General features: G+C 71.9%; 58 protein-coding genes (1 of these 58 running past the window's edge). 36 read left to right on the forward strand and 22 right to left on the reverse strand.

The genetic code is table 11. The annotated features are described in order from the left end of the window. Positions 1 to 150 precede the first annotated feature (150 nt). The 5 genes from DEJ30_RS05300 to DEJ30_RS05320 all read right to left on the reverse strand — a co-directional run bounded on the left by DEJ30_RS05300 (position 151) and on the right by DEJ30_RS05320 (position 4,305). Positions 151 to 1,032, reverse strand: coding sequence for an aldo/keto reductase (locus DEJ30_RS05300; protein ID WP_110859382.1), 882 nt, complete (start codon positions 1,030 to 1,032; stop codon positions 151 to 153). A gap of 73 nt (positions 1,033 to 1,105) precedes the next feature. Beyond that, positions 1,106 to 1,693, reverse strand: a complete 588-nt coding sequence (locus tag DEJ30_RS05305) for a YdeI family protein (RefSeq protein WP_110859383.1) — start codon at positions 1,691 to 1,693, stop codon at positions 1,106 to 1,108. Positions 1,694 to 1,826: 133 nt separating this feature from the next. After that, positions 1,827 to 3,395: an FAD-binding oxidoreductase gene (locus DEJ30_RS05310; protein WP_110859384.1), complete on the reverse strand. Its 1,569-nt coding sequence runs from the start codon at positions 3,393 to 3,395 to the stop codon at positions 1,827 to 1,829. A 9-nt stretch (positions 3,396 to 3,404) separates the two neighbouring features. Beyond that, on the reverse strand, positions 3,405 to 3,950 hold the full coding sequence (locus tag DEJ30_RS05315; protein ID WP_110859385.1) for an acyl-CoA thioesterase: 546 nt from the start codon (positions 3,948 to 3,950) through the stop codon (positions 3,405 to 3,407). Positions 3,951 to 4,068: 118 nt separating this feature from the next. After that, complete coding sequence (locus tag DEJ30_RS05320) at positions 4,069 to 4,305, reverse strand: hypothetical protein (protein ID WP_110859386.1); 237 nt, start codon at positions 4,303 to 4,305, stop codon at positions 4,069 to 4,071. 112 nt (positions 4,306 to 4,417) lie between these two features. Here DEJ30_RS05320 and DEJ30_RS05325 point away from each other — a divergent pair, with 112 nt between their 5' ends. Continuing rightward, positions 4,418 to 5,404: an aldo/keto reductase gene (locus DEJ30_RS05325; RefSeq protein WP_110859387.1), complete on the forward strand. Its 987-nt coding sequence runs from the start codon at positions 4,418 to 4,420 to the stop codon at positions 5,402 to 5,404. A 164-nt stretch (positions 5,405 to 5,568) separates the two neighbouring features. Here the strand turns inward: DEJ30_RS05325 and DEJ30_RS05330 are convergent, their stop codons facing one another. The 5 genes from DEJ30_RS05330 to DEJ30_RS05350 all read right to left on the reverse strand — a co-directional run bounded on the left by DEJ30_RS05330 (position 5,569) and on the right by DEJ30_RS05350 (position 10,530). Next, complete coding sequence (locus DEJ30_RS05330) at positions 5,569 to 6,051, reverse strand: FBP domain-containing protein (protein WP_110859388.1); 483 nt, start codon at positions 6,049 to 6,051, stop codon at positions 5,569 to 5,571. 168 nt (positions 6,052 to 6,219) lie between these two features. Further along, positions 6,220 to 6,978: a class I SAM-dependent methyltransferase gene (locus DEJ30_RS05335; protein ID WP_110859389.1), complete on the reverse strand. Its 759-nt coding sequence runs from the start codon at positions 6,976 to 6,978 to the stop codon at positions 6,220 to 6,222. A 31-nt stretch (positions 6,979 to 7,009) separates the two neighbouring features. Further along, the gene (locus tag DEJ30_RS05340; protein WP_071406260.1) at positions 7,010 to 7,921 is read right to left on the reverse strand and encodes a helix-turn-helix transcriptional regulator; all 912 of its coding nucleotides are present in this window, start codon (positions 7,919 to 7,921) and stop codon (positions 7,010 to 7,012) included. 61 nt (positions 7,922 to 7,982) lie between these two features. Further along, a complete protein-coding gene (locus DEJ30_RS05345; protein WP_110859390.1) occupies positions 7,983 to 9,257 on the reverse strand; it encodes a hemolysin family protein in 1,275 nt (424 codons plus the stop codon). Positions 9,258 to 9,417: 160 nt separating this feature from the next. Further along, a complete protein-coding gene (locus DEJ30_RS05350) occupies positions 9,418 to 10,530 on the reverse strand; it encodes a M23 family metallopeptidase (protein WP_110859391.1) in 1,113 nt (370 codons plus the stop codon). A gap of 162 nt (positions 10,531 to 10,692) precedes the next feature. Between DEJ30_RS05350 and DEJ30_RS05355 the strand changes: the two genes are divergently transcribed. After that, the gene (locus DEJ30_RS05355; RefSeq protein ID WP_110859392.1) at positions 10,693 to 11,187 is read left to right on the forward strand and encodes a hypothetical protein; all 495 of its coding nucleotides are present in this window, start codon (positions 10,693 to 10,695) and stop codon (positions 11,185 to 11,187) included. Positions 11,188 to 11,434: 247 nt separating this feature from the next. Next, complete coding sequence (locus tag DEJ30_RS05360; protein WP_110859393.1) at positions 11,435 to 13,645, forward strand: NADP-dependent isocitrate dehydrogenase; 2,211 nt, start codon at positions 11,435 to 11,437, stop codon at positions 13,643 to 13,645. A 130-nt stretch (positions 13,646 to 13,775) separates the two neighbouring features. Here DEJ30_RS05360 and DEJ30_RS05365 read toward each other — a convergent pair whose 3' ends face one another. Beyond that, positions 13,776 to 14,231, reverse strand: coding sequence for a DUF3817 domain-containing protein (locus tag DEJ30_RS05365; RefSeq protein ID WP_110859394.1), 456 nt, complete (start codon positions 14,229 to 14,231; stop codon positions 13,776 to 13,778). A gap of 79 nt (positions 14,232 to 14,310) precedes the next feature. Further along, a complete protein-coding gene (locus tag DEJ30_RS05370; RefSeq protein WP_110859395.1) occupies positions 14,311 to 15,753 on the reverse strand; it encodes a DUF4832 domain-containing protein in 1,443 nt (480 codons plus the stop codon). 141 nt (positions 15,754 to 15,894) lie between these two features. Here DEJ30_RS05370 and DEJ30_RS05375 point away from each other — a divergent pair, with 141 nt between their 5' ends. Continuing rightward, positions 15,895 to 16,671: a ThuA domain-containing protein gene (locus DEJ30_RS05375; protein ID WP_258369834.1), complete on the forward strand. Its 777-nt coding sequence runs from the start codon at positions 15,895 to 15,897 to the stop codon at positions 16,669 to 16,671. Continuing rightward, positions 16,668 to 17,825, forward strand: coding sequence for a GAF domain-containing protein (locus DEJ30_RS05380; protein ID WP_110859396.1), 1,158 nt, complete (start codon positions 16,668 to 16,670; stop codon positions 17,823 to 17,825). Before DEJ30_RS05375 ends, DEJ30_RS05380 begins: the two co-directional genes overlap by 4 nt. Positions 17,826 to 17,867: 42 nt before the next feature. On the opposite strand, the gene DEJ30_RS05385 is transcribed toward DEJ30_RS05380, so the two are convergent. Further along, complete coding sequence (locus DEJ30_RS05385) at positions 17,868 to 18,311, reverse strand: hypothetical protein (protein WP_110859397.1); 444 nt, start codon at positions 18,309 to 18,311, stop codon at positions 17,868 to 17,870. Positions 18,312 to 18,401: 90 nt separating this feature from the next. Here DEJ30_RS05385 and DEJ30_RS05390 point away from each other — a divergent pair, with 90 nt between their 5' ends. The 8 genes from DEJ30_RS05390 (at position 18,402) to DEJ30_RS05425 (ending at position 25,307) form a co-directional block, all read left to right on the forward strand. Then, on the forward strand, positions 18,402 to 19,052 hold the full coding sequence (locus DEJ30_RS05390) for a ScbR family autoregulator-binding transcription factor (protein ID WP_181420015.1): 651 nt from the start codon (positions 18,402 to 18,404) through the stop codon (positions 19,050 to 19,052). 117 nt (positions 19,053 to 19,169) lie between these two features. After that, positions 19,170 to 20,045: an aminoglycoside phosphotransferase family protein gene (locus DEJ30_RS05395; protein ID WP_110859399.1), complete on the forward strand. Its 876-nt coding sequence runs from the start codon at positions 19,170 to 19,172 to the stop codon at positions 20,043 to 20,045. Positions 20,046 to 20,103: 58 nt separating this feature from the next. After that, a complete protein-coding gene (locus DEJ30_RS05400; protein ID WP_110859400.1) occupies positions 20,104 to 20,715 on the forward strand; it encodes a hypothetical protein in 612 nt (203 codons plus the stop codon). Beyond that, positions 20,712 to 21,416, forward strand: coding sequence for a DinB family protein (locus DEJ30_RS05405; RefSeq protein ID WP_110859401.1), 705 nt, complete (start codon positions 20,712 to 20,714; stop codon positions 21,414 to 21,416). The genes DEJ30_RS05400 and DEJ30_RS05405 overlap by 4 nt, the downstream gene beginning before the upstream one ends. Before the next feature lie 208 nt (positions 21,417 to 21,624). Beyond that, on the forward strand, positions 21,625 to 22,272 hold the full coding sequence (locus tag DEJ30_RS05410) for an ABC transporter permease (protein ID WP_110859402.1): 648 nt from the start codon (positions 21,625 to 21,627) through the stop codon (positions 22,270 to 22,272). Beyond that, the gene (locus DEJ30_RS05415; protein ID WP_110859403.1) at positions 22,259 to 23,530 is read left to right on the forward strand and encodes an ABC transporter ATP-binding protein; all 1,272 of its coding nucleotides are present in this window, start codon (positions 22,259 to 22,261) and stop codon (positions 23,528 to 23,530) included. The genes DEJ30_RS05410 and DEJ30_RS05415 overlap by 14 nt, the downstream gene beginning before the upstream one ends. Next, on the forward strand, positions 23,527 to 24,291 hold the full coding sequence (locus DEJ30_RS05420) for an ABC transporter permease (protein WP_110859404.1): 765 nt from the start codon (positions 23,527 to 23,529) through the stop codon (positions 24,289 to 24,291). The genes DEJ30_RS05415 and DEJ30_RS05420 overlap by 4 nt, the downstream gene beginning before the upstream one ends. Further along, positions 24,288 to 25,307 (forward strand): glycine betaine ABC transporter substrate-binding protein, encoded by a 1,020-nt coding sequence (locus tag DEJ30_RS05425; RefSeq protein WP_110859405.1) that lies wholly within the window; start codon positions 24,288 to 24,290, stop codon positions 25,305 to 25,307. The genes DEJ30_RS05420 and DEJ30_RS05425 overlap by 4 nt, the downstream gene beginning before the upstream one ends. An 80-nt stretch (positions 25,308 to 25,387) precedes the next feature. On the opposite strand, the gene DEJ30_RS05430 is transcribed toward DEJ30_RS05425, so the two are convergent. After that, complete coding sequence (locus DEJ30_RS05430; protein ID WP_110859406.1) at positions 25,388 to 26,017, reverse strand: TetR/AcrR family transcriptional regulator; 630 nt, start codon at positions 26,015 to 26,017, stop codon at positions 25,388 to 25,390. An 80-nt stretch (positions 26,018 to 26,097) separates the two neighbouring features. Here DEJ30_RS05430 and DEJ30_RS05435 point away from each other — a divergent pair, with 80 nt between their 5' ends. From DEJ30_RS05435 to DEJ30_RS05460, 6 genes are read left to right on the forward strand one after another with little or no spacing between them, the layout of a single operon-like run. Further along, positions 26,098 to 26,826: an ABC transporter ATP-binding protein gene (locus DEJ30_RS05435; RefSeq protein WP_110859407.1), complete on the forward strand. Its 729-nt coding sequence runs from the start codon at positions 26,098 to 26,100 to the stop codon at positions 26,824 to 26,826. After that, the gene (locus DEJ30_RS05440) at positions 26,823 to 28,100 is read left to right on the forward strand and encodes an ABC transporter permease (protein ID WP_110859408.1); all 1,278 of its coding nucleotides are present in this window, start codon (positions 26,823 to 26,825) and stop codon (positions 28,098 to 28,100) included. The genes DEJ30_RS05435 and DEJ30_RS05440 overlap by 4 nt, the downstream gene beginning before the upstream one ends. Positions 28,101 to 28,127: 27 nt before the next feature. After that, complete coding sequence (locus tag DEJ30_RS05445; RefSeq protein WP_181420016.1) at positions 28,128 to 28,655, forward strand: GNAT family N-acetyltransferase; 528 nt, start codon at positions 28,128 to 28,130, stop codon at positions 28,653 to 28,655. A 54-nt stretch (positions 28,656 to 28,709) separates the two neighbouring features. Then, a complete protein-coding gene (locus DEJ30_RS05450) occupies positions 28,710 to 29,378 on the forward strand; it encodes a hypothetical protein (protein ID WP_110859410.1) in 669 nt (222 codons plus the stop codon). Between the two features lie 39 nt (positions 29,379 to 29,417). Next, positions 29,418 to 30,863, forward strand: a complete 1,446-nt coding sequence (locus DEJ30_RS05455; RefSeq protein ID WP_110859411.1) for an NAD(P)/FAD-dependent oxidoreductase — start codon at positions 29,418 to 29,420, stop codon at positions 30,861 to 30,863. Between the two features lie 5 nt (positions 30,864 to 30,868). Next, positions 30,869 to 31,312 carry an SRPBCC family protein gene (locus tag DEJ30_RS05460; protein WP_110859412.1) on the forward strand — a complete coding sequence of 148 codons (444 nt, stop codon included), beginning with the start codon at positions 30,869 to 30,871 and terminating at the stop codon, positions 31,310 to 31,312. 75 nt (positions 31,313 to 31,387) lie between these two features. Here DEJ30_RS05460 and DEJ30_RS05465 read toward each other — a convergent pair whose 3' ends face one another. Beyond that, the gene (locus DEJ30_RS05465; RefSeq protein WP_110859413.1) at positions 31,388 to 32,206 is read right to left on the reverse strand and encodes a shikimate 5-dehydrogenase; all 819 of its coding nucleotides are present in this window, start codon (positions 32,204 to 32,206) and stop codon (positions 31,388 to 31,390) included. A 95-nt stretch (positions 32,207 to 32,301) separates the two neighbouring features. Here DEJ30_RS05465 and DEJ30_RS05470 point away from each other — a divergent pair, with 95 nt between their 5' ends. From DEJ30_RS05470 to DEJ30_RS05480, 3 genes are all read left to right on the forward strand, one after another. Then, positions 32,302 to 33,228: an NADP-dependent oxidoreductase gene (locus DEJ30_RS05470; RefSeq protein ID WP_258369835.1), complete on the forward strand. Its 927-nt coding sequence runs from the start codon at positions 32,302 to 32,304 to the stop codon at positions 33,226 to 33,228. Between the two features lie 98 nt (positions 33,229 to 33,326). Continuing rightward, a complete protein-coding gene (locus DEJ30_RS05475; RefSeq protein WP_027466823.1) occupies positions 33,327 to 33,521 on the forward strand; it encodes a PspC domain-containing protein in 195 nt (64 codons plus the stop codon). Positions 33,522 to 33,577: 56 nt separating this feature from the next. Then, the gene (locus DEJ30_RS05480) at positions 33,578 to 34,984 is read left to right on the forward strand and encodes an L-serine ammonia-lyase (protein WP_110859414.1); all 1,407 of its coding nucleotides are present in this window, start codon (positions 33,578 to 33,580) and stop codon (positions 34,982 to 34,984) included. A gap of 24 nt (positions 34,985 to 35,008) precedes the next feature. On the opposite strand, the gene DEJ30_RS05485 is transcribed toward DEJ30_RS05480, so the two are convergent. The 5 genes from DEJ30_RS05485 to DEJ30_RS05505 are packed head-to-tail and all read right to left on the reverse strand — an operon-like array spanning position 35,009 to position 39,744. Next, positions 35,009 to 35,845: a class II fructose-bisphosphate aldolase gene (locus DEJ30_RS05485; protein ID WP_181420017.1), complete on the reverse strand. Its 837-nt coding sequence runs from the start codon at positions 35,843 to 35,845 to the stop codon at positions 35,009 to 35,011. After that, positions 35,842 to 36,843, reverse strand: a complete 1,002-nt coding sequence (locus DEJ30_RS05490) for a 1-phosphofructokinase family hexose kinase (RefSeq protein ID WP_110859415.1) — start codon at positions 36,841 to 36,843, stop codon at positions 35,842 to 35,844. The genes DEJ30_RS05485 and DEJ30_RS05490 overlap by 4 nt, the downstream gene beginning before the upstream one ends. Beyond that, complete coding sequence (gene nagA / locus DEJ30_RS05495) at positions 36,840 to 37,958, reverse strand: N-acetylglucosamine-6-phosphate deacetylase (protein WP_110859416.1); 1,119 nt, start codon at positions 37,956 to 37,958, stop codon at positions 36,840 to 36,842. Before nagA ends, DEJ30_RS05490 begins: the two co-directional genes overlap by 4 nt. Further along, entirely contained in the window at positions 37,955 to 38,866 is a 912-nt protein-coding gene (locus DEJ30_RS05500; protein WP_110859417.1) for an ROK family protein, read from the reverse strand. The genes nagA and DEJ30_RS05500 overlap by 4 nt, the downstream gene beginning before the upstream one ends. Further along, positions 38,866 to 39,744 (reverse strand): SIS domain-containing protein, encoded by an 879-nt coding sequence (locus DEJ30_RS05505; RefSeq protein WP_110859418.1) that lies wholly within the window; start codon positions 39,742 to 39,744, stop codon positions 38,866 to 38,868. Before DEJ30_RS05505 ends, DEJ30_RS05500 begins: the two co-directional genes overlap by 1 nt. A gap of 133 nt (positions 39,745 to 39,877) precedes the next feature. Here DEJ30_RS05505 and DEJ30_RS05510 point away from each other — a divergent pair, with 133 nt between their 5' ends. The 14 genes from DEJ30_RS05510 (at position 39,878) to DEJ30_RS05575 (ending at position 54,961) form a co-directional block, all read left to right on the forward strand. Then, positions 39,878 to 40,666, forward strand: a complete 789-nt coding sequence (locus tag DEJ30_RS05510) for a DeoR/GlpR family DNA-binding transcription regulator (protein WP_181420018.1) — start codon at positions 39,878 to 39,880, stop codon at positions 40,664 to 40,666. Positions 40,667 to 40,813: 147 nt separating this feature from the next. Further along, positions 40,814 to 42,043 (forward strand): Gfo/Idh/MocA family protein, encoded by a 1,230-nt coding sequence (locus DEJ30_RS05515; RefSeq protein WP_110859420.1) that lies wholly within the window; start codon positions 40,814 to 40,816, stop codon positions 42,041 to 42,043. A 23-nt stretch (positions 42,044 to 42,066) separates the two neighbouring features. After that, positions 42,067 to 43,392 (forward strand): sugar ABC transporter substrate-binding protein, encoded by a 1,326-nt coding sequence (locus tag DEJ30_RS05520; RefSeq protein ID WP_110859421.1) that lies wholly within the window; start codon positions 42,067 to 42,069, stop codon positions 43,390 to 43,392. Between the two features lie 9 nt (positions 43,393 to 43,401). Next, positions 43,402 to 44,379 (forward strand): carbohydrate ABC transporter permease, encoded by a 978-nt coding sequence (locus DEJ30_RS05525; protein WP_110859422.1) that lies wholly within the window; start codon positions 43,402 to 43,404, stop codon positions 44,377 to 44,379. Continuing rightward, positions 44,376 to 45,236, forward strand: coding sequence for a carbohydrate ABC transporter permease (locus tag DEJ30_RS05530; protein ID WP_250893249.1), 861 nt, complete (start codon positions 44,376 to 44,378; stop codon positions 45,234 to 45,236). Before DEJ30_RS05525 ends, DEJ30_RS05530 begins: the two co-directional genes overlap by 4 nt. Continuing rightward, entirely contained in the window at positions 45,233 to 46,006 is a 774-nt protein-coding gene (locus DEJ30_RS05535; RefSeq protein WP_110859423.1) for a hypothetical protein, read from the forward strand. The genes DEJ30_RS05530 and DEJ30_RS05535 overlap by 4 nt, the downstream gene beginning before the upstream one ends. 34 nt (positions 46,007 to 46,040) lie before the next feature. Next, on the forward strand, positions 46,041 to 46,235 hold the full coding sequence (locus DEJ30_RS05540) for a hypothetical protein (protein ID WP_017887924.1): 195 nt from the start codon (positions 46,041 to 46,043) through the stop codon (positions 46,233 to 46,235). 54 nt (positions 46,236 to 46,289) lie between these two features. After that, positions 46,290 to 47,975, forward strand: a complete 1,686-nt coding sequence (locus tag DEJ30_RS05545; RefSeq protein WP_110859424.1) for a bifunctional 3'-5' exonuclease/DNA polymerase — start codon at positions 46,290 to 46,292, stop codon at positions 47,973 to 47,975. A 43-nt stretch (positions 47,976 to 48,018) separates the two neighbouring features. After that, complete coding sequence (locus DEJ30_RS05550; RefSeq protein WP_110859425.1) at positions 48,019 to 48,837, forward strand: phosphatase PAP2 family protein; 819 nt, start codon at positions 48,019 to 48,021, stop codon at positions 48,835 to 48,837. 151 nt (positions 48,838 to 48,988) lie between these two features. Beyond that, positions 48,989 to 50,563, forward strand: coding sequence for a serine/threonine-protein kinase (locus DEJ30_RS05555; protein ID WP_110859426.1), 1,575 nt, complete (start codon positions 48,989 to 48,991; stop codon positions 50,561 to 50,563). Between the two features lie 85 nt (positions 50,564 to 50,648). Beyond that, entirely contained in the window at positions 50,649 to 53,801 is a 3,153-nt protein-coding gene (locus tag DEJ30_RS05560; RefSeq protein WP_258369836.1) for a GH92 family glycosyl hydrolase, read from the forward strand. Positions 53,802 to 53,835: 34 nt separating this feature from the next. Continuing rightward, positions 53,836 to 54,066, forward strand: a complete 231-nt coding sequence (locus tag DEJ30_RS05565; RefSeq protein ID WP_017887929.1) for a hypothetical protein — start codon at positions 53,836 to 53,838, stop codon at positions 54,064 to 54,066. Positions 54,067 to 54,130: 64 nt separating this feature from the next. Then, positions 54,131 to 54,343 carry a hypothetical protein gene (locus tag DEJ30_RS05570; protein ID WP_146238506.1) on the forward strand — a complete coding sequence of 71 codons (213 nt, stop codon included), beginning with the start codon at positions 54,131 to 54,133 and terminating at the stop codon, positions 54,341 to 54,343. Positions 54,344 to 54,415: 72 nt separating this feature from the next. Beyond that, positions 54,416 to 54,961 (forward strand): hypothetical protein, encoded by a 546-nt coding sequence (locus tag DEJ30_RS05575; protein WP_146238507.1) that lies wholly within the window; start codon positions 54,416 to 54,418, stop codon positions 54,959 to 54,961. An 81-nt stretch (positions 54,962 to 55,042) separates the two neighbouring features. Here the strand turns inward: DEJ30_RS05575 and DEJ30_RS18640 are convergent, their stop codons facing one another. Then, positions 55,043 to 55,225: a hypothetical protein gene (locus tag DEJ30_RS18640; RefSeq protein WP_375231870.1), complete on the reverse strand. Its 183-nt coding sequence runs from the start codon at positions 55,223 to 55,225 to the stop codon at positions 55,043 to 55,045. Further along, positions 55,225 to 55,250, reverse strand: the 3' portion of a protein-coding gene (locus DEJ30_RS18645; RefSeq protein WP_375231871.1) for a hypothetical protein. Its footprint extends 157 nt past the window's final position; the window shows 26 of its 183 coding nt (coding positions 158-183); its start codon lies beyond the right edge, outside the window — the gene reads right to left on this strand; the stop codon is at positions 55,225 to 55,227. Before DEJ30_RS18645 ends, DEJ30_RS18640 begins: the two co-directional genes overlap by 1 nt.

Genomic DNA, 55,250 nt, shown 5'->3' on the forward strand with positions numbered 1-55,250 from the left:
ATGCACATACGCGGTATGCCTGCGCAAGCTCGGATCTGGACAGGGCGGAGAAACGGACGGGAGGCGCGGTGCCGGCTGGCACCGCGCCTCCCGTCCGCCCGGTCGTCGCGGTCGCGACCCGCGGTCGCGACCCGCGGTCGCTTCCCGGGGTCAGTGACCCAGCTTCGCCAGCTCCTCGAACTCGTCGTCGGTCAGCTCGACGGTCGCACCCGCGAGGTTGTCCTCCAGGTGCGCGACGCTCGACGTGCCAGGGATCGGCAGCATCACCGGGGAGCGCTTGAGCAGCCAGGCGAGCGCGAGCTGCGCCGGGGTGGCACCCTTGCGCTCCGCGATCTCGGTGAGCGGCGAGTCCTCGCCGGTCAGGCCACCCGTCGCCAGGGGGAACCACGGGATGAAGCCGATGCCCTGCTGCTCCGACCAGTCGAGCAGCTCCTCGGCGTCACGCTTCTGCAGGTTGTAGAGGTTCTGCACGGAGACGATCGTGGCGATCTCCTGCGCGGCCTTGACCTCGTCGACGGAGACCTCGGACAGGCCGATGTGGCGGATCTTGCCCTCGTCCTGCAGCTTCTTCAGCTCGCCGACCTGGTCCTCGAGCGGGACCTTCGGGTCGATGCGGTGCAGCTGGAACAGGTCGATGCGCTCGAGGCCCAGGCGGCGGAGGCTCATCTCGGCCTCCTGGCGCAGGTACTCCGGGCGGCCGACGGGCGGCCAGACGTTCGGGCCGGTGCGGGTGAGACCGGCCTTCGTGGCGATGACGACGTCGTCGCCGTAGGGGTGCAGGGCCTCCTTGAGGAGCTCCTCGGCGACGTAGGGGCCGTACGAGTCGGCGGTGTCGAAGAAGTTCACGCCGAGCTCGACGGCACGCTTGAGGACGCGGATCGCCTCGTCGTGGTCCTTCGGCGGTCCCCAGACGCCGGGGCCGGTGAGCTGCATGGTGCCGTAGCCGAGCCGGTTGACCTCGAGGTCGCCGCCGATGCGGAAGGTGCCGGAGGACGCAGCCGGACGGTTCGTGGTGTCAGTGCCTGTGGTCATGTCCCCGGTCTACGCCCGGTGCGTTGCCGGTCCCTGAGTCGGTGTCCCCCGACCGCTCTCCGCGTTCGCAGGGCTACGGACGAGTGGGCCGCGGGTACGGGGTCTCGCCGCGTTCGAGTCCGCCGACGAGCTTGGTGAGCCGGTTCGTCCGCACCGTGGCGTTCGGGGCGGTGGTGATGCGGTGCAGTACGGCGTACCGGTTCGTGGCGTCGAGCTCGGCGAACAGCGCGGCGGCTGCGGGGGCGGCATCGAGGGCGGCCTGCAGGTCCTCGGGCACCGTGGCCGTGGCCGATCCGGCGTAGGCGCGGTCCCACCGGCCGTCACCCTTCGCGCGCTCGATCTCGGCGTGCCCGCGCTCCCGCATCCGCCCGTCGGCGATGAGTGCGGCGACCAGGCCGAGGTTCCGCTGCGACCACAGCGAGGCCTTCCGGCGCGGGGTGAACCGCTGGCGGTACGTGGTGTCGTCACGCCCGCGCCGCTGCCCGTCGATCCAACCGGAGCAGAGCGCCTCGTCGAGGGCCGTGTCGTAGGTCAGCGTCGTCGGCTCGGTGACGCCCTTCTTGGCGAGGACGAGCCACACCCCGTCGGGTTCGTGCTCGTGGTCGTCGAGCCAGGCGCGCCACGCGGCGACGTCCGGCAGCACCAGGTCGACGATGTCCATGCGGTCATCGTAGGGCGCTGCCGGCCGTGAGCCCGGTCGGGTTCCGCGCTGAGCGACAGTTCACGGGGTGCAGGACGCGTGCAGTGTCGCTGGGGCCGAAACCCGGACCGCGCGCACCGTCCCCGGGCCGTCGTCAGACCCAGTGCGGCTGTGCGAGCACGCCTGCGGGGTCGGCCTGCTCGGCGATGCGGTGCAGACGGGTGGTGTTGTCGCCGAAGTACGCGGACGGGTCGGTGATCGATGCATCGCAGTAGTTCGCGTACGCGGCGTCGCCCCACGCCGGTCGCATCGCCTTCCGGAACTCCCGCACGTACGCATCGAACGGCGCGGGATCCGCCCCGTCCGCGAACACCGCCGTGTACTGCACGGTCATCAGCGCCGACCGCCAGGGGAAGGCCGAGTCCCCCGCGCCGACGTCCGCCACGGCGCCGCCGAGCGCGTCGAGCGCCACCCCACCCTCGAGGTTGCCCGTCACGTCACCCGCCGCGGCCGCCTGCCGGACGAGCACGTCGATCTGAGCGTCGCTGAGCTTCGCCGAGCCGATCGACGACGTCGCCGCCTCGGACACCCGCTGTGGTCTGCCGGCCAGGGCCGACATCGCTGCCCCGTACGCCAACTCGTCCGCCGTGTGGGCGAGCGGCTTCGCACCGGTCGACCGGACGAACCCGTCGACGGAGGCGTCCGCCCCGGTCTTCGACCCCGTCCACACACCGGTCACGGTGACGGTCGGCGCGGTGTGCCGACTGCCGTTCAGCAGCTTCAGGGACGACCACAGCTCCCGGTCGGCGGTCGGCGCCCAGTCCTGCCAGGCACGCACCACGGCAGCGGCGGCCGACCATGCGAACGTGATCGTGAAGAGCAGGACGGGAGGCGCGGCGTGCGTCCGGAACGTCAGTGCGGTCACGACGCCGACGGTTCCACCGCCCCCACCGCGGCAGGCCCAGAAGAGGTCGGGTTCGCGGGACGTCGACACCCGGTGCACGACCCCGTCCGGGGTGACGAGGGTGGCCCCCGTGAGCTGATCGCAGGTCAGACCGAAGGACCGGACGAGGACGCCGACTCCACCACCCAGGGTCAGTCCGCCGATGCCGACCGTCGGGCACGAACCGGCGCCGATCGCCCGTCCGGCCTTCGCGAGCTCGGCGTACACGTCGCCGAGCCGGGCACCCGGGCCGATCGTGACGGTCCCGTCGTCGTGCAGGTCGATGCCGTCCAGGTCCTGCGTGCTGATGACCAGCGATCGCGGCACGTCGGTGCCGGGCGCCCCTCCGGCCGACCACCCCGTGTACGAGTGCCCGCCCGCCCGGAGCGCCACCGGCGTCGAGGTGGTCCGGGCGAAGGCGAGGCCGGCCTGCACGTCCGCGGTGTCCGCCGCCCGCAGGATCCCTCGCGGGTCGGCGTCGTCGAAGCGCGGGTTCTCGAGCACACGGGCGTCGTCCCACCCCGCCGCACCGGACCGGAGCACGGTGCCGGACACCGCGGCGGTCAGCGCATCCCACGAGTCCGGGCCGCGGTCCGGGGAGTCACTCGGTGCAGGGTCCGGGGTCTGCGAGCGTGTCGCGGCGCTCGGTGACCGGCTGGGCTCGGGCCCCGGCCTGCTGCAGGCGGCGAGGATGCCGGCGACACCGAGACCGACTCCGCCGGCGATGAGCGCGCGGCGTGAGGTGGCGGTCGTCCGGTGGGAGCCTGCTGGTTCGGTCACCGGACCTGTCTACGCCGCGCCGCTGCTGATCCGGGTCGCACTCGCCCAGTCGTGCACCCAGCCGGGCACGGTCAGGTCGCGGTCCGCGCCACCCGCCGCCTCGAGCAGGTCCGCGGTCGGCACCGTCCCGCCGGAACGCCGCAGGAACCGGGCCTGCACCACGGCGCGGGCCATCACGGCACCCTGTCGCACGAACGTCTGCTCCAGGTACACGGCACGGTCGTCGACCCCGAGCACGTGGGTCCGGAGCTCGAACCGCTGCCCGAGCGTCAGCGAACGCTTGTACGTGATCGTCTGCGCCGAGACGACGGGGTACCAGCCGTGCTCGGCCAGCGCGGCCCAGTAGCCGGAACGGAGCATCAGGTCGAGCCGACCGAGGTCGAGCATCGACAGGTACTTGCCGTTGTTGACGTGGCGCAGCGGGTCCAGGTCGGTCGGGACCACCCGGAACGGCGTCCGCACCTCGTCCCAGAGCGACGCCCGGCGGCGTCCACCGACCCGAGCGCGCAGACGGGTGCGCAGCTGCAGCAGGAGCAGTCGGAAGTACAGGTTCACGGGACGATCACACCAGTGTGCGGAGCGCTCGTGCGAGCACCTTGGAGGAACCTCACGAAGCCCGAGGGCGTTCGTCGGACCAGAACGGCTGGTCCCGACAACGAGTCGAGACGGTTCGTCAGCCCGGGAACATGCCGCCCACACCGCTGCCGCCGGGGTGCGCTGCCTTCGACACGCCTTCGGCCGTCGAGCGCGCGGCGTCGGCGTCGGCCACGGCACGTGATCCCGCCGTAGGGTCGGAGAAGTCCTCGAGGTCCGAGAGCGCCCGCCGCCGACGGCGGTTCTGCACCTCGAGCACGACGAGCAGGGCGCCGAGCACGACGACCACGGCGACGACGATCCAGATGACGACCACGACACTCCCCCGAGCCCGGGGCGCCTGCCCCGTCCCTCGCAGCGTAGTGGTGCGGAGGCGGGTACCGACAGTGCCTCCCGCCGCCCCGGGGGACCGGGAGTAGACCTGCAGCATGCAGACACGCAAGCTCGCAGACCTCGAGGTCGGACCGATCGGCCTCGGAACCATGGGCATGAGCGCCTTCTACACGGGCGCCGGCACCGACGACGACGAGTCGATCCGCACCATCCACCGCGCAATCGACCTCGGCGTCACCCTGTTCGACACCGCCGAGGCGTACGGCCCCTACACGAACGAGGAACTCCTGCGCCGTGCGCTCGAGGGCCGTCGCGACGACGTCGTCATCGCGACCAAGTTCGGCCTGTACCACCACGAGGCCGGTGAGGAGACGCCGACGCAGCAGCGCGGGATCTCCAGCAAGCCCGAGTCCGTGCGCGAGGCCCTCGAAGGCTCCCTCCGTCGCCTCGGCACCGACCACATCGACCTCTACTACCAGCACCGCGTCGACCCGGCCGTCCCGATCGAGGACGTCATCGGCCAGCTCGCCGGCTTCGCGCAGGAGGGCAAGATCCGGCACATCGGCCTCTCCGAGGCGAGCGCCGCGACGATCCGGAAGGCCCACGCCATCCACCCGATCACCGCGCTGCAGAGCGAGTACTCGCTGTGGACGCGGGACCCCGAGGGCGACGTGCTCGACACCCTGCGCGAGCTCGGCATCGGCCTGGTGCCGTACTCGCCGCTCGGCCGCGGGTTCCTGACGGGTGCCATCACGAAGCCGTCCGACCTGGACTCCGACGACTTCCGCCTGGCGAACCCGCGCTTCCAGCAGGAGGCGTTCGAGCAGAACATGCGCATCGTCGACGCGGTCAAGGAGATCGCGACCGAGGCCGGGGCCACCCCGGCGCAGGTGTCGCTCGCCTGGCTGCTGGCCCAGGGCGACGACATCGTCCCGATCCCCGGCACGAAGCGGGTCTCCCGCCTCGAGGAGAACGTCGGCGCAGCCGATCTGACCCTCACGGCGGACCAGCTGTCGCGCCTGTCGGCGCTGCCGGTCCCGACCGGTGACCGCTACCCCGACATGTCGACCATCGGTCGGTAGACGCGACCACCTGACGACCTGGAGGCCCGTGGCGGATCCGTCACGGGCCTCCAGTCCGTCGTCAGTCGCGTTTGCGGACGCGAGACGCCGGCGTCAGCGCGAGACGCCCCCGAATCCGGCGGCGTCTCGCTGACTCGGCGGCGTCTCCCGAGGACGCCGGCGTCTCAGACTTCAGCGGCGAAGGACGCGGCCCGGACCTGCAGGTCCTCGATGCGCCGGAGGCGCGCTGCCTCGACGTCGTAGCCCTCGTAGGCGGGCGGCGGCAGCTTCCGGACGTTCCGCGAGCACTGGAAGTCCTGGCACACCAGGGTGCCGACGGTGTTGCCGTTCCGTCCGGCCGGCCCGGACCGTTTCGCGCTGTAGAACGCGACGTCGTTCGGCAGCTTGACGTCCTGGCACCACGAGCACTGGGCACGGGAGCGGGGCGAGGCCTCGGCCTGCCGGAACAGGATGCCGATCAGTTCACCGTCCAGGGTCGGCACGACGGCGTACGCACGCCGCCCGATCTTCGGGTCGCGCCAGCCGAGGTAGTCGAGCGCGTCCCAGTCGAGCGTCTCGAAGTCGGCGGGCAGCGTGAGGTCGGACACCTCCTTGCGCGAGGCGTTGACGAAGGACGTGCGGAGGGTCTTCTCCACGATGGGGAGCATGGGTGATCGCTTTCGTGCGGGCCCGGGGCGTGCGGACGCACACCGCACCGGGCGGAGGAGGTCAGGGTTCGACGAGGGCGGCCGCACCCGAGGGCACGACCGAGGGCCTCACGCCCTGATGCCGGCGATACGGGCGCCGACCACCTCCTGGAAGCTCACCCGACCAGCCTACGACCGGGTGTCAACCCCGGCCCGGTCCGTCCGCGGTCGGTTCGGCGTCGCCGTGACCAGGACGACCGAGCCCTCGTACGTCGGGCGGATCCGCAACGACCCGTGCCGCCGGTCCCACTCCCCCGACTCCAGCGCGGTCCGGAGCGCTGCCACCGACCGCCGGACGGTGAACTCGTCGACCAGTCCCCACGCCGGGTCCGCCTGGCGCACGCCGGGGTCGAGCAGTCGCTCGGGGCGGGCGTAGTACGCCTCGGCGAACCCGTCGACGCACGTGAACGGGATCCGCAACGGGGTGCTCGTCACGGTGTCGTCTCCCAGCGCGTCGGCGATCCGCGGCAGTGCCGGATGTCGACGGGCGTCGGTCGACAGCACCTCGGGCGCGTACTCGGCGAGCCAGGAGCGCTCGATGCGGTCGGGGTCGAACGTCAGGACCACGACGGGGCCCCGGGTCACGCGACGCACCTCCGCGAGCACGCGTTCGAGGTCGTGCCACTCGTGCAGCGAGAACGTCGTCATCGCGGCGTCGAAGGTGTCGTCGGCGAAGGGCAGTTCTCCGGCGGGCTCCGCGGTGGTCACGTCGCGGTCGGTCGGCGCGTACGAACGGGCACCGGCGCCGGCACCGGCAGCGGCAGCGATGTCGAGCACGGTCCGGGCGTCTCCGAGGGCCTTCGCGACCGCGCGGGCGAACGCGGGTTCGGGCCGGCGGTGCTGCCGGTGGTCCGCGCCTCCTGCTGAGCCGTCCGTCGTCCTCGTCACGTCCCCACCCTACGAATCCGCGGGCGCCGGGTCAGTCGACCGACTCGGACTCGGATTCCGACTCGCGCAGGGCCGCGTACTGCTCGGCCCGCTCCGTCGCGGCCCAGCTGCCGAGCAGCGCGAGCGACCGCTCGGACTCGCTGCCCGGTTCGGCCGAGTACGAGAACAGCGTCAGGCCGGGGTCGGCGACCAGGTCGAGCGCCTCGTAGGACAGCCGCAGCTCCCCCACGATCGGGTGGTCGATGCGCTTCTTGCCGGTGCGCTGCATCCGGACGTCGTGGGCCGCCCACCAGCCGCGGAACTCCTCGCTCCGGGTGGAGAGCTCGCCGACGAGCGTGATGAGCCCCGGCTCGCAGGGGTTCGACACCGCGGCGGTCCGGAGCACGGCCACGGCGTCCTTCGCGGTCTGCGCCCAGTCCGGGAAGAAGTCGCGGGCGGCCGGGTCGAGGAACGTGAAGCGTGCGGTGTTCACCGGGCGTCCGGGGCCGGCGAAGAGCGGTGCGTAGAGCGCACGGCCGAGCTCGTTCGTCGCGACGACGTCCCCGCGCTCGTTCCGCACCCAGGCCGGTGCGCCGGTGATGGCGTCGAGCAGCCGCTGCACGCCGGGGCGCACGCGGGTCGGCACGTTCCGGTGCATGACCTTCGCGCCGGAGTTCGCCAGGCGCGTGAGGTCCCACAGGTGCGCACGCTCGTCCTCGTCGAGCTGCAGGGCGCTCGCCAGGCCCTCGAGCACGCTGTCCGAGACGCCCTTGAGCGAGCCGCGCTCGAGTCGCGTGTAGTAGTCGACGCTGACGCCGGCGAGCATGGCGACCTCGTGCCGACGCAGCCCGGGGACCCGTCGGACCCCGCCGCCGAACGACGGCATGCCGACCTGCTCGGGGGTGAGCCGCGCCCGCCTGGAGGACAGGAAGTCGCGGATCTCGTTGCGCACGTCGATACCCATGCGACGAGCGTACGTGCCCGGGCCGTGCGTCCGGCAGGCACGGGCGGTACCCGTCAGTCGGTCAGGGAGCGGCGTCAGCTCCGATGCGCACCCGTGCGACGCGGTGACCGTCCATGGCGGTCACCTCGAGGCGGTGGCCGCCGGCCGTGACGACGTCACCGACCTCGGGCACGCGGTCCAGCTGCACCTGCACGAGCCCACCCACGGTCTCGTAGTCGCCGTCGGGCAGGACGGGGCCGCCGTCCGCAGCCAGGTCCTCGAGCACGGTTGCTCCGTCGACGCCGTCGTGCGCCAGCACGGACTCGTCGTACTCGGTGGAGTCCCACTCGTCGCGGATGCGGCCGACGAGGTCCTCGAGCAGCGCCTCGAGCGTGACCATTCCGGCGCTGCCGCCGTACTCGTCGACGACCAGGGCGATCTGGTGGCCGTCGGTGCGCATGTCCGCGATCGCACTCGACAGCGACTTCGTCTCGGGCAGGGCGAGCACCGGCCGGACGAGCGTGGCGACCGGGGCCGCGGGGTCGACCGGACGCAGCAGGTCACGGAGGTGCACGAAGCCCTGGACCTCGTCGCGCCCGCCGGAGGTCACGAGGTACCGGGTGTGCCCGGCTGCGATGGCCTGGTCGGTGGCCTCGGCGACGGAGAGGCCGGCGTCCAGCGTCGACACGTCGTACCAGGGGCGCATCGACTCGCGCAGGATGCGGTCACCGGCGTCCAGCGCGCTGCGGGCGATCCGGCGTCCCTGCTCGTCGACGCCGGTGTGCTCGTCGACCAGGCCGCGGAGCTCCTCGGTGCTCATCGACTCGCTGCGGGCGTTCGGGTCGCCGCCGAGCAGTCGCACGACGGTGTCGGTGGACTTCGAGAGCAGCCAGATCACCGGCCGCATCAGCACCGCGAAGCGCTCCAGGGTCGGGGCGACGGCCATCGAGAAGCCCTCGGCACGCTGCAGGGCGAGGCGCTTCGGCACGAGCTCACCGAACACGAGCGACAGGTACGCGATGACGAGGGTCATCAGCACCAGCGCGACGGCTTCGGCCGTGCCCTGCTCAAGGCCGAGCCCTTGGAACAGCGGCGCGACGTCGGGTGCGATCGAGGACGCACCGTACGCGGCTGAGAAGAACCCGGCGACGGTCACGCCGATCTGCACGGCGGACAGGAACCGGTTCGGGTCACGGCCGAGCTCGGCGACCCGCATCCCGCGGGGGCCGCGGCGTTCGAGCTGCTGCAGCTGGGATTCGCGGAGGGAGACGAGTGCGATCTCGGCGGCCGCGAAGACCCCGCCGACGAGCACGAAGAGGATGACGAGCCCGAAGGCGATCCAGGTGTCGGCACCCATCAGCGGGCAGCCGCCTCGGATCGATGACGGGCGGGCGGTCTGTGGGGATCGTCCATGCCTGTGAGTCTGCACAGGCAGACTGGGACATCACCGTACTGCCGCTCGACAGCAACTGTGGGTTCTGCGTCGATCCGGGACGGGGCCCTGCAGGAGTCGGTCGCTACAGGGTGAGCGAGCGACCGATGCGGGCTTCGAGCCACGCCTCCGGGTCGATCGGCGTGACGCCGTCCATCAGGACCTCGAGGTGCAGGTGCGCGCCGGTCGAGACGCCGGAGGACCCGACGAGCCCGATGAACTGCCCGGCAGCGACGGTGTCGCCGACCTTGAGCGGCGAGGAGCCGGGGATCATGTGGCCGTACAGCGTGGAGACCTGACGGCCGTCGACCACGTGGTCGATGATGACCGCGTTGCCGTACGAGAAGTAGGTGCCCGAGACCCGGACCTTGCCCGCGGCGACGGCACCGATCGGTGTGCCCATGCCCGGCGTGAAGTCGAGGCCCTGGTGCAGCGACGAGCACGCGCCGCACGGTGCGGAGCGGTACCCGAAGCCGGAGCTCATCTGCACGGGGCCGGGGAACGGCGAGCGGACGGCGCCGCCGAACGACACGGCGCCTCCGGCGGTCGCCGCGGTGCCGGCGGAACCAGCCGTCGTCGTGGTGACGGTCGAGCCACCGCCGACGGTGAACCCGTCACGGTCGGACCCGGCGGACGTGACCGCCTGGGTCACGGCGTAGTCCTGGGTGCGCACGATGGGCGCGATGGTCGAGGTGGCCATCGAGGTGCCGGCGCTCGCGTGGGCGGGCATCGCCGACGCGGCGAACATCGCGATCGCGGCGGCGGCGCTGGTGAGGGTGATGCGTCCGGCACGGGCCGACCGGGAGGCCCGGGGTGCGCTGGCGACACGGGTCGCCTTGGGTGCGGGGCGACGGACGACGCGCTGGATGCGGTCGTCGACGTGCTCGGTGGTGGCGCGCGCGGCTGCGGAGCGGCGGCCGGCCGGCTCGGTGGCCGAGGACGCGAGGACGACGGCCTGCACCGGCTTGGCGACCTTCGCGGCCTTCGGCGCCTTGGCCGGCTTCGCGGCCTTCGCCGGCTTGGCGACCTTCGCTGCCTTGGCCGGCTTCTCGGGCTTGGTGACCTTCGCGACCGGGGCCGTCTTGCTGCGACGCTGCGGTCCGCGTGCTGCTGCGCGCTCGGCCTCGAGGGCGGCGCGACGGGACAGGTGCACCACCGGGGTCTCCGGGTGCTGGTCGGGTTCGGGTGCAGTCGTCATGGCCGCCCACCATTCTGCACGACTCTGTCGCTTTGTACAGGCCCTTCCGTGATCTTTTCGTTACCGAGTGCGCTGGGAGGCGCCTGATCGCCACGGGCGGAAGCGTCCCCCGGGCCCTCAGCATCGGTACGGTCAGGGGAAAGCGACGGAAGGACCCGCACCATGGCCCGATCGCCGCGTGAGCGGTACGGAACGGTCGACCTGGCGTCAGCCGACGTCGTGCTGGCCGGTACCCAGGAACTCCTTCCCGTGCTCCGGGCCGCGGCCGTGCGCGCCGGGATCGACGCCGCGCGGATGCGGGTCATCGGGGTCGACGACCTGCCGGACCCCGGCGAGACCTGGGACGCGGCGCTGGCCGTCATCGCCATCCGCCGCCCCGGTGACGACCCCGCGTTCCACCGGGCGCAGGCGGCTGCCGAGCTCATCGCGCCGATGCTCGCGCCGCACGCCGTCCGCATCGTCGTCACGGTGTCCGGGGTGACCCGCCTCGCGCCGAAGCTCGAGCGCACGCTGACGTCCGAGGTCCTGCACCAGATCGATGCCGCATCGGCGTCGTCCGGGTTCCGTCGGCCCTTCCGGCCCCTGCGCATGCGGCTCGGGCTCGCCGGGCTCCGTGCCGCCGGCGTCCGCGTGTTCCGCGTCTCGATCGGCGACTGAGGCTCAGGCTCCGTCGGTTCCGGAGTCGTCCGGGGGCTGCCGTGTGGTGGTCATGCGCGCTCTCCCTCGCTCTGGTGTCGCGGAAGACCAGCCCACGCGCCGTTCCTATGTGTCGACAGTGCGCCTCCAGGGTGTCGGCCGAGCATCTGCCGCGCGCAGGTAGGGGCCATGTATCTTGATGTCGAGACATCCTGCGCCACGAGTACCGTGGACGTACCGACGGTCGAACAAGGGAGTACCCGCCAGCATGGCCAAGATCATCTACACCCTCACGGACGAGGCGCCGTTCCTCGCCACCCACTCCTTCCTCCCGGTCATCCAGGCCTTCGCCGGCACCGCGGGTGTCGACGTCGAGACCCGCGACATCTCGCTCGCAGGCCGGATCATCGCCCAGTTCCCGGAGCGGCTCACCGACGAGCAGCGCCTGGACGACGCCCTCGCCGAGCTCGGCGACCTGGCGAAGACCCCCGAGGCGAACATCATCAAGCTGCCGAACATCTCGGCGTCGATCCCACAGCTCAAGGTCGCGATCAAGGAACTGCAGGCGCAGGGCTACGACCTTCCCGACTACCCGGACGAGGCCACGACCGACGAGCAGCGCGACGTCCGCGCCCGGTACGGCCGCGTCCAGGGCAGCGCCGTGAACCCGGTGCTGCGCGAGGGCAACTCCGACCGCCGCGCACCCCTGTCCGTCAAGAACTACGCCCGCAAGCACCCGCACCGCATGGGCGCCTGGTCGCGTGACTCGAAGACGAACGTCAGCACCATGGGCGTCGACGACTTCCGGTCGAACGAGAAGTCCTGGATCGCCCCCGCCGACGACGTCCTGACGATCACCTTCGTGGCCGAGGACGGCAGCGAGCAGGTCCTCAAGCAGTCGATCCCCGTGCTGCAGGGCGAGGTCGTCGACGGCACCGTGCTGCACGTGGCCGCACTCGAGACGTTCCTGCGGGAGCAGATCGAGCGCGCCGCGGCCGAGGACGTCCTGTTCTCCGTGCACCTCAAGGCCACGATGATGAAGATCTCCGACCCGATCATCTTCGGGCACGTCATCAAGGCGTTCTTCCCGTCGGTGTTCGAGCGCTACGGCGCCGACCTCGCCGCCGCGGGCCTGACCCCGAACGACGGCCTCGGCTCGATCCTCGCCGGCCTCGGTGCGCTGCCGAACGGCGCCGAGATCGAGCGTGCCTTCAAGCAGGGCATCGCCGACGGCCCCGAGCTCGCCATGGTCGACTCGGACAAGGGCATCACGAACCTGCACGTGCCGAGCGACGTCATCGTCGACGCCTCGATGCCCGCGATGATCCGCACCTCGGGGCACATGTGGGGCCCGGACGGCGACGAGCACGACACCCTCGCCGTCATCCCCGACTCGAGCTACGCCGGCATCTACCAGGCCGTGATCGACGACTGCCGCGCCCACGGCGCCTTCGACCCGTCGACGATGGGCTCCGTGCCCAACGTCGGTCTGATGGCGCAGAAGGCCGAGGAGTACGGCTCGCACGACAAGACCTTCGAGCTCCCCGGCGCCGGTGTGGTCCGCGTCACGACCGCCTCGGGTGACGTCGTCATCGAGCACGACGTCGAGCCCGGAGACATCTGGCGCGCCTGCCAGACCAAGGACGTCGCCATCCGCGACTGGGTGAAGCTCGCCGTCACCCGCGCCCGTGCCTCCGCGACACCCGCCGTGTTCTGGCTCGACGAGACCCGTGCCCACGACGCGAACCTCATCGGGCTCGTCCGCCGGTACCTCGGCGAGCACGACACCGAGGGCCTGCAGATCGAGATCCTCGCGCCCGAGGACGCCATGCGCTTCTCGCTCGAGCGGATCCGCCGCGGCGAGGACACCATCTCGGTCACCGGCAACGTCCTGCGCGACTACCTGACGGACCTGTTCCCGATCATGGAGCTCGGCACCTCGGCGAAGATGCTCTCCGTCGTCCCGCTGCTGGGCGGTGGCGGCCTGTTCGAGACCGGTGCCGGTGGTTCCGCGCCGAAGCACGTGCAGCAGCTCGTGCAGCAGAACTACCTGCGCTGGGACAGCCTGGGCGAGTTCCTCGCACTGGCGGTCAGCCTCGAGCACCTCGCCGGTGTGACGGGCAACGAGCGGGCGAAGATCCTGGGCGAGACCCTCGATCGCGCCACCGGGACGTTCCTCGAGCAGGACAAGTCCCCTGGTCGGAAGCTCGGCTCCATCGACAACCGCGGCAGCCACTTCTACCTGGCGAAGTACTGGGCCGAGGAGCTCGCCGCGCAGACCCAGGACACCGAGCTCGCGGCGTCGTTCGCGGACCTCGCGGCGAAGCTCGGTGATCAGGAGCACACGATCGTCGACGAGCTCGTCTCGGTGCAGGGCCACCCGGCCGACATCGGCGGCTACTACCGCCCGGACGACGCCAAGACGAGCGCGGTCATGCGCCCGTCCGCCACGTTGAACGCGGCGCTGGCAGCGCTCTAGCAGCGACCTGCTCGCGGACGGGAGGCCCGGTGCCAGCTGGCACCGGGCCTCCCGTCCGTCCGTGGTCGCGTCCGCACCACGAAACCCGACCGTTCGTGCTCACGAAGCGACACGGGGGACGCGCGGGGCGTCAGCCGCGGGACGGCACGGGCGGGCCGGCGGCCAGCAGCCCGGTGAAGACCAGGGCGACGGCCACGACCCCCATGCCCGCGGCCACGGCGGGCCGGCGCACCACGAAGAACAGCAGACGGTCCCAGAAGCCCGAGTGGGCGTCCGGCGAGCGGCGCCAGGAGCCCTCGAGCATGCCGCGGCGGGCGACCGCGACCTCGAACGGCACGGTGGCGTACGGCACGACGGCACTGGCCCAGCCGAGCACGAGCGCCCCGAACGACCACCGCTGGTTCACCGCGACGACCGTCGTGACCACCAGGTACGCCAGGAACACGAAGCCGTGCACCCCACCGCCGATGCGCACGCCCCAGTCGCCGGCGTCCAGGCCGTACTTGAGCACCATCCCGAGGATGAGCAGGGTCCAGGTCACGAGTTCGGCGACCGCGGCGGCGCGGAACAGGGAGCGCGGAGTCATGGCCTCCATGGTGGCGGACCCGGTTGACAGACAGCAGGACGCCCCGGGCCGATCGACCCGGGGCGTCCTCGACGTCGGGTCAGTGCCGCACGACCACCGTCTGGCCCAGGCGGTTCACGCCGGCGCGCGCGTCCCACGTGCCGGTGTTCGCGGTCTGGATCGCGAAGGCCGGGTTCGACGCCACCGAGCGTTCGGGTGCCGGCAGGGCGAGGGCGACGTCCCAGCGTCCCTTCGGCAGGTGTGCGAGCGACGCCCGGACGGTCACGGTCCGGCCCGGCTGCCACGACGACGCGTCGGCGCGCACCGGCACGGTGACCCGGCGGTGCCCGTCGGTCAGGACGAGCTGCACCGGGCGGCTGTTGTACGGCGCCGCCCAGCCGTCGTTCCGCACCGACACCGCGACCGACGGCGTGCGACCGGTGGTGACGGTGCTCGAGGTCATCGTGAAGCGGTAGCCGAGCTTCTTCGCGGCGTCGGTCATGCCGTCCGCGCCCCAGGTCGCCAGGACGTCCTTGTTGTAGTCGAGGTTGAGGTAGCTGTAGTGGTACTTCGCCATCTCGGCCGAGGCTGACGGGTACTCGGACCGCGGCGCGTTCACGGCGCAGGTCTCGCCACCGACGGGGACGTACCGCGACTCGGCGGCCAGGTAGTCCTGGTCGAGTGACAGCGGGTCGCTCAGGAACGTGCCGAAGTCGTCGGGCGAGGCGAGGAAGCAGTCGTTGTGGTGCCCGGTGCGCGACGCTGCCGACCCGTCGTGCGCCTGCTCCAGGGTGAGCGCACCGGCCGTGCCGGACGGCGTGCGGAGTGCGTCCTGCTTCATCTGCATCGTGCGGACCTGGACCGAGCGGCTGGACGGCAGGGCCGCGAGTTCGGCCTGCAGGACCTGCCGTCGGGCGTCCTTGTCGGCCTCGGTCAGCACGCCCGGGTTCGACGGGTCGCTGGCGAAGTGGTCGGTGTAGTAGCCCTCGCCCCAGAGCCCGATGAACCCCTGCTGCAGGGTCGGGATGACGTCGGCGTTCCGGCGGAGCGTCGGGGTGAGCTGCTGGATGTGCGCGAGCACGGTCGACAGGTCGGCGTCGCCGTAGGGCGCCGAGTACGGGTACGCACCGCCCTGCACGTACGCGAACCGGGTGATCACGCCCACCCCTGCCGCACGTGCGGTGTCGTAGTCGCGCTGCACGAGCCGCAGCCAGGCCGGACTGAGGCGCTGCTGCTGCACGAACGCCTCCATGTAGAACACCCGGACGATCTGGGTGACCCCCTCGGCGCGGTAGCCGCGGAGCGTCGCGGCGTCGAGCGGTGTGTACCCGCTGCCGTCGGCGCGGTAGTGCGTCTCGGTGGTGTGGTCGAACCCGCGCGAGGGGTTCGGGATGACCGCGTCGCTCGCCGTGTAGGTCACGGTCGAGGTGGTCGCGGTCCGTGTCGGGTGGTGGCCGGTGGGCGACGACGCCCACGCGGTGGTCGGTACGGCGAGTGCGAGTGCCGCCGCGAGTGCGACGGTGGTGATGGTGCGGTGCTGCATCGGACGAGCCCCTGTCCTCGGCGCGGACGGTGATCGGCGCCCCCTGGCGCTGCCGTCCTGCGCGATTGTGATCTGAAGGTAGGCCGAACGATCAGAAAACGCCAGTGGATGCGCGAACCGAGCACGGGTAGCGTTGCCTGCATGTCGCCGTCGACCGAGAACCGTCCCCTGAACATCGTCGTCTGGAACGAGAACGTGCACGAGACCCGCGGTGACGCGACGGTCATCGGGCACTACCCCGACGGCATGCACACCGTGATCGCCGAGGCGCTCCGGCAGCTGCAGCCCGGGGCCGACGTCTCCACCGCCACCCTGCAGGAACCCGACCACGGCATCACCGCCGAACGGCTGGCCACCACGGACGTGCTGTTCTGGTGGGGGCACGCCGCCCACGACGAGGTGAGCGACGCCGTCGTCGACCTGGTCGTCGACGCCGTCCACGCCGGCATGGGCCTGGTGGTGCTGCACTCCGGCCACTACTCCAAGCCGTTCAAGCGCCTGATGGGCACGACCTGCTCGCTGAAGTGGCGGAACGACGGCGAGCGTGAACTCGTCTGGACCGTCGCGCCCGAGCACCCGATCGCCGCGGGGGTCCCGCACCCGATCGTCATCGACCGGCAGGAGATGTACGGCGAGTACTTCGACATCCCGCGCCCCGACGAAGAGGTGTTCCTGTCGACCTTCGCGGGCGGCGAGGTCTTCCGCTCCGGCGTCGCGTACCGCCGGGGGCTCGGCAAGGTCTTCTACTTCTCGCCGGGCGACCAGGAGTACCCCGTCTACCACCACCCGGACATCCAGCGCGTGCTGTCGAACGCCGCCGCCTGGGCCGCCCCGGTGTCCGAGCGCCGCGAGCTGACGGCCGACCCCCACCCGCGGGACTGGTTCCTGTCGGACGATGGGGGTAGACAGGTCGGGTGACCAACCATCTCGACGGTGCGCACAGGCGCACCGCGGTGATCGAGGCGCTCGCCGTCTTGGGATCAGGACCCGAGGAGCGCTTCGATCGCATCACCCGCATGGCCCACGAGGCGTTCGACGTCCCGTTGACCTTCCTCAACCTCGTCCACCACGACCTCGTCACCACGCAGTCGACCTTCGGCTGGCACCAGGGATCGAGCGTCCCCGCCAGCGAGCAGTTCTGCGCGTCGACGGTGCTCACCCGCGAACCGATGGTGATCCCGGACGCGTCGCTCGACGCCCGGTTCGCGCACACGGCGGCGGTGGCGGAGCACGGCATCCGGTTCTACGCGGGCGCACCGTTGACCATGGTCGACGGCACCCGGGTGGGCACGCTGTGCCTGATGGACGCTGTTCCGCGCACGTTCTCGCCGGACGACGTCGCCCTGTTGGGTGACCTGGCCCGGTGGGCGGAGCGTGAACTCGGCGTCGCCATCGACCGCGGACGGGTCCGTCGGGTGCTCGACGGCCTGGTGCCGGACCCGGTCGCGGTGCCGGGGTACGACCTCGACGTCCTGGTGGCCCAGCACGACGACGGCGGGGGTGACGTCGCCGACTGGCGCGTCGCACCGGACGGTGCCCTGCACGTCACCGTCGGCCGGGTGAGCGCGGCCGGCCCGGCGTCGGGCCTGCTCGCCGCGGCGGTCCGCGGTGCCGTGGCGGCACGGACCGGTTCGGCCATGTCGGACGCGATCGTCGGCCTGGAGGCGCAGGTCACCGCCGACCTGTCGGCTGCGGACGCCGTCGGCTCGCTCTTCCACCTGCGGCTCGACCCGACGTCGGGTCACGTCGACTTCGGCGACGCCGGCCACGGTCTCGCGGTGTTCGTCCCCGCCGACGGCCCGGCTCGCGTCCTGCACCCGCTCGACCTGCCGCTCGGGCTGCAGCCGGAGTCGATCCCCCGGTCGCCCGGCGCGCTCGACCTGGAACCCGGCGACCGGCTGGCGATCTGCACCCAGGGCGTCCTGACGCTGGACGGACTCCGGCACCTGGACGACCTCGCTGCGCTGGTGCGCTCCGCTCCGGACGGGGCCACGGCGGTCGAACGGGTGCGCGCGGCGGTCCCCGCGGACGCCGCGGTCGACGTCACGCTGGTGGTGCTCACACGGCACTGAGCGGGATGGGCCGCCTGGGCGTCGCGTGCTGCCCCGGGTGGGTCAGGAGCGGAAGCGGTCCTGCCGAGGGCGCGGGGTGCCGGTCAGCGCGACCACGAGCAGCGTCGCGAGCAGGGCGAACCCGGCGAGCTCGATGCCCAGGCCGGCGAGCTGCCAGTACGCGCTGCCGACGTGCTGCGGCTGCGTGATCGACTCCGGCCACCACGACTCGATGAGCGGGAACGAGCCCGGGAACGGGTCGAGGCCGAACACCACGAGGCCGCCGAGCAGCAGCACGACCCCGAGGGCGGCCATCGCCCCGCGGGACCGACCGAGCATGTGCACCACGAGGGCCGCTGCCATGCCGGCGAGGCCGACGACGGCGAGCAGGAACGCGAGCACCACGATGGTCTGCGGCGCGAGCGCGACCCAGTCCAGCACCGCGATCGGCAGCAGCAGCCACCGCCCCGTCCGTGCCCAGCGCGCAGGGTTCCGCCATCCGTCCATGGCGACCGACCGTAGGGCACCCGGCCGAACGCCTGCCGAATGCGGCCAGTGGACCCCGGCGGCAGTCCGCCCTGGCTACGATCGGACCCCATGGCGCAGGACCGACCGACCCGGCAGCAGCGGTCGCTCGCGACCCGCACGGCGATCATCGAGGGCGCGGCCGCGGAGTTCGACGAACGCGGGTACGTCGGCGCCTCGATGGACGGCATCGCCGAACGCATCGGGATGACCAAGGGCGCGCTGTACTTCCACTTCAGGTCGAAGGCCGACATGGCGGGTGCCGTGATCGCCGAGCAGCACGCGATCTCCCGACGGTACGGCGAGGCCGCGGTGGCGAAGGGGACGACGCCGCTCGAGTGGATCGTGTGGTTGGCGCAGGGGCTGGCCGTGCAGATGACGACCGAGGTGGTGGTCAGCGCCGGTGTCCGGCTGTCGACCGACGTGGCCGCGAGCGACGTCGACCGGCAGGACCCGTACACGGACTGGACGACGGTGGTCGCCGGGTTCGCACGGCAGGCCGTCGACGCGGGCGAGATCGACCCACGGTGGGACCCGGAGCTGGTCGGCCGGGTCGTCGTCCGTGCCTACACCGGCGTGCAGACCGTTTCGGACGTGATGACCCGCCGGGCCGACCTGTTCGCGGGCCTGCGGGAACTCTGGACGGTCCTGCTGGACGCGTTCGTCACCGAACGGCTGCGTCCGGAGATCCCGCGGCTCGTCGCGCTCATCGCTCCGGAGTGACGCGGGTCCCCCCAGGGAAACACCCACGTCACCTCGTCCCTGAGACTACCGAGGAGGATCTCGCGCCACCGGCCCCAGTTCGCGGGCGTGTGTCCGGCGGCCCACTAGCCTGACGCCGTGCCCACACCCGCTGCCGAGGTCGACGTCGACGTCCCGCTCGTCCGGGCCCTGCTGCGCGACCAGCACCCCGACCTGGCCGTGCTGCCGCTCGAGGTCGTCGCGAACGGCTGGGACAACGTGGTGCTGCGTCTGGGCGACGACCTGGCCGTCCGGGTCCCCCGTCGGGAGCTGGCCGCACGCCTCGTCGAACACGAACAGCGCTGGTTGCCGGCCATCGCCGCCCGGGTCGGATCGGTCGTCCCGGTGCCGGTCCCGGTGCGCACGGGCCGCCCCGCCCTCGGCTACCCGTGGTCGTGGAGCGTCGTGCCGTGGCTGCCCGGTACTGCGATCGGTGAACGGGCGGCCGGGGTCCTCGTCGCCGAGGCGCTCGCCGCGTTCGTCGGGCTCCTGCACGTCCCCGCCCCGGACGACGCCCCGGCGAACCCGTTCCGCGGGGTGCCGCTCGCGTCGCGGAGCGACGCCGTGCTGACGCGACTCGACGGTCACGGCGTGCACCGGGCCGGAGAGCTCGCCGCGTTGTGGCGGACCGCAGCGGCCGTGCCCGCGCACGCCGGGCCTCCTGTCTGGGTGCACGGCGACCTGCACCCCTTCAACCTGCTCGTCGACCCGTCGGGCGGTGCCGACCGCCTGTCGGCCGTGATCGACTTCGGGGACGTCACCGCGGGGGACCCCGCCGTCGACCTCGCGACCGCCTGGCTGACGCTCGACCGGCCGGGGCGTCTGGCGTTCCGCGCGCGCGTCACGGCCCCGGAGGCCACCTGGCAGCGCGCACGTGGGTGGGCGGTCGCGCTCGCGTCCGCCCTGGCGACCGCTGACGAGCGCGCCTTCCGGAGCGTCGCGCAACGGAGCATCGACGCAGTGCTGGACGACTGAGTCCCCGCGGGGCTATCGTGACCGCACCATCCGTGCACAGCCGATCGGAGGGGCCGCCATGACCCTCGAGCTCCGCGTCCAGCACGACGTCGCCACCGACGCCTCCCCCGCCCCCGTCCGACCCGAGCGACACGGTCTCCGCGGCCTGCTCGACCGTCTGTCCGACCGCCGCGCCGCCGCCCGCGCGCGGCGGGTCGACGACCGTGTTCGCGAACTCGGCGAACTCGTCCACCTGATCTCGGACGCCCGCGCCGTCGTCGAACGCGGGTGGGTCCAGCACGCCTGGTTCGCCTACCTCGACGAGCACGGCCGCGAGCGCAAGGCCTCCAGTGCCGCCGCGATGGACGTGCAGGGCCGGCCGCTCGTCGGCGCCTGCCTGGTCGGCGCGGTCGTGTCCGCCGCCGGCGGGCCGCACGCGGTCCACGCGCCCCGGGTGCAGCACGCGCTCGACGTCGTGTGGCACGCCCTGGCCCGCGACGAGGGCGAGCCCGTGCTGTGGTGCCCCGCGCCGGACATCCGGATGGGGCGCGTGCGTGACCTGACGAGCTGGAACGACGCCCCGGCACGCACCGGTGCCGAGGTCGCCGGCCTGTTGCTGACGGCCGAACGGGTCGCCGTGCAGGAGTCGACGCGCCTGCAGGAGCTCCGGGTGGCACGATCGGGGGCATGAGCGACGTCGAAGCGGTCCCCGAGGTGCACCCCGCGAGCACCAGCACGCTGGCCGCGAGCGGCAACGCCCTGCTGTCGGACGAGGGGTCTGCGCGGAACCCCGACCGCGCGGCTGCCGACGCCGCGGTGAAGCAGACGCTGCACCGGTACCTGCAGAAGCACCGTGCGGCCCTGCTGGCCAAGCTCGACGGGCTGGCGGAGCGGCAGGCCCGCTGGCCGGTGACGCCGACGGGCACGAACGTCCTCGGGCTCGTGAAGCACGTCGCCGGGGTGCAGGCCGGCTACTTCGGCGAGGTGTTCGGGCGGCCGCTGCCGGACCAGCCCGCCTGGCTCGAGTCTGAGGACGGCGAGGACATGTACGCCACGCTCGACGAGACCATGGCCGACATCGTGGCCTTCCACCACCGCAGTGCCGCCCACGCCGACGCCACGATCGATGCCCTCGACCTCACCGCGACCGGCACCGTGTCGTGGTGGCCGGAGGGGCACCGGGACGTCACGCTGCACCGGATCCTGGTGCACATGGCGTACGAGACCGCCCGGCACGCGGGCCACGCCGACATCGTGCGCGAGATGCTCGACGGCCTGGCTGGCGACGGCGACGGCAACCTGGCCGACAAGTCGCCGGAGGAATGGGTCCGGTGGCGTGAGCAGCTCGTCGACATCGCGGAGCGAGCCGGGTTGCGCGGCTTCGACGCATAGCCGAGCACGCAGACCGATCGTTACCGTTCTCCCAGGGTTCACCCGGTGACCAGGCTCTGACCTGGGGTTATTCTCCAAGCAAATGTGAGGGAAATGGTCGTCCACCGCTGTGTGCGTTGTACAACAGGTGCAGCTGCTGCGTAGCTTTGGCCGAGCTCGTGCCCCGATCTGTGGGCAGTTCAGCCGACCGGAAGGGGAGCGCCCACCCGTGTTCCAGTACGTCGTGGAGCGATGGAGCCAGATCTGGTTCGCATCGTGGCAGCACTTCTCACTGGTCGTCCAGTGCGTCGTCCTCGCCACGGTCATCGCCGTGGTGCTCGCCACACTCGTCTACCGCAGCCCGCGCTTGACCTCCGTCGCGAACGGGGTGTCCGCCATCGGCCTCACCCTGCCCTCGTTCGCCGTCATCGGCCTGCTCATCGTCCCGCTCGGCTTCGGCGTCCTGCCGTCGGTCGTGACGGTCGTCTTCTTCGCCGCGCTGCCGATCCTGCGCAACGCGGTCGTCGGCCTCGCCGAGATCCCGCCCACCGTCGTCGAGTCGGCGCGCGGCATCGGCATGAGCCGGTTCCGCACCCTGCTGCAGGTCGAGCTGCCGATGGCGTGGCCGATCATCCTGAGCGGCGTCCGGGTGTCCGCGCAGATGGTGATGGGCATCGCCGCCATCGCCGCGTACGCGCTCGGCCCCGGGCTCGGCGGTTTCATCTTCTCCGGGTTGTCCCGCCTCGGTGGCGCCAACGCCCTGTTCTCCGTCGTGGTCGGGGTGGTCGGGGTCGTCCTGCTCGCCCTGGTCCTCGACCTGCTCCTCATCGGCCTCGGCCGCCTGACCATCTCGAGAGGTATCCGTGTCCAGCACTGACTCCGCCACCACCACCGCGCCCGACGGGGACGTCACCGGGCGCAGCATCCTGCTCGACGAGGTCACCAAGCGGTACCCCGGGCAGTCGAAGCCCGCCGTCGACGGCATCACGCTCGAGATCCCGGCCGGCAAGATCGTCATGCTCGTCGGCCCGTCCGGCTGCGGCAAGACGACGACCCTCAAGATGATCAACCGCCTGATCGAGCCCACCCAGGGCCGGATCGTCGTCGGCGACGACGACGTCACCGGCATCGACGGCGACGAGCTCCGCCGCCGCATGGGCTACGTGATCCAGGCCGGCGGTCTCTTCCCGCACATGACCGTCGCGGCGAACATCGCGATCGTGCCGAAGATGCTCGGCTGGTCGAAGGAGAAGATCGCGGCGCGCGTCGACGAGCTGCTCGACCTGGTCTCGCTCGACCCCGACACCTACCGCGACCGGTTCCCCCGCGAACTCTCCGGTGGGCAGCAGCAGCGCGTCGGCGTGGCCCGTGCGCTCGCGGCGGACCCGCCCGTCCTGCTCATGGACGAGCCGTTCGGCGCCGTCGACCCGATCACCCGCCAGCGCCTGCAGGACGAGCTCCTGCGCATCCAGGAGGAACTGCACAAGACGATCGTCATCGTCACGCACGACTTCGACGAGGCCGTGAAGCTCGGCGACTGGATCGTCATCTTCACCGAGGGCGCGCACATCGTGCAGTACGACACCCCGGAGCGGATCCTGGCCGAGCCGGCGAACGAGTTCGTCGAGAACTTCATCGGTTCCGGTGCCGGCCTGAAGCAGCTCACGCTGAACCGCGTGCGCGACGTCGAGGTCGAGTCAGCCGTGACGTGCTCCCCCGGCGAAGAGGTCAAGGCCGTGCTGCAGCGGATGAACGAGGCCGGCGGGCACCAGCACGCCGTCGTCGTCGACCACCGCCAGCGTCCGATCGGATGGCCGTCGCGCCGCCAGCTCGAGCGTCTGACGCGCATCCCCGACGGCGTCGAGCCCGGCCTGCCCGTCGTGGGCGAGGCAGCGACCCTCAACGACGCGCTCGACACCATGCTCGTCTCGAGCGCCGGCGCCGCGCTCGTCACCGGTCGTCGTGACGCGTTCCGCGGGGTCATCACCGTCGAGACCGTGATGGAGGCGATCACCCGCTCCCGCGCGACCGCCGCCGGAGACCAGGCCTACACGCCGGTCGGCACCAACACGAACCCGATCGAGACCATGCCGTCGTCGTCGGTGTCGGCCATGCCCACCGGAGAAGACCTGTGAGCGCAGTCGCCGTCGCCGGCCCCGCCACCGGTGCACGCACCTCGTGGAAGGGCCTGCTGTTCCAGCCGATCGCGATCCTGGTCGTCCTGGCCGGCTTCGCGGCGTGGCTCGCGACGGCGGACCTGACCCCGACGGAGCGCACGACGCTCAACCCGGCGGACATCCTGGCCCTGACCGGCCAGCACCTCGTGCTGACCCTGCAGTCGACGGTCCTGGTGCTCGTCATCGGCATCCCGCTGGGTGTCGTGCTCACCCGCGGGCCCCTGCGCCGGGCGAGCCCGTACGTGCTCGCCGTCGCGAACTTCGGTCAGGCGGCCCCGGCCGTCGGCCTGATCGTGCTGCTCGCCGCCTGGCTCGGCCTGAACAGCTCCTCCGCCGTCATCGCGCTCGTGCTCTACGCGATCCTGCCGGTGCTCCGGAACACCATGATCGGCGTGCAGAGCGTCGACGACCGCCTGGTGGAGGCCGGTCGCGGCATGGGCATGAGCGCCTTCAGCGTGCTGATGCGCGTCGAACTGCCGCTCGCGGTGCCGGTGATGCTCTCGGGCATCCGGACCGCCCTCGTGCTGCTCGTCGGCACGGCGAGCCTGGCCACCTTCGTCGGTGCTGGCGGACTCGGTCTGCTCATCACCACGGGTGTGACGCTGTTCCTGCCCAAGGTGCTCGTCGCCGGGGCCCTGCTCGTCGCCCTGCTCGCCCTCTCCATCGACTGGCTCGGCCGCGTGGTCGAGACGGTCGCACGACCGAAGGGACTCCGATGACCCGCCGCACCCGCAGCACCCGCCGCACCCGGGTCGGAGCCGCCGCGTTCGTCGCCGGTGCCACCGCCCTCGTCCTGACCGGGTGCGGCCTGCAGCCCGCCACGTCGTTCGTGCCCGAGGCCGGCGCCGGCTCCATCCAGCGCATCGACGACCTGCCGGCCGGCGCCCACATCACCGTGACGTCGAAGAACTTCACCGAGCAGCTCGTGCTCGGCAAGATCGCCGTGCTCGCGGCCAAGGCCGCAGGGTTCGACGTCACCGACGAGACGAACGTGCCCGGCAGCGTCGCGGTCCGTGAGCTGATGACCTCGCACGCGGCCGACTTCACGTACGAGTACACCGGAACCGCCTGGCTGACCTTCATGGGCCACGCGGAGGGGATCCCGGACAAGACCGAGCAGTGGACGGCGGTGAAGAAGGAGGACGCCGGCAACGGGCTGACCTGGCTCGAGCCGGCGCCGATGAACAACACCTACGCGTTCGCCGTCCGCAACGAGGCAGTCAAGGAACTGGGGGACGTCAAGACGCTCTCCGACGTCGCCAAGCTGCCGGTCGACCAGCGCACGTTCTGCGTGGAGTCGGAGTTCAACTCCCGTGCCGACGGCTTCAAGCCGATGCTCAAGAAGTACGGTCTGGAGCTCGGTGGGTCGGGATCGAACGGCGTGCCGAGCCGCAACGTGAGCATCCTCGACACCGGCACGGTCTACACGGCCACCGACCGTGGCAAGTGCAACTTCGGCGAGGTCTTCACCACCGACGGCCGCATCAAGTCGCTCGGGCTGACGGTGCTCGAGGACGACAAGGGCTTCTTCCCGGCGTACAACGTCGCGCCCGTCATCGACTCGGAGACGCTGAAGGAGTACCCGCAGCTCGAGGGGATCTACGACCAGATCTCGCCGAAGCTCACCGACGCCGTGCTGCAGGAGCTCAACCGCCAGGTCGACGTCGAGGGGCGTGAGCCGGCCGACGTCGCCTTCGACTGGATGGTGAAGGAGGGCTTCATCACGAAGCCCTGACCGTTCTCGACGTGCGCACCGACGGACGGGAGGCGCGGTGCCAGCCGGCACCGCGCCTCCCGTCCGTTCGTGGTCGCCTCTCAGGCCGCGGCGATGCGCGTCGCCGTGTCGCGGATCGACGCGACCACCGCCGCCCGCACCTGTTCCGGGTCGGAACCCTCGTGCCGAGCGGCACTGCGCAAGCCCGTCATGCACATGCCGAGGAGCATCTCGGCCGCCTGCGGGGTCGCCGCCTCCGGCCCCCAGGCCGGGTCGCGTGCGAGGATCGTGCGCACCGCGCCGGTCATCGCCTCGGCGACCGTGGTCATCCGCGTGACCTGCCGACGCATCAGCTGCGGGAACCGCACGATGACGGCCTTGCGCTCGAGCCGCTCGTGCTCGTCGCCGAACGACGACCCGAACACCAGGAACGCCAGGTCCACGACGGCCTGCGCCGCCGGCTCCCCTGCGACGGCCGCCAGGTGCGCCTCGAGGGTGGCGGGTTCGAGGTCGAGCTCGGTGTGCCCGAGGACCGCGTCCTCCTTGCTCTCGAAGTAGTTGAAGAACGTCCGCGGGGAGACGTCGGCCCGCGCGGCGATCTGCTCGATCGTGGTGCCGTCGACGCCCTGCTCGAGGGCCAGGGACCGCGCCGCCTCGGCGATGCGGTTGCGGGTCTCGATGCGCTTGCGGTCACGGAGACCGAGTTCTGACGGCGTCGCGGAGTCGGGCATGGCCCGACTGTAACCGGAACGTCACATGATCTACAGCAAACGCAAACTTGCAGTCGTGCATCGGACACTACGGTGAACCCATGACCACTCCCGTGCTCGAGGCCCGTGACCTCGCCAGGACCTACGGCCGCGGCGCGACGCGGTTCGACGCGCTCAAGGGGGTGTCGCTGGCGGTGCACCAGGGCGAGAGCCTGGCGATCGTCGGCAAGTCCGGCTCCGGCAAGTCGACGCTGATGCACCTGCTCGCGCTGCTCGACAAGCCGTCGGCCGGTCAGGTGCTGCTCGACGGCACCGACGCGGCGACGCTCGGTGCGCGGCAGGTCAACCGCACCCGGAACAGCACCTTCGGGTTCGTGTTCCAGCAGTTCTTCCTGACACCGAAGACCTCGGTGCTCGACAACGTCGTGCTCCCGCTCAAGATCGCCGGTGTCTCCGGAGCCGAGCGGAAGCGCCGGGGCATGGCGGCGCTCGATGCTCTCGGGCTGGCCGACAAGGCGAAGAACGACGCCAACGACCTGTCCGGCGGCCAGAAGCAACGCGTGGTCATCGCCCGGGCGCTGGTCGGCGAGCCGAGCGTGATCTTCGCCGACGAGCCGACCGGCAACCTCGACACGAACACCGGACAGGTGGTCGAGGACATGCTGTTCGGGCTGCAGCGCGAGCGGGGGATCACGCTCGTCGTGGTCACGCACGACGAAGAGCTCGCCGCACGCTGCGACCGCAGTGTCAACGTCCGCGACGGCCTGATCGTCGGCGGATCCGACGACGCGGTCGACGCGTCCGGCACGCACGGAAGGCACGCCGCATGAACTTCCTCGACCTCCTGCGCACCGCGGTCTCGAACACCTTCCGCTCGAAGCTGCGCACGACCCTGACCGTCATCGCGATCTTCATCGGCGCCTTCACGATCACCCTCACCTCGGCCATCGGCACGGGCGTCAGCAACTACATCGACAGCCAGGTCTCCTCGATCGGAGACGACGGCACCCTGGTCGTCACGAAGGCCGTGGACTCCACCTCGACCGACAGTGGCCCGGCGAAGTACGACCCCGAGGCGTCCGGCCAGAGCGTCGACCGCGGCCCGGCGTCGTTCTCGTACCTGTCACAGTCCGACGTCGACGACATCGAGAAGACCGACGGCATCGAGAGCCTCCGCCCCGCGGTCGCCCTCGCGCCGAAGTACGCCGAGTACGGGGACCAGGGCAAGTACGTCGTCTCGCTCACGGCCAACGCCGGCGAGCTCGACGCCGACCTGGCGAGCGGCGAGCAGCTCGACGACGAGACCGACGCCAACCAGGTGATGCTGCCCACCGATTACCTGAAGAACATGGGTCTCGGCAGCGCCTCGGCCGCCGTCGGCAAGGAGCTCACGTTCGCCGTCGACGACTACCAGGGCAAGCCGCACACGCTCACCGCCACCGTCGTCGGGGTGCAGAACGAGTCGCTGTTCGGCAGCGGTGCCGGGGCGAACGCCGCACTGACCGACGCCATGCAGGCCGCGCAGGAGATCGGCAAGCCCGACTCGATCGCGACGTCCTACGCCAGCGCCACCGCGACGCTCGACGCCGACGCCTCCGTCACGACGGTCAAGAAGTCCCTGGCTGACGACGGGTTCCTCGGCCAGACGATCCAGGACCAGCTCGGCCAGTTCCAGACCGTGATCAGCGGCATCGTCGGGGTCCTGAACGCCTTCGCCGTGATCGCGCTCGTCGCCGCCGGCTTCGGCATCATCAACACCCTGCTCATGAGCGTGCAGGAGCGCACCCGCGAGATCGGCCTGATGAAGGCGATGGGCATGGGCGGCGGCAGGGTCTACACGCTGTTCTCGCTCGAGGCGGTGTTCATCGGGTTCCTCGGCAGCGCCATCGGCGCCGGGGTCGCGATCCTGCTCGGCACCGGGATCTCGAACGTCCTGGCCGGCACGCTCCTCAAGGACCTGCCGGGGCTGCAGATCATGCAGTTCGCGCCGGGGTCCGTCGCCACGATCATCCTCGTCGTGATGTTCATCGCGTTCCTGGCGGGCACCCTGCCGGCACGACGAGCGGCACGGCAGAACCCGATCGAGGCGCTCCGGTACGAGTGACAGGCAGGGCTGCCTAGTGTCGGAGCGGTGACGACGTTCGGACGCGACCTCGGTGACGGCTACACGCTGACGCTGCGCGACCTGACGACGATCGACCCGGTGCTCGCACTCGTGCACGCCAACACCGATCGTCTCCGGGCCGCCGAGCCCTGGGCCTGGGACCCCCAGACCCGCGAGGCCATCGCCCTGCACACCGAGCGGCTGCTCGGGCAGTTCGCGATGGACCGCGCGCTGCCCTGCGTCATTCGCGCGGACGACCGCATCGTCGGGGTGGCCTCGCTGACGTTCGACCCGTACCTGGGCCAGGCATCGCTCGGCTACTGGGTGGACGCCGGACAGGAGGGCCGTGGTGTCGTCCGGCGGGCCGCCACCGTGCTGATCGGGGTCGCCCGGGCGCGCGGGACCGCGCGGATGGAGATCCGGACGGCGGTCGACAACGCGCGGAGCCGGGGGCTCGCCGAGCGGCTCGGCTTCGCGCACGAGGGCACCCTGCGCGGCGCGCTGCCCCTCGGCCCCGAGCGTGTCGACGTCGCGGTGTACGGCCTGTTGCTCTGACGCCCGCCGCCCTCGTGCAGGCCGACCGACACCGGTCGCCGGTATCGTCGGAGCATGGCCTTGTTCGGACGACGCAACCCCGACGTGCGCGATCGACCCATCAGCCAGGTCGAACTGAAGCGGGCGGTCGACGAGGGCTTCCTCATCGCGAAGGCCGCCGTCACCATCGCGGTGGCCAACCGCATCATCACGAACGCCCTGCGTGACCAGGGGTACTTCGACCACGCGCTCATCGCCGAGGCCACGCGCGAGGAACTCCACCGCATGGCCGAGGAACAGCGGGGCGACGCCGCACGCATGCGGGAGATCCGCTCCACCTCGAGCAAGCAGAAGGGCCGTTCCCGCCACCAGCACGACTACCGGCGGGGCGACGACCTGAAGCTCCGGATGCGCGAGGCCACCTACGAGCAGCTCGCCACCATGCTCGACAAGCGGCGCGACGACCAGCACTTCGTCGACGGCATCGTGCTCGCCGCGCGGGCCCGCGCCTGGGACGACATCGGCACCACCGTCGTCGGACGCCTCGGTTGGGCGCAGCGTCCGGCCGACGACTACGAGATCGGCCGCGACGACCGGCTGCAGCAGATGCTCGACGAGGACTTCGCAGAGTTGCTCGCCGAGCACCCCGTCGGATCGGCCCCGGTCGACGCCGACGAACCGGACGACGCCGACGGCGACCAGGACGAGTCCGACCCGGCTGATCCCGACACCTCCCGCACCTGACCGACACCACACGCAGTCACGAGTCCCTAGGCTCGGTGCATGGTTGATGCGGTGGTCGTCGGAGCGGGACCGAACGGGCTCGCGGCAGCGGTGACGCTCGCACGCGCCGGACTGTCGGTCGAGGTCGTCGAACGGAACGACACGATCGGCGGCGGCGCCCGCACGGCCGAGCTCACCCTGCCCGGCTTCCTGCACGACGTCTGCTCCGCCGTGCACCCGATGGCCCTGCAGTCGGAGTTCTTCCGGCTGTTCCGGATGGAGGAGCGCATCGAACTCCGCCTGCCCGAGGTGCAGTACGGCCACCCGCTCGACGGCGGCCGTGCCGGCATCGCCTACCGGGACCTCGACCGCACCGCCGCCGAGCTCGGGGTGGACGGGCCGGCCTTCAAGCAGCTGATGGCCCCGCTGTCGAAGAACGCCGACCAGGTCGCCGACTTCGCCACCGACGCGCTGCTGCACGTGCCGCGGCACCCACTGACGGTCCTGCGCTTCGGCCTGCGGGCGCTCGAGCAGGGCACCGCCGCGTGGAACCTGCGTTTCCGCGGCGAGGCCGCCCCGGCGATGGTGTCCGGCGTCGCCGCGCACTCGATCCAGCACCTGCCCTCCCTCTCCACCGCGGCGGCGGCACTGTCACTCGGCTCGTACGCGCACGCCCGCGGCTGGCCGGTGCCGATCGGCGGCAGCCAGGCGATCGTCGACGCGCTCGCCGCCGACCTCGTCGCGCACGGCGGCCGCATCGTCACCGGGCAGGAGGTCCGGTCGCTGGGTGACCTCACCCCGGCGAAGGCGGTGCTGTTCGACACGAGCGTCCCGGGCATGCTCCGGATCGCGGGCAAGCAGATCCCGACCCCGAAGCGTGGGGCACTGCGTCGCTTCCGGTTCGGCAACGCGGCGGCGAAGGTCGACTTCGCGCTGTCCGACCCGGTGCCGTGGACCAACGAGTCGCTGCGGAAGGCCGGGACCGTGCACATCGGCGGTACCCGCCAGGAGATCGCGGCGGCCGAACGGGCGGTGGCGCACGGGCAGCACGCCGAGCGCCCGTACGTGCTCGGGGCGGAGCCGACCGTGGTGGACCCGACCCGGGCCCCGGCCGGCAAGCACGTCTTCTGGGCCTACGCGCACGTCCCCGCGGGGTCGGACGTCGACCCGACCGAGGCCGTCACCCGCCAGATCGAGCGGTTCGCGCCGGGGTTCCGCGACACGATCCTGTCGTCGAGTTCCCGCACCGCCGTGCAGATGGGCGAGTACAACCCGAACTACGTCGGTGGCGACATCGCCGCCGGTGCCGCGAGCTTCTGGCAGCTCGTCAAGCGCCCCGTCCTGTCCAGCGACCCGTGGCGGATGGGCGGTGGCATGTACCTGTGCTCCGAGTCCTCCGCCCCGGGCCCCGGCGTGCACGGCATGGCCGGGTGGCACGCGGCGAAGAGCGCACTCCGGCACACCTTCGGCTTGCCGGAGGACGTCGACCTCACCCCGGAAGGCTGATCACCATGGCGAAGAACGTCCGCATCCTGCACTGCCGTCCCGAAGCCGTCTTCGACGTGCTCGGCGACGGTTGGCTCTACACGACCTGGGTGGTCGGGGCCTCGCGCATGCGCAAGGAGGAGTCCGGCTGGCCGCAGGTCGGTACCCACCTGCACCACTCGTTCGGCGCGTGGCCGATCGTCATCAACGACGTCACGACGTCGCTGGTGTGGGAGCCGCCGCACCGCATGGTCATCCAGCCGAAGGGCTGGCCCATCGGCGAGGCCCGCGTCGAGCTGACGGTCGAACCGCACCGGCACGGCTGCAAGGTCACGATCACCGAGAACGCGGTGGCCGGGCCGGGATCGTACGTGCCCGACTTCCTCATGCAGCCGCTCATCTGGATCCGCAACCGCGAGACGCTCCGCCGCCTCGAGTGGGTGGCCGTCGGGCGCGCGGCGAACGCCTGAGACGCCCCACGAGACGGACGGGAGGCCCGTGGCGGCGTCGCCACGGGCCTCCCGTCCGCCCTGTGGGTGCGTCGACTACTCGGCGCGCGAGAACTCGCTGGCACGCGCCACCTGGTCGTCGGTCAGGGCGACGCCCGTGTACCGCTCGAACTGGCGCGCCGCCTGCAGGGCGATGACCTCGGCGCCGGTGATGACGTGCTTGCCGGCGTCCCGCCCAGCACGGACGAGCGGGGTCTCCGACGGGAACGCGACCACGTCGAAGACGGTGTGGGCAGCCTCGATCCGTTCCGGTGCGAAGGCGAGTGCGTCCTGCTGGTCGCCGCGCATGCCGAGCGGGGTGACGTTGACGACCAGGTCGGTCTCCCCCGCCTCACGCTCGTCGGCCACCCACTCGTACCCGTACTGCGATGCGATGGCCGGGCCGGTCTGTTCGTTGCGGGCGACGACCGTCAACCGGTCGAAGCCCGCGCCGCGGAACGCCGCCGTGACGGCCTTGGCCATGCCGCCCGAGCCGCGGAGCAGCACACGCGAAGCCGGGTCGACCTCGTGGGACCCGAGCAGAGCGGCGATCGCCTCGTAGTCCGTGTTCGACGCGGTGAGCACGCCGTCGTCGTTCACGACCGTGTTGACCGACTGGATCGCGGCGGCGGAGTCCTCGATGTGGTCGACCAGCGGGATGATCGCCTCCTTGAAGGGCATCGACACCGAGCAACCGCGGATCCCGAGCGCACGGATGCCGGCGACGGCACCGGGCAAGTCGGTCGTGGTGAACGCCTTGTACAGGAAGTTGAGGCCGAGCTCGTCGTACAGGAAGTTGTGGAACCGGGTGCCGATGTTGCTCGGTCGCGCGGCCAGCGACATGCAGACCTGCATGTCCTTGTTCAGGATGGGCATGCCCTCAGTCTCGCACCCTCTCCCTTTCGCGTCCTCGCAGCGATGGAGCGGTCCACGCAGACCGGGTGCCCCGCTCCGGGGTAGCGTCGGTGCCGATGACTGAGATCCCGGAGACCATGCGCGCTGTCCGCTTCGACGAGTGGGGTGACCGATCGGTCCTGCACGTCGCCGAGGTGCCCGTTCCCGAGGTGACCCCCGGGCGGGTGCTCGTCCGCGTCCGCGCCGCGGGCATCAACCCCGGTGAGTCGGCCATCCGCCAGGGTGCGTTCGGCGGCGACCTGCCGTCCGGACAGGGCACCGACTTCGCCGGCATCGTGGTGGCCGTCGGAGCCGAGGTCGACGGCGTCGACGAGGGCGAAGAGGTCATCGGCTGGTCGTGGGACCGCGCGAGCCAGGCCGAGTACGTCTCCGTGCCGGCCGTCCAGGTCGTCCAGAAGCCACGCCTGCTCGACTGGACCGTGGCGGGTGGCCTCGACGTCATCGCGACGACCGCGGCCGCAGCCGTGCGTGCGGTCGACCCGCGTCCGGGCGAGACCGTCGTGGTGTCCGGTGCCGCCGGCGGGGTCGGCGGCTTCGTCACCCAGCTGCTCGCGAACGAGGGCATCGACGTCATCGCCGTCGCGTCCGAGGCGAACCACGAGTGGCTCCGTTCCAAGCGCGCACGGCCGGTCGCGTACGGCGACGGGCTGCAGGAGCGCATCACCGAACTCGCGACGAACGGCATCGACGCCGTGATCGACACCCACGGTGCCGAGTACGTCCGGCTCGGCATCGCCCTCGGGGTGCCGGTCGACCGCATCGAGACGATCATCGCGTTCGACGAGGCCGCCGAGGTCGGGGCGAAGGCCTCGGGCAGCGCGGACACCGCCGACCCGGAGATCCTCGGGGCGCTCGCACTCGAGGTCGCGAACGGCGCGATCGAGGTACCCGTCGCCGCGACCTACCCGCTCGACCGCGTGCAGGACGCCTTCGAGGAGCTCGAGCAGGGCCACACCCGCGGCAAGATCGTCCTGATCCCCTGATCCCAGCGTCGCTCAGGGCTGGTCCGGGGGTTTCCCCCACCACGGTCGGGGTGCGTCCCGGATGCGCTGGACCGACGGCGTTGCGTAGCGTCGTCGGTATGAGCACACTCTCCCGTCCCCGCAACGGTCGTCTGCTGGCCGGCGTCTGCGCCGGTCTCGCCGATCGCTTCAACCTGTCCCGCACCCTGGTCCGGGTGGTCTGGGTCATCCTGAGCTTCTTCCCCGGGCCGCTGTGGATCGCGTACGTCGTGCTGTGGTTCGTGATGCCGCCCGAGGGTGGTCGGCGGCGCTGAGCGGTCCGAGCCTCGGCGCTGAGCACCGGTCCGTCCGGACGGGTTAGTGTGGCGGCGTGCCGGTCTCCGTCTTCGATCTGTTCAGCGTCGGTGTCGGCCCCTCGAGCTCGCACACCGTCGGCCCGATGCGGGCCGGTGCCGAGTTCGCCACGCTCGTCCGTGGCCTGCCCGTCACGTCCGTGGTGGTCGACCTGTACGGGTCCCTCGCGTCGACCGGGCAGGGTCACGGTACCCTCGGTGCCGTCGTCGCCGGGCTCATGGGGTCGCACCCGGAGACCGTCGACCCCGATGCCATGGTCCTCGCGCTCGACGCGCTGGAGCGCGACGGTGTCCTGCGGCTCGACGGCGGTGCGAGCGTGCCGTTCCGCCTCGCCGACATCGTCCTGCACCCCCTGACGATGCTGCCCCGGCACCCGAACGCCATGCGGCTGCGCGCCCGTGACGCCGACGGGACCGATCTGGCCGACGAGACCTACTACTCGATCGGTGGCGGGTTCATTGCGCGGGACGAGGCGGCCGAGCCGGCGACGGACGCGTCGGCGGCCGTCGCCGGTGCCGCGATCCCGGTCGACGACGCCGTGCCCCACCCGTTCTCGAGCGGCGCCGAGCTGCTCGCCGCGTGTGCCGGTTCAGGCCTGCCGATCAGCGGCGTCGCCCTGGCGAACGAGGCCGTCACTCGGACGGACGCCGAGATCCGGTCCGGACTGCTGGGCATCCACGGCGTGATGGAGTCGTGCGTCGACCGGTCCGTCCGCAGGGGCGGGTGCCTGCCCGGCGGGCTCGACGTCCGCCGTCGCGCCGCCACCTGGCACGAGCAGCTCACCCGCGAGGACCCCGACCACGACCCGCTGTTCGCGATGGAGTGGGTGAACCTCGTCGCCATGGCGGTCAACGAGGAGAACGCCACCGGAGGCCGCGTCGTCACCGCCCCGACGAACGGCGCAGCCGGCATCATTCCCGCGGTGCTGTACTACGCGCTCACGTACGTGCCCACGGTCGCCGACGCTCCCGCCGCCGAACGCGACGATGCCGTCGTGCGGTTCCTGCTCACCGCCGGGGCGATCGGGTCGATCTACAAGGAACGGGCGTCGATCTCCGGCGCCGAGGTCGGCTGCCAGGGCGAGGTCGGCTCCGCCGCGTCGATGGCGGCAGCGGGGCTCGCCGAGGTCCTCGGGGGCACGCCGGAACAGGTCGAGAACGCCGCCGAGATCGCGATGGAGCACAACCTCGGGCTGACCTGCGACCCGATCGGCGGCCTGGTGCAGATCCCGTGCATCGAGCGGAACGCGATCGCGGCGAACAAGGCGATCAACGCCGCCCGCATGGCCCTGCGCGGCGACGGGGTGCACCACGTGTCGCTCGACCAGGTCGTCGAGACGATGCGGCAGACCGGGGCGGACATGTCGTCGAAGTACAAGGAGACCGCGATGGGCGGACTCGCGGTGAACGTCCCGCTCTGCTGAGCGTCGTGGTCGCGTGCTCGCGCGTCAGGCGTGCAGGAGCGTCAGCAGTCGCGCCGTCTCGGTGGCGATGGCGTCCCGGCCCGCCGACACGTACTTGCGCGGGTCGACGACGTCCGGTCGCTCGTCGAGCACGGTGCGGAGCGCACGGGTGAACAGGCCGTTCAGGTGCGTCGAGATGTTGATCTTCGTCATCCCCGCGTGCACGGCGCCGCGGAGTTCATCGTCGGACAGGCCCGAGGACCCGTGCAGCACGAGCGGCACCGGCACCGCGGCACGGAGGCGCTCGACCAGGTCGCGGTCCACCGAGGCCTCGCGGGTCTGCATCGCGTGCGAGGTCCCCACCGCGACCGCCAGGGCATCGACCCCGGTGTCGGCCACGAACGCGGCGGCGTCGGTCGGATCGGTGCGGACGCCGAGGGCGTGCACACCGTCCTTGCCGCCGACCTCGCCGAGCTCGGCCTCGATCCCGACACCCGCGGCGTGACACCGAGCGGCGAGCTCGCGGGTCGCTGCCACGTTGGCGGTGAAGTCCAGGTGTGAACCGTCGTACATGACCGAGTCCACGCCGAGTTCGACCCCGGCCGCGACCAGCTCGGGGTCCTCGATGTGGTCGAGGTGCACGAGGACCTCGACGTCGGCGGCACGTGCGACCGCCTGGGTCGCGGTCGTGATCGGTGCGAGGCCGCCGTGGTACCGGACGCAGTTCTCGCTGATCTGCAGGATCACCGGCAGCCCGGCCAGCTCGGCGCCGGACACGATCGCCTCGGCGTGCTCGAGCAGCACCACGTTGAACGCACCGACCCCGCGGCGTGCCGTTCGGGCGGTGTCGAGCAGGCCGGTGAGGGCGAGGTCGGTGATCATGCGGGGGTCCTCGTTCGGTCGTGGGCGGGAGCGGGCTGGGCGGACAGGAAGCGGTGGACGTCTGCCGGGTCGACCGCGCCGGCCACCGGCTGGAGGACGGCGGCGGCCCCGTGTGCGGCGGCGGACCGCAGGGCTCGGAGCAGGGTGGCGTCGTCGGGGGCCGGGACGCTGCGAGCGCCGACGAGGACACGCACGAGCCCGGCGGTCGCTGCGTCACCCGCGCCGGTCGGGTTGCCCGAGACCCCGGGGACCGCCGGCACCTCGAGCGCGTGCTCGGCGGTGTGCGCGGCGATGCCGTCGGACCCGCGAGACACCACGACGACCGTCGCGCCGAGTCCGAGGAGCCGGAGTGCCCCCGAGCGCTCGTCGTCGGTGCCCGTGGCCTCGAGCAGTTCCTCGCGGTTGGGCTTGCAGACCGTCGCCCCGGCCGAGGCGGCCGCCAGCAGCGCCGTGCCCGAACAGTCGACCACCGAGAGCACACCGCGGCGGCGAGCGGCGGTGACCCAGCGGGCGACGACCGTGGGATCGGTGTCGCGGGGCAGGGAGCCCGACACGACCAGGGCAGCTGCGGGCGGGGCATCGGCGGCACCGTCGGCACCGCCGGCACCGACACCACCGTCGAGGAGTGTCTCGACCGCGGCGGTGACCGTGTCCCACTCGTCGGGGCTGAGCACGGGTCCGGGCTCGCCGAACATCGTCGGGTGGGCGAGGTCGTCCACCACCGTCACGGTCGTGCGGGTCTCACCACGGACGGCGACGTCGGTGTGGACGAGCCCGAGGTCGTCGAGGGCGTGGGCGATCCAGTGCCCGCCGTCGCCGCCGAGGGGCAGCACGGCGTGGGTCGGCGTGCCGGTGACGGCGAGGACCCGCCCGACGTTCAGGCCCTTGCCGCCGGGGCGCCGCTGGACCTCGAGCACGCGCTGGGTCTCGCCGATGCGCTGTTCGGCGACCCGGTAGGTCACGTCGACGGCCGGGTTCGGGGTGACGACGAGGATCATGCGACCACCGCCGTCGGCAGGGCTCGGACGCTGCCGCGCTCCGGGTCGAGCACGACCAGGTCGGCGGGGGCACCCACGCTGAGCGGTGCCGGAGCCCCGAGCAGGTGCGCCGCACGCCCCGCCGACGCCGCGACGACCTCGGGCAGGTCGGTCCCCGCGTCGAGCAGGCGGCGGACGGCGTCGGCGACCGTGATCGTGCTGCCCGCCAGTGACGAACCGTCGGCGAGCACGGCGAGCCCGTCGCGGACGGTCACCGCCGAGCCGGCGACCGTGTACGCGCCGTCGGGGCAGCCGGTCGCGGCCATGGCGTCGGAGACCAGGACCATCCGGCCCGGAGCACTGCGCTGCACGAGGGTGACCGCCACGGGGTCGAGGTGGTGGCCGTCGACGATGCACTCGAGCAGCACACGGTCGTCGGAGAGCGCGACCCCGACCGGCCCGGGCGCACGGTGGTGCAGCGGGGGCATGCCGTTGAACAGGTGGGTGACGAGCGAGGCTCCGGCGTCGATCGCACGGCGGGTCTGCTCGGCGGTGGCGTCGGTGTGGCCGATGGCGACGACGACCCCGGCTTCGACGAAACGGGCGACGGCGTCGAGTGCACCCGGCAACTCCGGCGCGAGCGTGACGATCCGCAGGGCGCCGCCTGCGGCGTCGCAGTAGGCGTCGACCTCGGCGGGGTGCGGGGCGTGCAGCAGGTCCACGCGGTGCGCCCCGCGACGGGCGGGCGCGAGCCACGGCCCCTCCAGGTGCAGGCCGGCGAGCGTGCCGTCCGCGACGAGCGGCCGGAGCCGGGCGAGGGCCGCCACGGTGTCCGCGCGCTGGCCCGTGGCGATGGACCCGACCAGGGCGGTCGTGCCCCGTGACCGGTGGTGTGCAGCGGCGGCACGGGCGTCCTCGGCGGAGCACACGGAGAAGTCGTGTCCGAGCGCCCCGTGGGCGTGCAGGTCGACGAACCCGGGCACGATCGCGCCGTCGACGGTGACGGCGGTGTCCGTGCGCATCGGGGACCCGGTGCCGGTCGCCAGCACAGTGTCGTCGTCACCGATGACGAGCCAGCCGTCGTGCAGGTCTGCCTGGGCCGTGACGATGCGATGGGCCCGGACGAGGGTGGTCACAGCAGGACCCCGGTCTCGGTCTCGAGCAGCGCGCGTGCGAGGATCCCTGCTCCGATGGCGCCGGCTGCGTCGCCGTGCCGGGCGGGAACGATGACGGGGACACGGACGCCCTGCAGCCGCTCCGTGACGGCGTCGCGCAGCGGGTCGAGCAGCAGCGGGCCCGACTCGGCGAGTCCCCCGCCGACGATGATCGTGTGGACCCCGGCGACCGTGGAGGTCCAGGCGAGTGCGTCGGCCAGGACCCCGACGCAGTCGTCCCAGACCGCACGGGCTGCGGGGTCGCCCTGGCGGACCAGGAGCATGGCGGCGTGCGCGGACGGAGCGCCGGAACGACGTGCGACTCCCCCGGCGGACGCGATCTCCTCGACGCGGTGGCCCGCGTGCGGACCGGTCTGGATCCGGACCTGCCCGATCTCCCCCGCCCAGCCGCCGCCGGACACGACGACGCCGTCGACCACCAGGGCGCTCGCGAGCCCGGTGCCGACCGGCACGAACGAGACCGACCCCTGCGAGAGCGCCGGGTCACCGGCCCGGACCTCGGCCAGGGCGCCGGCGCGGACGTCGTGGCCGAAGGCGAGCGGCACGTCGATCCCCTGCCGCAGGAGCTCGGCGCGGACGAGGTCACGTACCGGGACGTCGCGCCATCCGAGGTTGACGGACAGGTCCACGGTGCCGCGGGTCTCGTCGACGACGCCGGGGGTCACCACCCCGATGGCTCCGAGCGGCGCCCGTCGCGTGGCCTGTGCGGCCAGTTCGGCGACGACGGCGGCGAGGCGCCCCGCGTCAGGGTCGTCGCGCGGCGTCGGTACCCGGGTCTCGTCGAGGACGAGTCCGTCGGCCGTCGTCAGCCGGGTCTTGATGCCCGTGCCGCCGACGTCGACCCCGAGCACCGCGCCTGCGCCACCCATCAGGTGAGGATGACCGACCGGGTGAGCGACCGGGGGTTGTCCGGGTCGAGCCCGCGTCCCTCGGCCAGGGCGACGGCGAACCGGTGCACGACGACGAGTCCGGCGATCGGGTCGAGGTCGTGCTGGACGAAGCGAGCACCGGTGGCGGCGACCTCGTCGGCCAGGCCCTCGGGCGCAGTGCCGAGCGACCAGACGAGCCGGCCGGGCTGGGCGATCGCGATGGGACCGTGCCGGTAGTCCATCGCCGGGTAGGACTCGGCCCAGAACTGCGCCGCCTCACGCGTCTTCAGCGCGGCTTCGAACGTCAGGCCGACGGCGGCCCCACGACCGACGAACGAGACCTGCTCGGCGTCGAGCAGGTCGTCGATGAGCACCGTCAGCGCGGTCTCGGCCTGGGCTGCGAGGGCGTCGACGTCGTCACCGATGGACGCCCGCAGCAGCGCGAGCGTCGTGGTCGCGAAGCGGGTCTGGACGACCGAGCGCTCGTCGGCGAAGGGCAGGGCGACCACCTGGTCGGCGACGGCCGCGGCGGGGCTGTCGGCGACCGCCGTGATCAGGACGGTCCGCTGGGACGGCAGGGCCTGCAGCAGGTCGACGATCTCGGTCGTCGTGCCCGAGCGGCTGATCATGAGCACGCGGTCGTACTCGCGGGACGCCGGGTACTCGGACCCGGCGAAGGCATCGGTCACGCCGAGGCCCGCCTGCTCACGCGCGACGGCGTAGCTCATGGCGATGAACCAGCTCGTGCCGCAGCCGATCACGGCCACGCGCTCGCCCGGCTGGGGGAGCGCATCGGCGAAGGTCGGCAGGAGCGCGGCGGCTGCACGCCAGGTCTCCGGCTGCGAGGCCAGTTCAGCGCTCACGAAGGTGTCGGTCATGGGAGCCTTCCGGGTCCGGATCGATCCGGGTGATCGATGATCAGGAAGCGTAGCGAGCGATCGTGCGCAAGGGAAGGGGAAAACGTCATTTCCGATCACCGTGCGACGGTGGTGACGCCGTAGGATGACCGTCATGACCCCCCAACAGCGGCTGAACGCCCTGCTCGAACTGGTGAGCGAACGCGGCAACGTGTCGATCGCCGAGATCGGGGAGCTGCTCGGGATCTCCGCCGCCACGGCCCGCCGTGACCTCGCGACCCTCGCTGACCAGCGGCTCGTCACGCGCACGCACGGGGGAGCGGCAGCACTCGGCGCCGGGTACGAGCTCCCGCTGCAGTACAAGATCGCCCGGCAGGCCGAGGCGAAGACGGCGATCGCCCGCGCGGCCGCCCGGTTGGTGCAGCCGGGGGAGACCGTCGGGCTCAACGGCGGGACGACCACGACCGAGGTCGCGCGTGAACTCGGCAAGAGCGAGCGGTTCATCCGCGCCGACGGCGAGTTCGGCATCACGATCGTGACGAACGCCCTGAACGTCGGGTACGAGCTGTCCGTCCGCGCCAACGTGAAGATCGTGGTCACCGGTGGTGTGGCGCGGCGGCAGTCCTACGAGCTCGTCGGGCCGCTCGTCCGGGACACCCTGGACGAGTTCGCCCTCGACCTCGTGGTGCTCGGCGTCGACGGGCTCACCGGCCAGTACGGTGCGACGACCATGCACGAGGGCGAGGCCGAGGTCAGCCGCCACTTCGCCTCCGTCGGGCGACGGGTCGTCGTGGTCGCCGACTCGACCAAGATCGAACGGTCGACCTTCGCCCGGATCTGCCCGCTCGACCGCATCGACGTCCTGGTCACCGACCGGCCGGTGCCGGCCTCGTTCGCCGCCGACCTGGCCAGCGCCGGCGTGGAGCTCGTCGTCGCCGACTGAGCGCCCCCTGCGGCCACCCCGGAACGGTCCGGACGTTTCGATCGTGTAAAACCCTCCCCGGCACGGATGCGTGAGCGATCTGTGAGCGCCTATTGTGCATTCATGATCGATTCGGCATCATGGGCGTCACATTCACGCAAGGGAGCGATGAGCATGGGCGCTGACAACGCAGGACTCCGCGTCGCGGTGATCGGGATGGGCCAGCGGTCCGCCATCGCGCGCCACGTGGCCGAGGCAACTGCCGACGACCCGTCGCTGCACGCCCGGGTCGTGGCCGTCGCGGACGTCACCGCGGCCGGCCGCGATCGTGGGCACGACGAGTACCCGGACGCCCTGGTGGTCGAACACCACCGTGACCTCACCGGCCACGTCGACGCGGCCATCGTCACCACGCCGGACTGGACCCACGCCGAGATCGCGATCGACCTACTCCGCGCGGGCATCGCCGTCTACCTCGAGAAGCCGCTGGCCATCACGGTCGAGGACGCCGACGCCGTCCTGAACACCGCGGCGGAGACCGGCACGCCGCTGTACGTCGGGCACAACTTCCGGCACGCCGCCGTCGTCCGCCTGATGTGCGAGATCGTGGCCCGCGGCGAGATCGGCCAGGTCAAGGCCGTCTGGTGCCGGCACTTCGTCGGCAACGGCGGTGACTACTACTTCAAGGACTGGCACGCCGACCGCAGCAAGGTGAACTCCCTGCTGCTGCAGAAGGCGAGCCACGACCTCGACGTCATCCACGCGCTCGGCGGGGGTGACACCGCCCGGGTCGTCGGCATGGGGTCGCTGTCGGTCTACGGCGACGTCACCGACCGGCGCGACCGCAGCGGCGAGCTCATGGGGGACTGGTTCTCCCACGACAACTGGCCGCCGCTCGCCCAGACCGGGCTGAACCCCGTCGTCGACGTCGAGGACGTCTCGATGGTGATGATGACGCTCGACAACGGGGTGCAGGCCAGCTACGAGCAGTGCCACTTCACCCCGGACTACTGGCGGAACTACACCGTCATCGGCACCGAGGGACGCCTCGAGAACATCGGCGACACCGGTGGTGGCGTCGTGAAGGTCTGGACGCACCGCCGGGGATGGGACACGGCGGGGGACCGCGAGTACCCGATCGACGGCGTCGAGGACGGTCACGCCGACGCCGACCTGCTCACCATGACCGAGTTCCTGCGGTCCGTCGCGTTCGGCGAACCGTCGGAGCTCTCCCCGATCGCGGCCCGTGCCGCGGTCGCCGCCGGCGCGCTGGCCACGCGCTCGCTCCGCAACGGGTCCGTCCCCATCGACGTCCCCCCACTGCCGGCCGACACCATCGCGCACTTCACCCGTTCCACCCCCTCCACCCCGCATCCCGCCCAGACCGTCGGCTCCTGACGGCCGTGCGAAAGGACACCCCGATGACCGCACACATCCCCACCCGAGGAACCGGCGTGCGCCGCGTCCTCCTCGGCGCCGTCGCCGCCCTCGGCGCGGCCGCACTCCTGGCCGGCTGCTCCTCGTCGTCCGGGGCGTCCGACTCCGGTGGCGACTACGAAGCGGCGCCGAAGGACACCAAGGCGTCCTTGACCTACGCCGTCTGGGACGAGAACCAGGTCAAGGCGATCAAGGCCAACCTGAAGGGCTTCAACGAGGAGTACCCGGACATCAAGGTCAGCGTCGACGTCACGCCGTACGCCAACTACTGGACGAAGCTGCAGACCCAGGGCTCGAGCGACACCCTGCCCGACCTGTTCTGGATGAACGGCCCGAACTTCCAGCTGTACGCGGCCAACGGCAAGCTCGCGCCGATCACCGGCGAGGTCGAGTCGGGTGACATCGACGCGTCGAAGTACTCGAGCGCGCTCAACGACCTGTACACGTACGACGACACCCAGTACGGCGTGCCGAAGGACTTCGACACCATCGGTGTCTGGGTCAACAGGTCACTGTTCGAGCAGGCAGGCATGGACCTGCCGTCCAAGGACTGGACCTGGGACGACTTCCAGCAGACCGGCGCCGAGCTGTCCGAGAAGCTGAAGGCGAAGGGTGCCTACGGGGCAGCCGGCGGCATGGACGGCCAGACGACCTACTACAACACGATCCTGCAGGCCGGGGGATCCGTCGTGAACGCGGACGGCACCGAGTCCGAGTACGCCACGAAGGCCTCCGAGGACGGCCTGCAGTTCTGGACCGACCTGATCGACTCGGGGGCATCGCCCTCGATCAAGCAGCTCACCGACACGACGGCCGACCAGTGGTTCACCTCGGGCAAGCTCGCGATGTACCAGGGCGGCAGCTGGTTCCGCTCCGCGCTGACCGGCACCGAGCTCGAGAAGGACGTCGTCGCCTACCCGCTGCCGAAGGGCAAGGAGCAGGCGACCGTCATCCACGGTGTCTCGAACGTCGTGTCCGAGGCGAGCAAGGACAAGGCCGCCGCCCAGGCGCTGCAGGTCTACCTCGCGGGCAAGACGGCGCAGCAGCAGCAGGGCGACATGGGCGCGGTCATCCCGGCGTACGAGGGCACGCAGAGTGCCTTCACGAAGACGATGCCCGACGCCGACCTGCAGGTGTTCCTCGACGCGGTGGACTACGCGAAGCCGCTGCCGGTGTCGAAGAACACCGCCGCCTGGAACACCCTCGAGACCACCCTGCTGCCGAGTGCCTTCGACGGGTCGAAGCCCGTCGACCAGGTGGCAGAGGACCTCGCACAGAAGATGGACGCCGCCCTCGCCAAGGAAAAGTAGGACCCGCGCGTGACGATCAACACCGAGCGGCCCCCGGCCGCAGTCACCCCCGCCCGGACGACACGTTCGTCCGGGCGGGGCGGCCCCGCGCCGCGACCCGGCGGCGGTCGAGCACCACGACGGACCGACGGCTGGTGGCCGTGGCTCTTCGTGCTCCCCTTGCTCGTCGGCGTCGGCACGTTCTACATCTGGCCGATCATCCAGACGTTCTGGTACTCGTTCACCAGCTGGGGTGTCTTCGGGGGCGCCACGTTCACCGGCGTCGCCAACTACGTCCGGCTCGTCGGTGACCCGCAGCTCTACCAGTCGCTGCTCAACACGGTGATCTACACCGTGATCGTCCTCGCCGGGATCCCGATCGCGGTGTGGCTCGCCAGTCTGCTGAACACCCCGGGGCTGCGGTTCGCCCAGTTCTACCGGGTGCTCTTCTTCCTGCCGTACGTCGCCATGCCCGCGGCGATCGCCCTGGTCTGGCGCATCATGTACAACGGCGACTACGGCATCGTGAACTGGTTCCTCGGGAACTTCGGCATCGACGGCCCGTACTGGATCTCGACCCCGGGCTTCGCCCTGATCGCGGTGAGCCTGGTCGGCCTCTGGTCGTCCCTCGGGTTCTCGATGATCATCCTCGGCGCCGGGCTCAAGGACATCCCGCCGGAGCTCTACGAGGCAGCGGAGCTCGACGGCGCGAGCCGGTGGCGGCAGTTCCGCTCGGTGACCGTGCCGTTGCTCAGCCCGAGCATCTTCTTCGTGGTGATCGTCACGACGATCTCGAGCTTCCAGCTCTTCGACCTGCTGTACGCGATCCTCGGCAGCACCAACCCGGTGATCCCGAAGACGATGTCGCTCGTCTTCTACTTCTACAGCGCCGGGTTCATCGACAACGACAAGGGCTTCGCGGCCGCGATCGCCATGGTGATCTTCCTGCTCATCGGCATCGTCACGCTCGTGCAGTTCCGTGTCCAACGGAAGTGGGTGCAGGGATGACCGCCACCGTCACACCTCCTCGGGCCGCACGCCGGCCCGGCCGTCGCGGCGGCAGCCACTGGTGGATCCACGTCGTGCTCGGCGTCGGCGGGTTCGCGATGGCGTTCCCGTTCCTGTGGCAGATCATCATGTCGCTGTCCACGAACGCGCAGGTGCAGTCCGTCACGCCGGTCTTCTGGCCGGGGGAGCTGCAGTGGCAGAACTACGCGCAGGTCTTCGAACGACTCCCGTTCCTCAGCCAGCTCGGCACCTCGGTGTACGTCACGATCATCCGCACGCTCGCGCAGATCGTCCTGTGCACGCTCGCCGGGTACGCCTTCGCCCGGATGCGGTTCCGCGGACGGGCGGCTCTGCTCGCGATCGTGCTGTCGATCCTGCTCGTGCCCTCGCAGGTCTACCTGATCTCGCAGTACCAGATCGTGCAGGGGCTCGGCTGGCTCGACACCCTGATGGGGATCGTCGCGCCCGGGCTGTTCAGTGCCTTCGGCACGTTCCTGATGCGGACCGCGTTCCTGAACATGCCGCCCGAGCTCGAAGAAGCAGCGCGGATGGACGGCGCGAACCCGTTCCAGACGTTCTGGCGGATCATGCTGCCCCTGGCCCGTCCCTCGATCAGTGTGCTCGCGATCACGACCGTGCTGTGGTCGTGGAACGAGCTGCTCTGGCCGCTCGTGGTCTCCACCCGCGCCGAGGACATGCCGCTCGCCGCCGGCCTCGCGACGCTGTCGAGTGACCGCACGATCGACTACCCGGTGCTGATGGCCGCCAGCCTGATGGCGATGGCGCCGGTCCTCATCATGTTCGTCGTGCTGCAGCGTCGGGTGATGGACGGGCTCGCGTCGTCCGGTCTGAAGTGACCACCGCGACCCCCGGCCTGGAGGCCCGTCCCGCGTCCGTCGCGGTCCTCGCCGCCGCCGTGGGGTCACCGGACGACTCCGCGACGGTGGCGGCCGAACTGGCCGCCACCGTCGCCGACGCCGGGTCCGCGGAGCGGGACGCGCTGCTGGTGGCGGCGCTCCGCGCCGCGGTGCCGGAGAGCGCCGACGCCCTCGCGGAGCGGGGCCTCCCGCGCGCGCTCGCCGAGGCCTCCGTCGCCGACGTCGACCGCAAGCTCGGGCGCTACGGGCTGCACGGCACCGGGGTGGAGTGGCTCGTCGCCGTGGTGACCGGGCGTGTGGTGGCCGTGGGGCGCCTCCAGTTCGAACTCGGCGACCACCTGGCGGACGGCACACCGGCCTGGGGTGTGCACGTGCCGGAGACCGGGCCGCTCGACCCGGTGGCCTGCGACCGCTCGTTCGCCCGCGCGCCCGAGGTCCTGCGCGGCCTCGCGCCGGAGCTGGCTGCCGACCGGTGGCAGTGCCGCTCCTGGATGCTCGATCCGGGGCTGCCGGCCGCGCTCGGTCCCGATGCCAACCTCGTGCGCTTCGCCCGGCGCTTCCGTCTCGTCCCGCCGGGGGAGCACGACGCGACCGAGGGGGACGCCAGCGTCGCGAAGTTCGTCTTCGGGGTGCCGCTGGCGACCGCTCGGTCCGCGGCGCCGTCCGGTCGGTTGCGCGCGGCCGTGCTCGACCGGTGGGCGAGCGGTGGGCACTGGACCGAGCGGACCGGCTCCGCACCGGTCGCGTGACCACCCGCAGCCCCGGCCGCGTACCGTGCACGGCATGACGAAGCCCGACCACGACCACCTCGACGACGGCGTCGACATGACGTTCGAGGAACGCCGACAGGACACGTTCCGCCGCATGTCCGGATCCGACGAGCACGACGCCGATCCCCGGGTCGAGGTCTCGCGTGCCGAGGACGGCGACGTCCGCATCGACGTCGCCGACACCGCGGCGGTCCGACCCGGCGAGTGACACCCTATCCGGCCCTGGTGCGTCGGGGTCGGTGGGGCACGGCATGATCGTGTCGTGCACCTCGTCCTCCGCCGCGTCGAAGGCGGCGTCCTCGCGACGCCCCTGACCGACGCGGGGACCGCCGGGGGTGAGCCGGTCCGCCTGGACGAACCGGGCCTCCCGGCCTTCGTCGCGGCCCACGACGCACCGGGCGTGCGCTGGGTGTGGGACGACACCGCGCGCTGGTACCCGGCCGTGCTCGCCGCTGGCGGGCGTGTCGGACGTTGCGTCGACCTGCGCCTCGGTCGTCGTGTCCTGCGGGCCGCGCTCGCTGCACGGGGATCCGCGCTCGCCGCTGCGCCGCCCGACGCCCTGGACGCCCCGGTCGCCGAACCCCGCGTGGTCCGACCGACGCAGGCCCAGCTCTTCGACGACGCCCTGTTCACCGCCGCTGCGCCCGACGACGAGGTCGACCCGGTGGCGGAGTTCCGCGCCCAACTCGCCGCACTGGCGGGGTCGAGCGCTCCGGGTGCGCTCCGCCTGCTGCTCACCGCGGAGTCGGCCGGGGCGCTCGTGGCGGCCGAGATGCTGCACGCCGGGCTGCCGTGGCGTGCCGACGTGCACGAGCGGCTGCTGGAGGACGCCCTCGGGCCGCGCGTGCCCTACGGGGTGCGGCCGCGACGCCTCGAGGAGATCGCCGCCGTCGTGCGCGAGCGCCTCGACGACCCCGGGCTCAACCCGGACTCACCCGCCGACGTCCTGAAGTCGCTGCGCCGGGCCGGGCTGATGGTCACGAGCACGCGGAAGTGGGAGCTGCAGGAGATCGAGCACCCCGTCATCGAGCCGCTGCTCGAGTACAAGCGCCTGGCGCGACTGCTCACCGCCAACGGCTGGACCTGGCTCGACGACTGGATCCGCGACGGACGGTTCCACCCGAAGTACGTCGTCGGCGGTGTCGTCACCGGGCGCTGGGCGGCCGACGGCGGGGGAGCGATGCAGCTGCCGAAGGGCATCCGCGGCGCGGTCATCGCCGACCCCGGGTGGAAGCTCGTCGTGGCGGACGCCGCGCAGCTGGAGCCCCGGGTGCTCGCCGCGATGTCCGGCGACCGGGCGATGGCCGCGGCCGGCGACGGACGCGACCTGTACGACGGCGTGGTGGCCTCGGGTGCGGTCGAGACCCGGCAGCAGGCCAAGGTGGCGATGCTCGGTGCGATGTACGGGGCGACCCAGGGCGAGGGCGGTCGGCTCGTGCCACGCCTGGTCCGGGCGTTCCCGCAGGCGCTCGACATGGTGGAACGGGCCGCGCGTGCCGGGGAGCGCGGCGAGCCGGTGACGACGCTGCTCGGGCGGACGTCACCGGTACCCGAGGACTCGTGGTTCGAGGCCCGGAACCAGGCGTACACGGTCGAGGGGACCCCGGCGATGCAGCGCGCGGTCGAGTCCCGTGCCCGGAGCTGGGGGCGGTTCACCCGGAACTTCGTGGTGCAGGGGACCGCGGCCGAGTGGGCACTCGCGTGGATGGGGTCCCTCCGCTCGCGGCTGCTCGCGCGGTTCCCCGGAGCCGTGACGGACGGGCCGCACCTGGTGTTCTTCGTGCACGACGAGATCGTGGTGCACGCTCCGGAGGAGCACGCGGAGTGGGTGGCGACGCAGATCAGGGAGGCCGCCGTCGACGCCGGACGGCTGTTGTTCCAGGACTTCCCGGTGACGTTCCCGCTGTCGGTCGGGGTGGTCGGGGCGTACTCGGAGGCGAAGGACTGAAGCAGCCGGGACGGCTCCCGGCGGCTTCGGGCAGGGTGGACGGATGCACACCGAACGCGGGGACGCCGCCGACCGCACTGTCGGCGAAGTCGACCTGACCCGCTGGCGCTCCCGCGTCGGCCGCAGCGTCGCCGCTGCGTGGACTGCGCTCGGCAAGCGCTTCGGCGCCATGCCGGTGCTGCTGCTGACCCTCGCCATCGGTCTGGGCGTCGCCGTCCTCGCCACGTGGATCGCCTCCGAGGTCTACGACGCCGTCCGGGAAGCCGACGACGTCGCGGTGCTCGACCGACCGGTCCTCGACTGGGCCCTCACGCTCCGATCACCCACGGCCGACACCCTCGTCACGTGGTGGACGGACATCGCCGGCACGATCGGGATGCCGATCGTCGCGCTCGGGTTCCTGGTCGGCTTCACGATCCAGCGTCGTGCGTGGACGCCGCTGGTGCTCCTCGTGGCGGCGAGCGGTGGCTCGCTGCTCATGACGATCGCGGGCAAGGACCTCATCGGTCGCGCCCGTCCGCCGCTGTCCGACGCGGTGCCGCCGTACGAGACGTCGCCGTCGTTCCCGTCCGGTCACACGCTCAACTCCACGGTGATCGTGGGCACCATCGTGTACCTGCTGCTCCTGCGGCAGTCGCGCGTCGTCACCCGGGTGTGGACGATCGTCGTGGGCACCCTGTTCGTGCTGTCGGTCGGGGCATCGCGGGTGTTCCTCGGGCACCACTGGCTGACGGATGTCCTGGCGGCGTGGGCGCTCGGACTCGCCTGGCTCGCCCTCGTGATCACGGCGCACCGGTTGTACCTGACGGCGCTCCACCACGGTGCCGAGCCCGCGCCGGACGTCGACCGCATCACTTCGTGAGCAGAAGACGTCGGGTCGTTCGCCCGCACCCGACGTCTTCTGCTCACCGAGTCTCCGGGCGCCACCCCGACCGCCCCGCCGCCGCCACCGTCCCGCGCCGCCGTGCGCGAACGGCAGAGCGCCGTCAGCCGCGACCGGTAGGTTGCCGGGCATGGAAGAACGGGTCTTCGGCGGCAGGTACCGCGTCACGGGCACGCTCGGACACGGTGGCATGGCGTCCGTGTACCGGGCGGTCGACGAGCAGCTCGGTCGCGAGGTCGCGGTCAAGGTGTTCCGCATCGGCCCGGTCGACCGCGGGGAGCGCGCCCGCGCCGAGGCGGAGATCCAGACCCTCGCGACGCTGCGTGCACCCGAGCTCGTCACGCTCTACGACGCCGCTCTCGACGACGTCGACGGCGACTCCTACCTCGTGATGGAACTCGTGCCGGGCAGCGACCTGGCGACGCGTCTGCGCGAAGGCCCGCTGGACCCGGCGACCGCCGCCCGGCTGGGTGCACAGGTCGCCGACGGCCTGGCCGCCGTGCACGCGCAGGGGATCGTCCACCGTGACGTGAAGCCCGCGAACGTCCTGCTCGAGAGCGACGGCCGACACGTCAAGCTCGCCGACTTCGGGATCGCCCTGCTCCGTGACGCCTCACGCGTGACCGGGACGGGCACCGTGATGGGGACGGCCGCGTACCTGGCCCCCGAGCAGGTCCTGGCGAAGGAGATCACCGGCAAGGCCGACGTCTACTCGCTCGGACTCGTGCTGCTCGAGTGCCTGACCGGCCGCCAGCCGTTCCCGGGCAGTGCCGTCGAGTCGGCCACCGCCCGGCTCACCCGCTCGCCCGAGATCGACCGGCACCTGCCCACGGCCTGGCGCACCCTGCTGCACGTGATGACCGCGCAGGACCCGGCGGAGCGCCCGACGGCGGCCGAGGCCGCCGAGCGCCTGCGTGCCCTGGGCCGCGACGAGCCGACGAACGCCACGCAGCTCCTGCCCGGGATGCCCGGTGCGGTGACCGCTGCGGCTGCCGGCGCAGCGGGTGCCGCGGCTGGTGCCGCCGCTGCGGCGAACGCCGACGACCGGACACAGGCGATGCCGGCCAGCGAGCTGCCGAACGGCGGCGCGCGTCCGGGCGACGACGCCACCCGCGTCCTGGACACCCAGCGCCCGAACCCAGCCGACGACGTCTCGACGACCGTCCTCGGCGCCCAGGCGAACGACCGAGGCGCATCGGGTCCGAGCGGGCCGACCCCGCCGCCGGTCGCGCCCCGCCCGGTCCAGGGGGACCAGCCCGAGGGCCAGCCGGAGAAGAAGAAGCGCGGACCGCTCATCGCCGCGATCATCGTGATCGTCCTGGTGCTCATCGGCATCGGCGTCGCGGTGTTCGCCCTCAACGGCGACGACGACGGCACCCCGGCCCCGACGGACACCACGTCGACCGCCCCGACCGAGCAGCAGCCGTCCGAGGACCCGGGCGAGGAACAGCAGCCGAGCGAACCGGCCGAGCAGCAGCCCTCACAGGAGCAGCAGCCGTCGCAGCCCGCCGAGGAACCCAGCGAGCAGCCGAGCGAACCGACCCAGCCGGAGCAGCCCACGCAGGACCCGCCCGTCGGCCCGGAGCCGAGCACCCCGGCCTCGAACCCGGTGCAGGAGCCGCAGGACGGCACGGGCGCGGTCGACACCACGTCGGACACCGCTCCCGGCAATTCCGGCAGCGCCCCGGGACACAACAAGGACTGACGACGCGCACTGACGACCAACACTGACGACCGGCACTGACACGCCGGGGTTTTCGTCCAGTCCCTGGAGCAAATAGGCTCGCCCTGTGCGAGAACTGCAACGGAGCGGTGGTCCGACGACGGCCGTGGCCGCTCGGAACGGTGTCGGCTTCGGGTCTGCAGAGGGCTGGCTCGTCGAACGACCAGCGGGCGCGCCGGTGGCCGAGGCGATCGTCCCCGGCTTCACCGGACGCACCATCGCCACCGGCGACGAGCTCTCCTGGGTCTGGTTCCCCGAGCGGACCCTGCCCGACGGGGCGTCGGAACCGACGGAAGCAGACCTGCCGCACTTCTGGGACGCCACGGCCTTCGCCCTCGACGTCGTCTTCACCGACGGCTCGCGGCTGCGTGACCACGCCGCGGTCCACGACCAGTACGGCGACGCGGTCACCCCGGACGCGCAGGACGCGGCCCGCAAGCAGTGGGTGGACCAGTGGAACCGTCGCGCGGTCGACCTCACGCCGTTCGCGGGGCTGGTCGTCGACCGCCTGGAGGCCCGGCTCGGCTCCGACGCGCCGGCTGCGGCCACCGACGGCGAGCGTCCCGCACTGCGCGGCTGGCTCGACGCCGTCCGGATCGGTCCCGCGCGTCCGACCCCGACGACCCCGCTCGGCCACGTCCGGACGACCCGTGGCACCCAGGCGTCCTCCCGGTTCTCCCGCGGCAACAACGCCCCGCTCGTCGGTGTCCCGCACGGCGGCGTGTTCGGGCTGCCGATGACGGACGCCTCGAGCAACCGCTGGCCGTACGCGTACCAGGAACACGACCGGCTCGACGACCAGGGACGACTCCGCCCGGCGATCCAGGCCTTCACCACGAGTCACATCCCGTCGCCGTGGATGGGCGACCGCGGGGTGTTCCAGGTGATGCCCTCGCCACTCGAGACGCCCGACGTTGACCGGGATGCCCGCGCGCTCGGGTTCGACCACGAGGACGAGCAGGACGGCCCGCACCGCTACCGGGTCGCCCTCGAGCACGGTGTGACGGCCGAGCTGACTGCGGGGGAGTTCGCCCTCGGGTTCCGGTTCACCGGCGCCCGCAGCGTCGTGCTCGACCACCACGGCCGGGTGTCCGACGTCTCCGTGACGGTCACGGACCGCACCGCCGTGGTCGAGGCCGTCCTCGACGACCGGCCAGGCACCCCGCCGCACCACGTGCACCTGCGGGTCGCGGGGGTCACCGCCGACCACACGACGATCAGCGAGCACGAGCTGCGCGGCTGGCTGTCTGTGGGTGAGGCCGGGGCCACGGACGGCCCGGTCGACGTCCTGCTCGGCATCTCGACCGTCTCGATCGAGGACGCCCGTGCGAACCTCGACGACGCCGGCTCGTACGACGCCATGCGCTCCCGTGCCGAGGCGCTGTGGACCGAGAAGCTCGCGACGCTGTCCTTCGACGGCGCGACACCCGACCAGCTGACGAGCCTGTACTCCGGCCTGTACCGGTTGTTCCTCTACCCGAACCGTGCGGGGGAAACCGCCCTGACCGGCACCCCGCGACACCGCTCCCCGTACGGCGACGTCCTGGCGGAACCGATCCGCGACGAGCCCGGGCCGGAGATCGTCGAGGGCGCGTTCACCACCACGAACGGCTTCTGGGACACGTACCGCACCGCCTGGCCGCTCCTCGGACTCCTGACCCCCGAGACCGCGGGCGAGCTCGCGCAGGGCTTCGTCGAGCACCACCACGACGGCGGGTGGACGCCCCGCTGGAGTGCCCCCGGCGCCGAGGACTGCATGACCGGCACCACGAGTGACACCGTGTTCGCCGACCTCGCCGTGAAGGGCGTGCGCGGGTTCGACCTGGGCGAGGCGTACCGGAGCGCGGTGCGGAACGCGACCGTCCCGCCCCGTGACGAGCGCGTCGGACGCAAGGGGAGCCTCCCGGGCGCCTTCCGTGGCCACGTCGACACGGCGACCCACGAGGGGATGTCGTGGACCCTGGACGCGGCCATCAACGACTGGGGTCTGGCCGTCATGGCGGGCCTGCTCGCGTCACGGGCGCGGACGCCCGCCGACCTGTCCCGGTACGAAGCCGAGGCCGAGTGGTTCGCCCGCCGGTCGCTGCAGTACCGGCACGCCTTCGACTCCGAGCGCGGGTTCTTCATCGGCCGCGACCCGGACGGCTCGTGGCGGGTCGGCACCGAGTTCGACCCGCGCGACTGGGGCGACGACTACACCGAGACGAACGCGTGGGGCACCGCGTTCACGGCTCCGCACGACGGAGCCGGCATCGTCGACCTGCACGGCGGCCCCGAGCGGTTCGACGCGGCCCTCGACGCGTTCTTCGCGACCCCCGAGACCGGCAGCCTGGCGCGGTCCGGCTCGTACGGGTTCCCGATCCACGAGATGACCGAGGCCCGCGACGTCCGGATGGGCATGCTCGGGCTGTCGAACCAGCCCGCGCACCACATCCCCTTCTTCCCGATGTTCACCGGGCGCCACGACGACGCGCACCGCATCGTCCGCGAATCGCTCGAGCGCCTGTTCGTCGGGTCCGACCTCGGCCAGGGCTACCCCGGCGACGAGGACAACGGTGAGATGAGCGCCTGGTACGTCTTCGCGACCATCGGCCTGTACCCGCTGGCGCCGTCGACCGGCACCTACGTGCTCGTGCCGCCGTCGGTCCGCAGGACGGTGCTGCGGCAGCCTGGAGGCTCGGCCACGGTCATCGAGATCGCCGCCGGTTCCGCAGGTTCGTACGTGGCGTCGGTGACGATCGACGGCTCGCCCTGGACCTCGGTCACCATCCCGCACAGCGTGGTCGTGGCCGCGTCACGGATCGAGTTCACGCTGTCCGACGAACCGCAGGGATGGGCGGCGGGCACCCGGCCCGTCTCGGCCTCCGACGTGCACGGCTACCGGGACGCCCCGGTGGACGTCCTGCCCGTCGGGGTCTCGGCACTGACGGACGACACCGGCCGCTCCGTCACGGCGCTCGCGGCGGGGGAGTCCGTGTCCTTCGACGTGTCGTGCCCCGCCGCCTCGCTGTACACCGTGACGGTCGCGTCGCCAGGGTCCTACTCGTGGCAGGTCGGCCTGGACGACGCCGTCACCGCGGTCGACGGCGCCGAGTTCACGTGGGCCGGCCAGACCCGCGTGTTCCGGATCCTCGGCGGGGGTTCGTCGTTCACGTTCACTGCCGGCACCGACCTGGCGCTGACGCAGCTCGAACTCATCGCGGCCGACGGACAGCGTTGACCCGGCGTTCACCGAGCGGGAGCATGCTCGCCCCATGTCGATGAGCGCACCGTTCGATCCCGAACAGCAGGGCCGGTCCATCCCCGTGGACGGCAGTGACGAGTCCGAGCTCGAGATGGAGGAGGACCGCGGCGCCGACGTCGGCGACGACTCCGCCGACCCGAGCGTCTCGCCCGTCAGCCACCACGACGAGGACGAGGCCGGCGGCGGCCCGGTGTTCCGGCGTCCGCACGCCGGTGAGCGGCTCCACCCGGACGACCTCTGACCGTTCCGGGGTTCCTCCGGGGTTTCTTGGGCGATTGCCAAGCGGCTCGGGCATGCTCGTGCGCATGTCGATCGCGAACTCGTGGGACCCGTCTGGTGGCCGTGCAATCCCGGAGGACCAGGTCCGTCAGGACGGGCTCGAACTCGACGAGGACCCGGCGATGCTCGGGATCTCGTTCGACGTCGTGGGCGGTGCCTCCGCGGACCCCGCCGGGGTGTCCCCGGTCGACGTGAACGTGCCGACGCCGAGGTCTGCCGACTCCGCGTCCGACGACTAGCGCGCGCCTGGTCGAGGCGGCCACGCGGTCCCATCCGGCCGGTAGTATTCCGGAATGGTACCGACGGCCTACGTGGACGAATCCGAGCCCGGAGACGCACGTGACCCCGGCGCGTACATCCTCGGGGCGGTGACAGTTGCCGACAGCGACGCTGAGCGGTTCCGGGACTCGCTCCACGCCATCAAGCCACGATCGGCGCGGAAGCTGCACTGGTCCGAGAGCGACGCCCGGCACCGCACAGGGATCGTCGAGATGCTGTGTGACCATCCGTTCACAGCCGTCGGAGTCGTGAGCGTGACTGACCGATCCGTCCGGAGCGAGCGCCGTCGCCGTCTGGCTCTTGAGCACTTGATCATGGAACTCCGCGCGAGCGGTGTTGACCGTGTCGTCCTCGAATCTCGCGGACCCTCAGACCGGAACGATCGTGCGCACCTCGACGCCTTGCGATCACGCAAGCTGGTTCACGGATTGGTGTTCGAGCACCTGCCGGGTGGCCGCGAGCCACTTCTCTGGGCGGCGGATGCGGTCTGCGGCGTGGTCGCGCTGGCTCGGCGAGGCGAGACGGCGTACCTCGAGCAGCTGGACCATGTGCTGAGCGTCCACGAACACCGCCGGTGAACGCGCGAATCCCCGGGCCCCGCTATACCGCAGGATCTCCCGGGGATCACTTCCGCACCCACCTCGATGGGGCGACTGGTCTCAGTGTGACATATCAGGCGGGATGGCGGAAGGGTCGAGGACCCGGTACTTGAACCCGATGTGCGAGCCCGTGAAGCCGAGGCGCTCGTAGAAGCGGTGCGCATCGGTCCGTGCAGCGTCCGACGTGAGTTGCACGAGCGGGGTCCCGAGGGCCGGCGCAGCGACGTCGGTCACCCATCGCATCAGGGCACTCCCGACGCCGCCGGAG

Origin of the sequence: Curtobacterium sp. MCPF17_003, from assembly GCF_003224385.1 — a bacterium.
Taxonomy (GTDB): Bacteria; Actinomycetota; Actinomycetes; order Actinomycetales; family Microbacteriaceae; genus Curtobacterium; species Curtobacterium flaccumfaciens.

Bases quoted from the DNA above. Each gene is read 5' to 3' on its own strand.
- DEJ30_RS05365 (WP_110859394.1), bottom strand. From the start codon at position 14,231: ATGACTCCGCGCTCCCTGTTCCGCGCCGCCGCGGTCGCCGAACTCGTG.
- DEJ30_RS05330 (WP_110859388.1), bottom strand. From the start codon at position 6,051: ATGCTCCCCATCGTGGAGAAGACCCTCCGCACGTCCTTCGTCAACGCC.
- DEJ30_RS05435 (WP_110859407.1), top strand. From the start codon at position 26,098: ATGACCACTCCCGTGCTCGAGGCCCGTGACCTCGCCAGGACCTACGGC.
- DEJ30_RS05325 (WP_110859387.1), top strand. From the start codon at position 4,418: ATGCAGACACGCAAGCTCGCAGACCTCGAGGTCGGACCGATCGGCCTC.
- DEJ30_RS05470 (WP_258369835.1), top strand. From the start codon at position 32,302: ATGACTGAGATCCCGGAGACCATGCGCGCTGTCCGCTTCGACGAGTGG.
- DEJ30_RS05355 (WP_110859392.1), top strand. From the start codon at position 10,693: ATGGCCCGATCGCCGCGTGAGCGGTACGGAACGGTCGACCTGGCGTCA.
- DEJ30_RS05430 (WP_110859406.1), bottom strand. From the start codon at position 26,017: ATGCCCGACTCCGCGACGCCGTCAGAACTCGGTCTCCGTGACCGCAAG.
- DEJ30_RS05405 (WP_110859401.1), top strand. From the start codon at position 20,712: ATGAGCGACGTCGAAGCGGTCCCCGAGGTGCACCCCGCGAGCACCAGC.
- DEJ30_RS05530 (WP_250893249.1), top strand. From the start codon at position 44,376: ATGACCGCCACCGTCACACCTCCTCGGGCCGCACGCCGGCCCGGCCGT.
- DEJ30_RS18640 (WP_375231870.1), bottom strand. From the start codon at position 55,225: ATGCGATGGGTGACCGACGTCGCTGCGCCGGCCCTCGGGACCCCGCTC.
- DEJ30_RS05400 (WP_110859400.1), top strand. From the start codon at position 20,104: ATGACCCTCGAGCTCCGCGTCCAGCACGACGTCGCCACCGACGCCTCC.
- DEJ30_RS05390 (WP_181420015.1), top strand. From the start codon at position 18,402: ATGGCGCAGGACCGACCGACCCGGCAGCAGCGGTCGCTCGCGACCCGC.
- DEJ30_RS05460 (WP_110859412.1), top strand. From the start codon at position 30,869: ATGGCGAAGAACGTCCGCATCCTGCACTGCCGTCCCGAAGCCGTCTTC.
- DEJ30_RS05340 (WP_071406260.1), bottom strand. From the start codon at position 7,921: ATGGGTATCGACGTGCGCAACGAGATCCGCGACTTCCTGTCCTCCAGG.
- DEJ30_RS05300 (WP_110859382.1), bottom strand. From the start codon at position 1,032: ATGACCACAGGCACTGACACCACGAACCGTCCGGCTGCGTCCTCCGGC.
- DEJ30_RS05345 (WP_110859390.1), bottom strand. From the start codon at position 9,257: ATGGGTGCCGACACCTGGATCGCCTTCGGGCTCGTCATCCTCTTCGTG.
- DEJ30_RS05465 (WP_110859413.1), bottom strand. From the start codon at position 32,206: ATGCCCATCCTGAACAAGGACATGCAGGTCTGCATGTCGCTGGCCGCG.
- DEJ30_RS05425 (WP_110859405.1), top strand. From the start codon at position 24,288: ATGACCCGCCGCACCCGCAGCACCCGCCGCACCCGGGTCGGAGCCGCC.
- DEJ30_RS05570 (WP_146238506.1), top strand. From the start codon at position 54,131: ATGTCGATCGCGAACTCGTGGGACCCGTCTGGTGGCCGTGCAATCCCG.
- DEJ30_RS05440 (WP_110859408.1), top strand. From the start codon at position 26,823: ATGAACTTCCTCGACCTCCTGCGCACCGCGGTCTCGAACACCTTCCGC.
- DEJ30_RS05350 (WP_110859391.1), bottom strand. From the start codon at position 10,530: ATGACGACTGCACCCGAACCCGACCAGCACCCGGAGACCCCGGTGGTG.
- DEJ30_RS05455 (WP_110859411.1), top strand. From the start codon at position 29,418: ATGGTTGATGCGGTGGTCGTCGGAGCGGGACCGAACGGGCTCGCGGCA.
- DEJ30_RS05450 (WP_110859410.1), top strand. From the start codon at position 28,710: ATGGCCTTGTTCGGACGACGCAACCCCGACGTGCGCGATCGACCCATC.
- DEJ30_RS05500 (WP_110859417.1), bottom strand. From the start codon at position 38,866: ATGGGTGGCGCAGGCGCGGTGCTCGGGGTCGACGTCGGCGGCACGGGC.
- DEJ30_RS05305 (WP_110859383.1), bottom strand. From the start codon at position 1,693: ATGGACATCGTCGACCTGGTGCTGCCGGACGTCGCCGCGTGGCGCGCC.
- DEJ30_RS05505 (WP_110859418.1), bottom strand. From the start codon at position 39,744: ATGACCGACACCTTCGTGAGCGCTGAACTGGCCTCGCAGCCGGAGACC.
- DEJ30_RS05550 (WP_110859425.1), top strand. From the start codon at position 48,019: ATGCACACCGAACGCGGGGACGCCGCCGACCGCACTGTCGGCGAAGTC.
- DEJ30_RS05360 (WP_110859393.1), top strand. From the start codon at position 11,435: ATGGCCAAGATCATCTACACCCTCACGGACGAGGCGCCGTTCCTCGCC.
- DEJ30_RS05515 (WP_110859420.1), top strand. From the start codon at position 40,814: ATGAGCATGGGCGCTGACAACGCAGGACTCCGCGTCGCGGTGATCGGG.
- DEJ30_RS05555 (WP_110859426.1), top strand. From the start codon at position 48,989: ATGGAAGAACGGGTCTTCGGCGGCAGGTACCGCGTCACGGGCACGCTC.
- DEJ30_RS05370 (WP_110859395.1), bottom strand. From the start codon at position 15,753: ATGCAGCACCGCACCATCACCACCGTCGCACTCGCGGCGGCACTCGCA.
- DEJ30_RS05375 (WP_258369834.1), top strand. From the start codon at position 15,895: ATGTCGCCGTCGACCGAGAACCGTCCCCTGAACATCGTCGTCTGGAAC.
- DEJ30_RS05475 (WP_027466823.1), top strand. From the start codon at position 33,327: ATGAGCACACTCTCCCGTCCCCGCAACGGTCGTCTGCTGGCCGGCGTC.
- DEJ30_RS05520 (WP_110859421.1), top strand. From the start codon at position 42,067: ATGACCGCACACATCCCCACCCGAGGAACCGGCGTGCGCCGCGTCCTC.
- DEJ30_RS05385 (WP_110859397.1), bottom strand. From the start codon at position 18,311: ATGGACGGATGGCGGAACCCTGCGCGCTGGGCACGGACGGGGCGGTGG.
- DEJ30_RS05510 (WP_181420018.1), top strand. From the start codon at position 39,878: ATGACCCCCCAACAGCGGCTGAACGCCCTGCTCGAACTGGTGAGCGAA.
- DEJ30_RS05490 (WP_110859415.1), bottom strand. From the start codon at position 36,843: ATGATCCTCGTCGTCACCCCGAACCCGGCCGTCGACGTGACCTACCGG.
- DEJ30_RS05565 (WP_017887929.1), top strand. From the start codon at position 53,836: ATGTCGATGAGCGCACCGTTCGATCCCGAACAGCAGGGCCGGTCCATC.
- DEJ30_RS05540 (WP_017887924.1), top strand. From the start codon at position 46,041: ATGACGAAGCCCGACCACGACCACCTCGACGACGGCGTCGACATGACG.
- DEJ30_RS05485 (WP_181420017.1), bottom strand. From the start codon at position 35,845: ATGATCACCGACCTCGCCCTCACCGGCCTGCTCGACACCGCCCGAACG.